This is a genomic window from Yersinia vastinensis (assembly GCF_044905075.1).
Classification (GTDB): domain Bacteria; phylum Pseudomonadota; class Gammaproteobacteria; order Enterobacterales; family Enterobacteriaceae; genus Yersinia; species Yersinia vastinensis.
Genome location: NZ_CP173260.1, coordinates 807402 through 865072 on the forward strand (window position 1 = coordinate 807402; position 57671 = coordinate 865072).

A 57671-nucleotide genomic window follows, 5' to 3' on the forward strand; every position below is an offset into this window, starting at 1 on the left:
CTCACACTTTTGACTGAAAGTGACTTGGCGCAGCGATTGATACATCAACATCAGACGGATAATCCACACCATCGGGTACCGAACAGTGTCATTGCCGCAACACTCTCGGAGCTGCAGGCACGTCGTCAGATTGAACCGAACGCGGGTATGACGCCTGAACAGTTCTCATCAGTCACTTGTTGTTATCATCGTTATCTCCGTGGCCCCTATCAGCTTGATGACCATCTCCTGCACCAGATGGCAGAATTGGCTCCTTGGTTGAGCCTTAGTGATCGCGCTGAGTTATTGGCACTATTGTGGGGGAAAGACTCTGCACTCACAGCGCAATGGCAACAGCAAGCTCAGACCTTGCAATACCTGGGGGGCGTCACTGAACTGCTGGCCCCCTCTAGCCTCATGACTGAGGGGTTCTTGTTTTATGGGCATTCAGAGGCGCCATTACAAAATGCCGATATTATCGTTTGCCCACTTTATCGTGGAAGAAAACTGACCTGCCAGAGCCTAACCCAACAGGCATTGGCAAGTGTTTGTGCTGAGGTGACCTTTGTTCTCAGCCACTCGTCATCCCTCACAGAGGTCGAGTTGGTGGATATTCCGGCCCATCAGTTAAGTTATTATCAGGACAGATTACAACCCGACATGCTCTTGATATGTGACCCGGTGGCAGAACGCTCGCCGATGATATCAGCCGCCAAGAGTCTTATGCAGTGGGCAACACAGACACAGTCCCAGAGCCAAAACACTATGCCACGGCTTGCCTGGGCGATTACTCCGTTTGATATACGTTTTACTCAACCTCACCATCGGGATGATTCTGTTCAGCGCTTTATGACTCAATCAGGTATTCGTTGGGGGACATTGCAGGCATTGGATCAGCGCAATATGGTGAGCTTGCAGGAGTGGCTAGCAGCTGCCTTAAGCAGCACTTCTCGGCACTCTCGGTTAGTGTCATTGCAGACGGAACTGACTGAACGGGTGATTAATCAATTTCACAGTATTCACCTCGACATGAGCGCCAATGCTGTTAGTGCTAAACAGCAAGGTGAAGCACTCATTCGCACTTTGCAATCTAAGGCTGCCAGACAGGGGGAGATTATTGGTAAGTTTATGCTCCCTCGAGAAACGCTTTATCAATGTTGGCTGCAATATCAGCAGATATCATTCAGCAAACCGGCAGAGTTGGTACTCAATATCGACTTATTTGATGAGCGTGAGCCGCTTTCCCAAAGTGTTTGTGATCAGCGCAGCTTTGCCTCCGCAGTGTATGAGTTGTGGGTAAATCATTTACGCCAGCTCAGTTATCGGCTGTTGTTGATGCCCTCGCTAGATTTGGACCGGAAGCAACTGCAAACACTGTGTGACATGCTGATCAGAATCAGTCATCAACGTGGTCTTCAGCAAACCTTAGAAAGGGTGCTGGCGCGGCATGATAACAGCGCAGCAACGGCTATCACTCATGCGGCCAATGTGCTAAACGATTTTGTCAGTTGGCTGGGTTACAACCATCAAGCCGCAGGAGAAGAACGGCCGATGAGTCGAGTGAATAAATCATCGACCATCTTTGCTTCATCACCACAGGCGAGTGCGACGACCCGTTTAAGGAGTCTGGGTGAACAAACTCAGCATGGCAATGCCGGATACATTTATGACTGGCTGGTCGCCTTATTGACTCGAATAAATGAGAATGTTGACCATGTCTACCCTGATGATATTTCTGTTGATCAACGAGAGATCCTGCATTGTCTTATTATCAGGCAGAAAAATCACAATGGCTCCTTACCTGCCGTCTCTTGAGTCACGCAATGATGAAATGGCGTGAAGCTGTCGGAAAGATTGAAGGACATAACTGAATATCGATAGAAATAGTCGGCTAGCGAAAAGAACTCAACCCAGGTTGCACAATGTTTTCCAGAGTTAAATAACGATCAGGGTTGAGTTATATCTAATTTATAAATATACATATAGAAAATTAATTTTTTAAAGTGTTAAGTTTATCTCTGTTGGTTATTTCTGTTTTGAGGCATAGTTAATGGGGGTGCTAACTGACGCTATGCCACAAACATCACCACCGGTTGAACCATTAAGATGAGATTTCATTGTCATATTTCCCACTTTTTTTGATATGTCAACCTTGGCACTGTTATATAGGTTGCGAAATATTGATTGGATTTTTTCTTTATCTGTGATTTCGCCGCCATTATAAATATCAATATTGGCTCGATTGTCTTTACTATAAGGAACTGCGAATTGATATGAAAAACCACTATCTGAACCATAACCAGGATAAGGAATAAATACGTATACTCCCTCAGCTCCGCGAAATCCTGCTTTTCTATCTGCAAAAAATAATCCAATGGCAACCATTGTTTCTGAGTCATTAACATCAACAAATCGAGATTTAAGTTGTATTTCAGGAGAATCAAGGTCTTGGTTCAGAGTCACTGACATATAGTTGACAGTTGTGCCATGCTCCATGTATAGGTTACCTTTCTTATAGCCATCGATACTGGTACGCCAATTAGGGGTATAATAATCAGTATCACTGTCATTGATAATGACGCCTAAAATCTTCTGTTCAATACCCCAAATAAGCCAGTATAAAATGGCCGCTAGAGCGAGCACAACGGCCACAATCGCTGATTTTAACCCAACACCTTTGATTGCGATCATGAGTGCATTTTTTAATGTCTCCCCGCCAATTAACTGTGCCGCGACTTTAATTGCGACGGGAACACCAACGGCGATAATCGTTCCTCCTAGCGTTTGTACCACAAACTGTGTAGTACTTGTAGATTCAGCCAATGCTCTAAGATTTTTGTTAGTTGTTTTTACCCAATCGGTTACTTTAGTACCGGTGTAATCACTGGCAATTAATGCATTTTTGCGTGAAATAAAAATATTAGGTTCAAGTTCTACACTTGCTTCAGAAAGAATTCTATCATCCCCTTCATCTGTGAAGCCTTTGAAATTATTTACTCCTTCGATAACTCTACGACGATACTCTTTGATTGACTCCTGAAGTGTATATTTATCATGGTCGAAAAGACTTTTAAGTTCTATGTTAAATTTATCCTCTATATTTGATATGGAGGCTAATACTTCATTATGCAATGAATTATCTTTAGTCATACTTTATGCTTATTAATATCGTTAAGTAGGTATGAAAGTAATAAATAATAAATCCCGTCATAACGTTAAATTTATGACTAAGATTATCTTTATCTATAAAATCCAACAAAATAAATTCTGTGTCTAAAGTGTATTTTTGTCAAATGCATAAAATGATTAAAACCAATAAATCCATTTAACATATTGATGTTGATTAAAAAAATAATAAACTGACAAAGTTACTGTTCGTAAATAAAAACTTAATTATTATGATAAATAATAGTGGTTAATATGCACTAACACACTGACATTATTTGGTTAATTAGACTTATGAGATAGACTTGATTTCAATAACGGGTTGATGATTATTTCTCGACTAAAAAGATGGGCTGTTATTTCTCTTTAGGGGCGTTTCATACAAGCAACGTAACAGCCTTGGATAAAAAAGAATATTACGCTTGCGGGGTCTATCATGAACATCTTTTCGGTTAGTTATTCAAAGGAAAATCAGGCAATCTATTTGTGTCGCTTGTTCCATTGTCCTGAGGCCACCATCTTAAGCCGTTCATCTTTGTGCTATGTGTGGTTGAGACTTTGGTATTTGATGAAGAGTCTAAACGCCAGAAAGCAAAAAACCAGCCGTTAAGCTGGTTTCTCTAAAGATGGTGCCCGGACTCGGAATCATATCCACGATTAACACAATGTTTTTTATTGTTTTTGTTGATATTTATCGCAAACAAAGCCCCCGCAAAAGCCCCAATAAAGTATCGCTTTGGTTTTGTGATGGTTATCACGATAAAAACGGTGCTCAAGGAGAGGGGCTTCGTTATGTATCCAAGTTTTAATATAACGCTAAATAGCTGCGCGGAATAGTAGATCACTTTAAGGGAACTCAGCCCGGATTGTGCGATCTGATCAATCGCCAAACCAACCATAATCACCAACCGGACTGAGCGATGCCGAACATAGCACCTATTCCCCGTGACGAACGACGCCTGACGTAGAAAGCAATCCATAAAACGCACGATAAAAATTATGCTCGCAGGCTGACTGCCATGCTGATGCTGCATCGGAGTGACCGCGCCAGCGACGTTGCCAGAACGCTCTGTTGTGCCCGTTCCTCTGTCGGACTCTGGATTAATTGGTTCACGCTGTCGGGTGTTGCAGGACTGAAATCATTACCTGCCGGACGAGCCCGTCGCTGGCCTTTTGAGCATATCTGCACGTTATTACGTGAGCTGGTAAAACATGCTCCCGGCGATTTTGGCTACCAGAGCTCACGCTGGAGCACAGAACTTCTGGCAATAAAAATCAATGAGATAACCGGCAGCCAGATACATGCCGGAACCGTTCGCCGCTGGTTGCTGTTAGCCGGGCTGGTCTGGCGCAGGGCAGCACCAACTCTGCGTATCCGTGACCCACATAGGGATGAAAAGATGGCAGCAATCCACAAAGCACTGGACGGATGCAGCGCAGAACATCCGGTCTTTTATGAGGATGAAAGGAATATCCACCTCAATCCCAAAATCGGTGCAGACTGACAGCTACGCGGACGGCAAAAACGCGTGGTGACGCCGGGACAGAACAAAAAACACTATCTGGCCGGAGCACTGCATTGCGGAACGGGCAAAGCCAGCTACGTGGGCGGTAACAGCAAAAGTTCAGCGCTGTTCATCAGCCTGCGGAAGCGGCTTAAAGCGACGTACCGGCGGGCGAAAACCATCACGCTGATCGTGGACAACTACATTATCCACAAAAGCCGGGAAACAGAGCGCTGGCTGAAGGAGAACCCGAAGTTCAGTGTCATTTATCAACCGGTTTACTCGCCATGGAAGAATCACGTGGAACGGCCATGGCAGGCGCTTCACGACACAATAACACGCAATCATCAGTGCCGCTCAATGTGGCAATTGTTGAAAAAAGTTCGCTATTTTATGGAAACCGTCAGCCCGTTTCCCGGAGGCAACCATGGGCTGGCAAAAGTGTAGCGATGTTAGGCGCAGCTATTTAGCCCGGGGCGTTGCAGCGCACCTTCATTCAAGTTGTTCGTGCTGGTTAGGATTGACATGCTCTCACATAACCACTAGTATTGAAGGGTAGTCATTTTGAGGCACTAAAGTTCATTTACCGAAGGCGTGTATTTGAATGCTTGTCAGAATGCAAAGAAGTCATGAAAAGGCCACCTCTAAAGGGTGGCCTTTTCGCTTTCAATAGGGATGAAAACGCCCAACCACTTTCCCTTTGTCTGTCAACAGCACGGACTCCTGCTTTCTGATCAACGCTTTTACGTTATGCGCACGTCCCATTCGACTCAACGACATCGTTTTGACTGCTGACGCGTTCCTGAAGTTTTCTAATCCTGCAGATTGCATTAAGAAGGTGAGTTCCTTGTGTGTACGGGTACTCATCCAGTAATTGGCCATATCAGGCGATAGCCACTCAAGTAGCTCTGTCAGGCATCGGTACTCAGTCTGCATTCTAGCCAAAGTTGATCTCGCGTTTGTGGGGGCAGGCTTAACCTGAGAGTTATTGTACTCTGATAGCAAATTACCAAACTTCCATACGGGTTCGAAGTGCGCACATCTGTTGCGTAGCTTGTTTACTCTGTGCAAACGATTAACAACACGGTTACGATTGGTTTTATCTTGCGCAAAGTCGGACAATGAGTCCGATGTGGCCGGGAAAATGACAGGAAAGATGTCTTCCCATGGAATGACGGTTCCATTATGGCTTTTATTCAGTTTAAGAATGTGGGCCCATTTTCCATTTTCAAGCTGCGAAATGACTTTGTGCGGTAACGGTGGTGGATTCAACAAGTTACCCTGTTGATCTTTCTTGAGTCCACTGATCGACTTGTGTAGCTTGCCTCCGGGCTTGAGGTAAATATGATCATACCAGTTGCAAGAGTCTGATGTACCTGAGACAGGTACAGCGCAATACGTTGCCTGATTAGTATGGAAAAATTCACTCAGCGCATAGTGAATACGGTTTCTGAGCGTAACCTCTATCATACCGATCAGATGCATCATTTTTGCTGCAAGTTCTTCATTCCAGCAATAGATACCATGCAGTTCATCGATATCAGTTGTAGCGAAGATATTTCGGTAGTTAATAAATCGCATGCTACTGATATCGGAAACATGCGAGGTAAGATTTATTGGCCGTGCTCTGAACATAACAATCCATGCAATGTTGATGGGGTGAGGGTTAGGCTTTGTCTGATGACCAGCAGTCGCGCAAGGCATAACCATATCTTATTAATGTGCCGTGTTTCTGATGCAGTCTTACGATTTTACATCCGGTATTGAAGAGCAAATAGAAACATCAATGGCCAGATGTGGCCCTGAGCGTCTACTATGACATGGCATTCCGATACTGTTGTACAAGGTAGTGCGCACAGCTTTCCCACTGCATAGCAATGCTCTGCTTTGTCGGAAAATCCATAATGCTTAGAAGATACTCTCCCTCAGGAGAGGTAACCCCTATGCAGTGACTGTTGATTGCACTTCGAAAATCGTCGAGGGCCTGAAAGAACGAGTTGCTGGCTGGAATGGTCGCATATATGTCGCATTTAAGCTGTGTGTTGAGGAAATAGGCCGTCGTTTCTGGGGTTCTGGCCTCACTTGCCGATTTTGCGTCTCGCCAAGCAAACCATAGGTCGTTTAATTCCTGAACGTCAGAGTCTCTCAGGTAACAACTGCGAAAATTCCACTGCTCAAGCCACACCAGCGTCGCATTACTCAGCGTTGCCCGGAGTACATTTTTGAGCTGAGAAAGCTTATTCCTTTGCTCATTAACATCTGGGGTTAATGCGGAAAATTGCGGCTGTTGTATTACCTGAGGGCTAAACGTCAGGTGTGCTTCCGAAAAAAGCGTGCGTTGGACATCTGACGGTAAAAAGTGGATATTGGATTGATCTACCCAATATTTAAAGTGGACTCTGACTAAGTCCCCGTTTGGGCGCGTGTGGGTTATGGGGGACTTAGCGCTTTCGTTTTGGATTGAGGTGCAGTGATCTGCCGTTGTTAGCAAAAAATAGTCAGTTAATGGATTCGGGTACCGATCCGTTTTTTTCAGTTCAACAAGCAGATCCTGGTAGGCAAATCGCCTGACATATTTGCTTTGGCCAACGACGCTGACCCCGGAATGTTCAGGAATGATATCAACGCCGTATTGAGATTGTCCGGCGGTACCATAAACAGCGTAGTTCGTTACAATACCAAATTGCGTGCGTGCAATATCCGCCATCCAGTATGTGCAAAGGTTTTCCCAGTCATTCCACGATCTCACGTTGAGATTACGCATCAGCTATCTCATATCTCCTAGAATAAATCCATACAGTACATGAATCTATGATACAACGCATTAGGCCTTGTGTGTTGGGGGCTACATTGTGGCAGCTAGTTGATAATCTTTGATTTTTTCTGGATGATCAAGTGACAACCCTGGGCTGTCCTCCCCTTGGTAGATGATCCTGCCTTATAGTTATAGAGTCCAAAGCATTACCCCAGGGTACAAAAGTCTAAATTATTTGGCTCTGTTGGGTCGGATATTCAATTACCTTGCCAGCTGCCATAATTGCTATCAGAATCATATGCTCGGCGCTTGTTAATTATTGCCGTATCAGTCAGAAACTTTAAAGTTCAGTAACATGTAATCATCAAGCATAAGAGGCCCACCATGAGCATGAATACGTCATTACGGGGAAGATTACGCAACACTCCGCTTCCCTTCAGCCATAGTCTGATGCCGTTGTTCGAAGCAGTAGTGAATTCTATTCATGCTATTTCAGAAGTTACCTCCAATCCTGATTATGGTCATATTGTCATCGATATCATTCGAATGCCTCAAGCGACACTTGAGTTCGACGATTTAAAATCGCGCCGTGGCGTCGTACCTCAGGAGCCTATTCTTGGATTTAAAATCTATGACAATGGCGCCGGATTTCATGCTAACAATATGATTTCATTTGAAACGCTGGACAGTGAGTACAAAGCAGGCCAAGGCTGCAGAGGCGTAGGCAGGTTACTTTGGTTAAAAGCTTTCGAAGCAGTTGAAGTGACCAGCAATTACCGCGATCAGAATGGGGTATTAAGACACAGAGCTTTCTCGTTCACCGCCAATCAAGGGGTTTCGGGTATACAGGATACTGACGCTGTCAGGGGTTCAAAACTCGAAACCTGTGTTCATCTTTCTGGTTTTGAGAAAAAATACAGGGAAAAATCAGCTAAAAGTGCAAGGACAATTGCAAATAGTCTTTTTGAGCATTGCCTTTGGTATTTCGTTCGAGACAGTGGTGCGCCAGAAATATCAATTATTGACGACGGAGAATGTATACAACTTGCTGATGTATATCAGGAGTACATGTTTACCTCTTCGTCTAAAGAAACCATCAAGGTCAAAGAACACTCATTTGAAATAACACATCTAAAACTGAAGGCTGGCTCGGTTAAACAACCTTTCATTGCATGGTGTGCAGCCAGCAGGGTTGTTGAGGAAGAACACCTCACTAATAAGATTCCTGGCTTGCATAGTCGTATTAAGGATGAAAATGGTGAGTTTATCTATGCTTGCTATGTAACGTCACCTTTTTTGGATATGCACGTCAGACCTGAACGTATTGGCTTTGATATACAAGAAATAAGCGATGATCTTTTCTCAGGTTCAGAAGCAAATTTGTCTGATATTCGTAAAGCGATCATTAGTTCATCGAGCAAGTATTTGGATCAATACCTACAAGAGGCCAAAATAGCGGGTCGTATAAGAGTTGAACGATTTGTAGCTCAACGAGCTCCCCGTTATCGTCCGATATTGAAAAGAATCGATGAATCTCGTTTAGCAGTAGATCCTGACATAACCGATAAAGAGCTGGATCTTATCCTTCACAAACAGTTGGCTGAGCTGGAAAGTAATTTACTTTCAGAAGGTCAAGAGATGATGAATTTTGGTATTAGTGAGACTCCAGAGCAGTTTAAAAAACGTCTGGCAAATTATCTTGAGCAGGTTGATGACCTAAAAAAATCGGACTTGGCTGACTATGTTTTCCACCGAAAGGTCGTACTCGACATTCTGGCAAAGGCAATCCAACGTGGCTCTGATGGGAAATATGTGAGAGAAGATGTTATTCATCAATTAATAATGCCATTACGTAAAACTTCAGATGAAGTCCACTTGGATAGTTGCAACCTTTGGCTAATTGATGAACGACTTGCATTCCATGATTTTTTAGCTTCCGACAAAACACTTTCATCAATGCCTATTACCGGCTGTGCTGAAAACAAAGAACCAGATATTTGTGCTCTCAATGTATATGATGAGCCACTTCTTTTTTCTGAGGGCCAACAAGTTCCTTTAGCATCGATAGTTATCGTCGAAATTAAGAGGCCGATGCGAAATGATGCTGCTCCCGGAGAAGAGAAAGATCCTGTGGAGCAGGCTCTTGGCTATCTTGAGCGAATCCGGGAGGGGGGGGTAAAAACAGCACGAGGCCGCCAGATACCGCGTTCTGAAGATGTTCCTGGCTATTGTTACGCCATTTGTGACCTGACCCCTCTGTAGTCAGAAGATGCAAAACATTAGGATTAACAGCAACAAGCGATCACCTTGGTTATTTTGGCTATAACCCCAATTTCAAAGCTTATATAGAGGTTATATCTTTTGACCGATTACTGAATGCGGCCAATGAGCGTAACAGGGCATTTTTCGACAGATTAGGTCTCCCTTCAATATAGTGTTCACCCTTGACCTCTTTGAATGCTCAAGGTGCTGTACAAATCACTTACTCACCGTGATTTTTGTAGGAAAATCATTGTTTTTTAGGCAGTAATTTCGGCGTGAAAGCTGGAAAATGGCTTGAACATCCATAATGGAGAAAGGATGTAAGATGAAGCTTGAAACCATTCGCCTATCGGGTTTCCAGTCTTTTGGACAGGAACCGACCGAGTTAAATCTGGAAGAGATTACTTATCTCATTGGCCCTAACGGATCTGGTAAGACTGCAGCACTTCAGGCCCTGTGTCGGCTTTTTGCTTTTAATCCTGCTTTGCGGCGTATTCAGCGTTCGGATTTTTATGTTCCCTTCAACGAAGAGAATGCGCCTGATGAGCGTCAACTGTGGATAGAAGCTGACTTTTTCTTTCCGGAATTAGCTGAAGACGAAGATAACAGTACCGTTGCTCCCCATTTTGGGCATATGAGACTTGATGAAGTGGATGGTGTTCCACGTGTGCGCTTTCGGCTTACGGCGACGATGGGACTGGATGGGGACATTGAAGAAAATCTGGTATATGTCCTGGACATCGATGCTGACGGTAATCCTCAAAACACGCCACAAGTACCACGTGCAGATCGTAACCATATTCAGGTCCACTATTTGCCTGCTAGGCGCGATCCGGCGGAACAAATTACTTATGGAGCGAACGCATTGCTTGGACGTTTGTTCCGGGCAGTACGCTGGGATAATGAACGCAGTGCGATTCGGGAGCTAACCGATCAAATTAGCGATAGCTTAGCTGCCAATCCTTCCGTTAATGCATTTAGTCAGAGCCTGCAAACAACCTGGGCCTCCCTCCACAAAGGTTCGTTTTTCACCGATCCTAAAATCACGTTTGCAACTTCCGAGATTGAGGCATTGTTACGGCATATGTCAGTCTCATTTGCTCCAGATCATGAGGGTTCACTGGTAGACTTCTCTCGGTTGAGCGATGGCCAAAAGTCGATGCTCTACCTTTCCCTTGTACTGTCGTCTCAGGCGATAGGCAGTGCAGTACTTGCCGGGAGAGATACTTCTTTTGATCCCGATAAATTGCGTCCGCCAGTCTTTACTTTAGTTGCCGTTGAGGAACCTGAAAACAGCCTTTCTCCTTACTATTTAGGACGCATTGTCAGCGCCTTGAATATCATGGCGAAAAATGCGGATGCGCAAGCCCTTATAGCCACCCACGCGCCATCGATGCTACGGCGTGTTGCTCCTGAGTTTATTCGTTACCTACGGCTTACTGAGGAGAGGAATACCCGGATTACCCAGATCAAATTGCCTGCTAAAACTGATGAGGCGCATAAATTTGTACGAGAGGCTGTCCAGGCATTTCCGGAGGTCTATTTCTCGCGCCTTGTTGTACTGGGTGAGGGGGATAGCGAAGAGATAGTGTTGCCACGGCTGTTACAGGCTAAAGGTGCGCCCGTTGACGAATCGGCGATAACGATAGCACCGTTGGGTGGGAGGCATGTTAATCACTTCTGGCGTTTACTTTCTGCGTTGAAAATTCCCTATCTCACATTGCTTGATTTAGATGTGGCTCGTTATCAGGCTGGCTGGGGGCGAATTAAGTATGTTAATGATCAGCTTGGCGAACATGAGACAGAAAAGGTGCTACCTGCAAACTACGGTATTCCGAATTGGAAAAGCGACACCTATAAAGTCAGATCGTACCTGAATTATTGTGAGCGGCTCGAAGAACGTGACGTATTTTTCTCGTCACCAATGGATTTAGATTTTTCCATGCTTCTGGCTTATCCCGAAGCCTATGATGTTGTTGAAGAAGAAGCAGATGAATCAACAATCAAGGCTGTCCTCGGAAAAAGTCACCACGATTCATCTCAATACAGCCAAGGAGAATTAAGGTTATTCAGCACTTATCACCGGTGCTTCAAACTTGGCAGCAAACCAGCAGCACACATTGAAGCGTTAGCTCAGCTAACTGATGCGCAATTACTTGAGAATATGCCTGAGTCATTAAGCCGGTTGGCCGATACCGTGATTGCCAGACTCGCGGAGTTACCTGAATGATTGCTGTTGAAGCCTGGCAACCCGCTGATGGTTTGACGCTTGAACCCAATGCATTACATGCGGTCAAGGAGCGTGAGCGCTGTCTTGCCCTCACCGCAGGGCCCGGAGCTGGTAAAACAGAAATGCTTGCCCAACGAGCTGATTTTCTTTTGCGTACTGGCACATGCCTTTATCCGAAGCGAATTCTGGCGATATCCTTTAAAGTTGATGCCAGTAGAAATCTAAAAGAACGTATCCAGCGGCGATGTGGCTCGGATTTGGCTTCGCGTTTCGACAGCTATACTTTCCATGCTTTTGCCAAACGTATTATCGATCGTTTCAGGCCTGTGCTGGTAGGTCAAGATACGTTAGATGCGGATTACACAATCGTTGACCGTAAATCGGGCCCTTCCCGCACCCAGATAGAATTTGGCGATCTGGTTCCACTGGCAATTAAAATATTGCAATGTTCAAGAATGGCTCAGAACGCTATTCGGCAGACCTATAGCGATGTTTTTCTCGATGAATTCCAGGATTGTACGAATTTACAGTACGATCTGGTCAAGCTCGCATTCCAGGGAACTACTCTTCGTCTCACCGCAGTGGGTGACACCAAGCAAAAAATTATGGGTTGGGCTGGCGCGTTGGATGGAATTTTTGAAACCTTTGCAAGTGACTTTAATGCTGAGCCGCTCAATATGTATCGCAACTTTCGTTCGAAGCCAAGGCTTTTACAGGTTCAGAACGATATTATTCGTCAGCTAGATCCAGCATCGGTTATGCCAGATGAACTGTTAGAGGGCGATGAAGGTGAAGTTTACGCCCATCATTTTACCGACAGTCGGGAAGAAGCGGTTTATCTGGTGAACTTAATACATGGCTGGATCGAAAATGAACGAATACCACTAGCTGAAATCGCGATTCTTGTCTCCAAACAACTGGATCTCTATGCTGACCATCTTATGGCTGAGCTGGAAGCTCGTGGTATTCCATACCGTAATGAACAGCAAATGCAGGATATTACGGTGGAACCGGCGGCACGCTTAATTGTCGATTATTTGTCCTGCCTCTACGGCCAGCGGGAACCCAAAGCCTGGATTCGGCTGATGAACCAGTTAATTCCCTTTGCCGATGAAGAAATCCAGTCCAGTGCGCGAAAAGAGTTTGATCGTTTAATTAAACAGCAGCGCAAAGAAGCCGATGTTTCGGAACTAATTGATTCGCGTTTTTCAGGTTGGTGGGGGAACGTTAAAACATTCTTAACACATATCAGTTCTGGAACGCTGACGGCATTATCGTCTGATTATGAATCACCAACACGCCTTCGAGAAGTAGTTCGAGATACTAAAGCGCGAATTGAAGAGTTGCTCCAAATAGAGCCAGACCTACCTAAGGCTCTCGAACGTTTTGTGGATGATCAGGCTGTTCGCATTCTGACCATCCACAAAAGTAAAGGGCTAGAGTTTGATTCGGTTATTATTTTAGGTGTCGAGAATCAAACATTCTGGGGTAAGCCTGATGCGGAGCGTTGTGCTTTTTTTGTGGGGGTGTCGCGTGCGAAAAAACGCTTGGTTCTTACTGTTTCCGAACATAGAGCAACGCCCCCCTCAAATCCATACCGATGGCAAGAAAAGCGAACTCAACATAACGAATTTATCGGGTATGTTGCACCATTTTTGAAATGATTGTAGTAATAACAAATATATCTAAAAACGGCTAACTAACCGGATTTGACTTTAGATTTTCAGATACCTTTTACCACTAACGGGACTGGTTCCGTCTTGATAGACAGTCCCCCTATAACGTCTCCTGCCTTCCCTGCCGGGTGGCATTTCGCTATGCTCAACATTGCATGAACACTCATAATACTCCTCCCGAACAAACCGCTACTGACCTCGCTCACCTCGCCTGGTGCGCTCTGGTCGCTTTACGGCTGACGCAGCACGACGGCCAGGCTTCATCACCGCTGCTAACCCACACTTTCTTACTCCGCTGGCTGGTAACTGCTCAGAAGCAACGCCGTTTTCCACGCTCCGTAGCCACCGATATTGAAGGCTTGTTGCAACTCGGACGCCGGAAAGGCCACGCTGCGGGCTTGCACAAGCGCCTTGAATATCTGTACGGGTCGTGCTCATCACCGGTATCCCGCCAGTCTGATTTGTTCCGACTGACTTACGCCATTGAAGCGTTTAAAGCTCAAGGTTGGATCAACGCGACAGTGGCCGATGAAGAGTGGGACCTGCCAGCACTGTCCACCGAGTACTCTGGTGCTTCCGCGCTGCTGGTAAAGAAGTCAGAACTGATGCGGTGTTTCGCGGAGGACGGAGCACTAACCGCCCCACTGGTGTTTGCAGTTAAAGGCGACCCGCAAGCCATACAGTCTTCGTTTGCTGAACAGGCGCTGACCTGCACAGTATCGACGCAGGAGGGGTACACTCTACTGACGCTTCTGCAGGCCACAGAGTGTTTCAGGAAGCATCCAACTAGACTCAATACTGCAGCCAAGAAACACCCAGAGTTGTAATGCTACTTTTTTGACTATGAAGGGGTGGTATCACCTCTATTCAGGCGCTCAAATGTACTGTGCCACTCTGAACAATCATGTATTCGTATGGAACTTCGCCAGACGATTCAATTATCTGGCTGGGTAGGTGAGGCAAAGCAGTGTCATCTGTGACTAAGATGGCCAGAAATCTGCCGGAGTTCCGGAAAGCAAAACCAGCCCTAAGGCTGGTTCTCCTGAATTCAGCCGCTCCGTGTTCGAACGGCCTGACCGTGGAAGATAGCGTATCGTCAGGTACAATGACCGATATAAGGTATCAGATAGAGTGGGTGATGATTTCCCGCTGTAAACCTGAACCCGAGGCGATACTGACGGTGTTTTGCTGCAGCGAGATGACCACGTTACGCATCAGGTTCTTTTCCGCGTGCAGGTCGATCACGTGAACGCTGATGAACGCCGGTGCCCGTGAGCGGGTTTTCAGGTAGCTCAGTGACGTCAGGGGCGGGTTTGCCGGGCCCAGCAACTGGTGGAGCTCTGCCTTCGGATCACTGCAGGCGCAGTGGATCTGGATTTTTTTCCCCATCAGGGTGCGGAACGGCACCGCAAGCGTCCGCCCCATTGGACTGACGAAGCATTCGCTGAAGTAAAACATCGGATCGCTATCATCATAGTCACACTGGGGCAGGTGGCTCCCGGTGGTCACCAGCCGTTCGCCGTCAATGTGCAGGATGTTATCCAGCTGGCGGCGGTGCGGGTTGGTTACGCGGGTGATATCCACCACCATGTGTTCATAGACGACCACCTTGCGGTGATAAACAATATCCCGGTAGGCGTGGGTGTTCCACTCTATGTGGGTCAGGCTGGGCACATCGGCCGGGGTGGCACGCCAGTCTACCTCGACCGTCACTTCGGCGTATTTTTCCGTCTCCGTAAAGCTCAGTGTCTGTGGACTGGCGGGCGGCTGGTTGGACTCCTCTGCGCACAGGACGTTATGGGTGAGCGTGTTTTTGTAGTAGCTGTAGTGCATCTGTGCCCCGTAACCGGTGGTGCCCATGTCAGGAAGAATGGCCATGTTCTGGTCGTAAATAATGAGCCCGGGCTTATCGTAGTGATCGTGCTCGCCACCGTAGGGGGTGTGCTTGACGACCACCGCCCGGCTCTGATCGGGATTGCGGAAGATAGTGATGCCGTTATCCGGGTCGTGATAGTTGCCCGTCTCCCGGACCGGCTCCGTGATGCGCAGCCGCGGATCGCCGTACAGGAACGCACCCAGGCTGGTCCGGGGCTCCTTGTCATAGATGATGGAGAGCATGCGCGCATAGTTGTCTTCCCCGTAGCAGGCGTAGGCAAACTCATAAAGATCAGGATAGGTCACCGTATCTTTCATCGGGATGCAGTCATTGAATGTGGGCTCTGTGTCGTCCGGCATCAGCAGCTTAATGGGCAGGTCGAGCATTTTCCTGTAGTACGGCTGGCCCATCAGGCTGTAGTCCTGATAGGCATAGCGGATCATGCGCTCAAATTCGAAGAACCCCTGCAGGGCATAATGGTGATAGTGCAGGGACCCTTCAAACCACAGGCCGCCTTTGAGAACCCCGCCCCTGAGCTGGTCGTGCAGACCCCAGACGGCAGTGACGCCGATATGCAGGTAGCGGGGGTCATCCAGCACCGCGCCGGTCATGGCCAGCGCACTGTTGATCCGCACTTCATGGTTATGCAGCTGCTTCCAGCGTTTACTGATGAGAAATTCGGCGCAGGCCCGGAGTAAATCACGCTCGATGGTGGTGCGTTCTGCCGGGGCCAGTGCGTCATAAATGAGATCGTAGCCCTTCACAAACTCTGACAGACACAGGGCCTCACAGAGCGTCTGGGCATTCATTTTCCCGGGGCCGTTATAGGGGATCCCACCGTGTTCGGCATAGCCGGGGTAGTAGCGCGCGTACGCCATGAGGATATCCCGCACCCGCGTGAAGTAGACCTTCTCCCCGGTCAGCATCCAGGCGATACCCAGCTGATAACAGGCCCGGGCGTTCAGGTCGTTGAGTTTTCGCCACCAGGCTCCCCGGTACGGTTCCCCCGTCAGCGCTTCGTTATCGACCGGGCAGTAGTGGTAGACCTCCGGCGAGAGCCGGTCCCAGATAAGCGGGACGCCATGTTTCGGGCAGTAGTAGAAGAGCTCCCAGCTGGCACATCCTGTTTCGGGGACCAGAACGGGGTGGTTAAGCACGACCTCATTGTCCTTGCGTATTTTTTTGAGAATACGGGGATCGTCGAGGCTGGCCTGTTTCAGGCGCTGGATATCGGATGGACTGAACTGTTTCATGATGCTTTCTCCTGGTGGGGTCAGAGACCCGGGTTAAGGGCGGTGTCACGGACGGGATCTGCACGGGGAATGCTGAGCAGCGTCCAGAGCAGGGCGGCCGCGATAAGATCGAGGAAGCCCAGCACGTCGAAGACCAGGCTGTAGCCGATACTGGCCACAGCGATACCGATTAGCAGCGTCCCGATAAATCCCCCCACGCCGCCGACCAGCCCGGCAAACCCGGTGACGGTGCCCACCTCATCCTCGTTAAAGAATTCCGCCGACATACTGATCACCGTGATGGAGGCACACTGGTGGGCGAACCCGGCGACGCAGAAGAGGGTGATGGCCATCCCGGTGGTGGTGACAAAGTTGAGCAGCGGGATGAGCATCATCAGGCAGGCCGCCAGGGTGAAGGTGATGCGTTTGGCATTAATAAGGGCGATCCCGCGCCGGTTAAGCCACTGGGCAAACAGGCCTGCAAAAAGACAGCCTGCGTCGGCGGTGAGGAACGGCAGCCAGGCGAAGAGCGCAATGTGTTTCAGATCCAGATGGCGGACGGTCACCAGATAGAGGGGCATCCAGAAGCCCAGTGCGGCCCAGGTGGGGTCCGCAAACAGGCGGGGAAGGGAAATAGCCCAGAGGTTACGCCGGGGCAACAGCGATTTCAGCGAGACGCGGCGCGTGACCCTGGCGTGCGTCGCTTCGCGGCCAATCAGAGCGAGCTCCTGTGCTGTTATGAGGGCATGCTTTTCCGGGGCGCGGTAGGCAGTCAGCCAGATCACGGACCAGACAATCCCGAAGACGCTCGCCACGACGAAGGCGATGCGCCAGTTGTAATGGATGATGGACCAGGCGACCACGGGCGGCGCGAGCATGGCCCCGGCTGAGGTGCCGATGCTGTAGATCCCACAGGCCAGCCCGCGCTCCCGGGGTGGGAACCACTGGGCGGAGACTTTCATCCCGGCAGGATTGAAGGTGGACTCGGTGAGGCCAATGCCCATCCGGAGTATCATCATGGGGAGCCAGGAGCTGAAAAAACCGGTCAGCGCGTTAAACACGGACCAGAGGATGGCCATCATAGCGAAGACCCAGCGTACGCCGAACCGGTCCATGATATAGCCGGCACAGACCCCGCCCACCGGGTAAGCAAGGTTAAAGGCGGCGGTGATCCAGGCGTACTGTTGTTCGGTGAAGCCGATGTCCTTCAGCATGGTCGGAGCAGCGATACCGAGGGTATTGCGGGACAGGTAGTTAGTGATGGTGCCCATCATAACCAGGACAATAATGTACCATCGTAGATTCTTAATTTTCATTTCCAGGGCATCCTTTTCTATCCGTTAATGCGTTAGCTTTGGTGTCCTGCCTGAATCACGCGTGAGCGAAGCCGTTGCCCGTATGCGAAATAAAGGCCGGAGACGAAATCAGGTAGTACTGTCAGTCAGGTTATGTGTGGGTTCAGATACCTCCTCGTGCATCGGTATTGTTCAATTTCAGGCAACAGTTATCCCCACCCGGTAAGGGTGTGATGAGTCGTTCACTATTATTCTTTCGGCCTGGTACGGTGAACCCGTGAGCCGTCAGCGCCCTCTAGGGGGCTTATCCCCTGTGGTCGGCTATCCGCACATCGCCCTCCTCATCAGCCCTGCGTCAGGTAAACAGTCCGGTGGCACTGAGCCAGCCGATGAAGACGGCCAGCGGTCCCGTCAACTGGCGGGAGAGTAAAAAAGCAGGTACCCCGGCGGCGATAGTCGCCCGGTTGGCTCCCTGAATAGCCAGCCCTACGGGAATGAAATCGCATCCGACCTGCACGTTGATGGCGAACAGGGCGGGCAGAGCCAGGGCGGGAGGCAGAGTCCCGGCCCCGATCTGCGTTCCTATAATCACGCCAGCCACCTGCGTGAAGGCAGCCCCCGGCCCGAGCAGCGGGGACAGGAACGGGAAGCTGCAGATGGCCGAGAGCAGCAGAAGTCCCCAGACTGAGCCCACGAGTGGGGTCAGCAGGTGTTCCATGGCAGCCCCCAGGGTTGAGTTTTCAGCGAGTGCCATCAGCAGGGCGATCAGGGCCATACAGGGCAGGATGTCGCGCAGTGATACCTGAATAGCCTCCCGTGCTGCATCGCGTAACAGGGGAAGCACTTCCCCTGCCCACAGGGCCAGACGAACCTCCCCGGCGGCAAGGCACTTAATCCCGCGTGGCGCGCGGGGCGAATGGCGGATCGCTGGCCCGGACTCCCGTATAGGCGATGAGACCGGATCGGGCACGGTGTGTATGTCCGCCCGGGCAACTTCGGAGAGGGTCACCCCGGAGACATAGGTGGCATCGGTGATGAAGTTTGCGAGATGGCCGTTGTAGCGACCCGGCCGGACGTTGATCACCGGAATGTGCTTCTGAGGGTAAAGGCCGCAGAGCAGGGAGCTCGTGTCATCGAGCACCACGCAGAGCAGCCGTTCGTCGGGGGGCAGGGTGGAATAGCCGTTGACCAGCTCGGACTCGGTCAGGGCCGCCAGTTCGATGGCGACGGGATGAAAATCCCCGCCTGTAAGGCACAGGATAACCCGGCCGCTGCGCAATGGAAGCCAGAAGCCAGTGCCGCTGCCCCCGGGGCCGGGGGTGATGTGGATCAACTCCATGGATAACCCTCCTCGATGATGAACGCGCTACACCGATCGGCAAGCTCTGACATCGGATCGCCCGGATGCTCGATCCCGTCGTGGAGAGACACATGTGCATGGTCGAAGAACATGACCAGGATGCCGTTTCCGGATAGAGACCCACGCGCCAGTGAGCGGCAGTCTTTCACATGGGTTCCTGGCTTGCAGATGAGGGTGTGGTAGCGTTGCATCAGCGTTTCCCTCGTGAGGTGATCCGCAGAAAGATCCACTCTGTGACCATGCCCCGGATAAGGCTGATCAGCACGGTAGTCAGGAGATAGCGCAGGGCCAACTGGGTCACGGGCAGGCCATGGATCCGAAGTCCGGCCGTAATGCTTAACCAGGCGACCAGTTCAGGGGTCACCACCCCCGGGAAGGCGGTGGACAGGGGATGGGCGAGGGTGGTGAGCGCATCCTCGAAACCAGGCTTACTTTTCTCCGGCAACACGAACCCGAGGGCCAGTGCCCCTGGAGCCCGGAGCAGCAACCAGCCAATGACTGGCAGGAGCCCGTAGGTGAGCACCCTGGAACGGCCACAAAGCCGGGCGAAGGCCTCCGTTTGCGCGGTACCTACGAGGCGCAGGGTCACGGTGAGCAGGATCCGCATGAACAGAAATACGGGCAGTATGGTGACGGCCAGCGTGAGAAAATGGCTGCTGGCGCTCTGGATAAAGGTAAGGATGCCGTCGTTCAGGCTAAGCAGTTCCATGTCCTGTCCTCTGTCTGGAGAAAAAAACGTTGCCCTGGCAAACCGACCAGGAGGAGCCAGCATGGCTGATACAACAGTCAGGGACCCCGGACACAGTGGCGGTACAGACTCAAGCACCTGCTTAGTTTTTTCAGGGCGAGCGCAGGCGTGGCATTTCAGCCCTATTTATGCGATCCTCAGAAATTAGATTTGCAAAGCCATTGCTTGCAAAACATACGGTTAGCCTATCGCAAGATCCTGTGAATTTAAAGGTATTTATTTAGCGATTTGTTGTGATTTGTGTATGTTCATTTAATTCAATAAGTTGAAAGTCGCTGGCGCAAAAATGTCTAAACCAGAAAAAGATCTACTCGAGGATATGAATGCTTTCGAATTCGGCCGGAGGCTGACTGATGCTATGTCTGCGACAGATGACACGGTTAGCTCACTTGTTGTCAAAACAGGTATACCTAACTCGACTATCAGGAGTTATCTGAAGGGAGACTCAGTTCCTGGGATTTTACAGCTTAAAAAATTAGCTTCTGGGATGGGCATTAAAGCGGGATGGCTATTGGGCGACGAGGATGGCCAACCCGCATTGCGATCGGATGCTGATGCGCTTGAAAAAGATCTCGAGTTACTTAACAGTATGTTCAGATATATGACGCCAGGACAGAGAGCCAGAATCTTAAAGCGTGTGCTTAACAGTATTTCTGGCCAACTGGATAAGGATTTTGACGGAAGTAGGTAAGGGGAGTAGTACAGTTGTTATCGAGGAAATCATGAGCTTGATTATCCGTTAAGTGACAGACGTCCAGTTAAAGTAATCCCCCAAAAACAGAGAGCTTATTTAAGCTCAATGAGCCTTCTTTGCCATCCGCCCCATGACCTCGCCCAGTCAGTACGCCCCACGGTGTTGGGCGATGTCATGGGGCGATAGCCAGGTCGCGCTGCGGCAAAGTGCTGTAAAGCTGTGCTTCCCGGCACAACATCCCGAACGCCTGTCAATGCGGGCTGGACGCCCTTATTTCCAGTCTCGCAGGGGTAATGCCGCGTCTGGACGCCGCGCCAAAACCCCAGGGTCAAAAGCGGCACACCGTCACGCGCTACGCGCGACCAACCCCTTTAAGACGCGCGTTTCGCCTGTTTTTTCTCGCAAGCTCCAAAAAAACGGGAACGCTGCTTTAAAGGGGTTGGTCGCGCAACGCTACCGGCTTTTGGCCGGAGACTTAGCGGCGACGGTGTGCGGGGCTAGCCCCCCAAATAAACCGACGCGTGGGCGCGTCTTTTTGCTCGCTGGGGCGGCAAAATTTATTCGGCTCCCCCCGGCCTGCTCGGTTCCCCCGGGGTGAACGCTCGCAGGTGGGTTCGGGCGACGCAAATTAGCCATTTCTTCGAAATGGAATTTACTCACCTCACGCCACTTTTTAATTTCTGCTGTTCGCATCTATTAAAAAGCCATACAAGCGCAACCTGTCATATCGATTGTCCCTGAAACACGGGTAATGACGATGGTGAATAATCCCGCTGTTTTATCAGGGCTCAGTGCTCGCTCTGTTGCTTGCACAGAAGCGGCTTATTCCTTTGGTGCATAAGTCTGGCTCAGGCAACCTTAATCGATTTCTCAAAGCGATAAGCCGGGATGAATTGATGCTGACAGGCATCAAGATAATCCGACCACCATTGCATCATCTGAGTCCGTTCGTCGAGGTGTTCTGCTTTGTGAATATACGCGGCGCGAACGTGATTACGCTCCTGATGGCTCATCTGCCGCTCCACAGCATCTTTTGACCAGCGACCTGATTCAATCAACGCGCTACACGCTATCGTACGGAATCCATGTCCGCAGATGTCCACCTGTGTGTCGTAACCCATCGTGCGCAGCGCCTTGTTGATGGTGTTCTCACTCATTGGCTTACGGGCATCGTGATCGCCAGGAAAGAGTAAATCTCCGTTGCCGGATAACAGTTTTAGCTGCTTCAGTACCGTTACTGCCTGTTTTGAGAGCGGCACAAGATGCGGCGTTTTCATTTTTGCACCGCGTTCTGAGTAACGCACACCTGTGATGGGTTCCCGATTTGCAGGAAGTGTCCACATCGCATTATCAAGGTCGATCTCCGGCCAGCGGGCAAAACGGAATTCACTTGAGCGAATAAAAATCAGCAAATTAAGCTGTACCGCTAGCTTTGTCAGCAGTCTGCCTGAATAGCTGTCTATTCTTTCCAGTAGTTCAGGTAATTTTTCCAGCGGCAGGGCAGGGTAATGGTTTTTTAGTGGCGGGGTGATGGCGCCGCAGAGGTCATTGGCCGGGTTGCTTGTAATCAATCCTTCCTGTACGGCGTAACGCATGATGACCGTCGTACGTTGCTGTATTCGTGCTGCGGTTTCCAGACAACCTTTTTTCTCTGCTATCCGTAGCGGGATCAGCAGATCGGCAGTTTTCAGGTCAGTCACAAGGGTATTGCCGATGAGCGGGAAAATGTGCAGCTCCAGTGACCGCAGGACTCTGGTGGCGTGTGCCTCACTCCAGCGAATGTTCGCGGCTACCCACTGACGGGAGACGGTCTCGAAGGTATTGCCGTTTTTTCTCGTCTGCTTGTCCCGCTGTTTCTTTACACCGGGATCGGCACCTGTACTCAGTATCGTACGGGCTTCCTGGCGAAGTTTACGGGCTGTTGCCAGCGAGACAGTCGGGTAAGCGCCAAACGCCAGTTTTTTCTCTTTTCCGCCAAAGCGGTACTTAAGATGCCAGAGTTTGGAACCGTTGGGTTTAATCAGCAGGTATAAACCTTGCGCATCACTGAGTTTGTAAGGTTTTTCGAGAGGTTTAGCGTGGCGGGTGGCGGTATCAGTCAGAGGCATGGTGGGGGCTCCGTAGTTTATCGAACCGACAGGCCCCCAATTAAGCCCCCAAAAACTACGGATGTCAAAAAATCTGGCAGTACCTTTCGGTACTCCAGATTTTCATCAAATTACTGATTTTTCTATGTTCCCGGACGTATAGGAACGTCCCAAAACTAAAATAGTGGTGCCCGGACTCGGAATCGAACCAAGGACACGGGGATTTTCAATCCCCTGCTCTACCGACTGAGCTATCCGGGCAACGGGGCGCATTAAACCGTATTGGCGTTAAATCGTCAATGAGTTTCTCATATATTGGCGTTCGGTTGCTCTCTTTTCACGCAAAAATAGCTAAAAATCGGTTGGCGTGGTTATTTTTGTCGCAAAATTCAAAGTTTCATCTACTTGATTTATCGATTTTTTATTTTTTAGCACGTTAGATAACAATAGCTTAGATATTCACTAAATATGCATTTTTATTGAATTCTAAGGGTTGAATCACCTTCGGAAACATGTAATTATTGCGCAAATTTAGCGTTACTATTCATTCCTCTAGTCCATATTATTTCGAGAATTTAAGCAGGAGGCGGTTATGACAGTTTTACACTATTCAATGCATATCAAGCGCTTCTGGTGTCATTTCCTCAGTGCTATTTCTGCTAAGTCTCTTATCCCCTCCATGCGGTAAGGCTATCTGTTGCTCACTATTAGGCATTATTAAAAATAGAGCCAATTCTCTGATTTTACTGATGTCTATTGGTTGATGCTGAAACCAATTCACTCATTAATTCTGGCTTTTCTTTTGCCCCGAGAAAGTGCGCGTTAAAGAGATCAATTTGCCGGCATCACATAAATTTTCCAATATTGTGTGATGTCATCTATATGCCAAAGTGGCAGCCTCATACCTGACCGTTTGAGAGTAAGTGATATGACACAGTTAAAAATTGCAACAAGTGCTCGTTTGGCTTCTTATGTAGAAAGTCAGCGAGGGATGGTATACCTCAATCAGACCGATTTTACTGACGTTGCCGCCGTGGTTATGTCGGTTGAAGATGCGAATGCCGGTCTATTGGCAAAACTGAATGATTTAGGCTTTGCTATTCCTACTTTTGTTGCTGTCACCGCAGAACAGACAGTATCTGCGGATTTTTTGCCCCTGATTAAAGGTGTCATCACTCTCGGCGAAGCCAATAAAGCTTTTTACAATGCACAGGTAGAAGCCGCTGCTAGTGAATATCAAAAGAATCTATTACCGCCTTTTTTCTCAACATTGAAAAAATATGTTGAGATGCAAAATTCGACTTTTGCATGCCCGGGGCACCAAGGCGGTGAGTTTTTCCGTAAACATCCGGCCGGTCGTCAATTTTTTGAATTCTATGGCGAGACTATTTTCCGTTCAGATATGTGCAACGCCGATGTCAAATTGGGTGATTTGCTGATTCATGAAGGGGCAGCGAAAGAGGCACAAAAATATGCAGCGAAGGTCTTCAATGCGGATAAAACCTATTTTGTTCTGAATGGAACTTCATCGGCCAACAAAGTTGTCACCAACGCCTTATTAACCCGCGGTGATTTGGTATTGTTCGATCGTAATAACCATAAATCCAACCATCATGGTGCGCTGATTCAAGCTGGCGCAACCCCTGTCTATCTAGAAACAGCCCGCAATCCGTTTGGTTTTATTGGTGGGATTGATGCTCATTGTTTTGATGAGCGTTATTTGCGTCAACAGTTGCGAGAAGTTGCACCTGAACGTGCAGATGATGTTCGACCATTTCGGCTGGCTATCATCCAATTAGGCACCTATGACGGTACGGTATATAACGCCCGTCAGGTGGTTGATAGTATTGGTCATTTATGTGACTACATTTTGTTTGATTCTGCATGGGTAGGTTACGAGCAATTTATTCCTATGATGAAGGATTTCTCGCCACTACTATTGGAATTGAATGAAAATGATCCTGGGATTATTGTGACTCAGTCAGTGCATAAGCAGCAGGCTGGTTTTTCACAGACCTCACAGGTACACAAAAAAGATAATCACATTAAAGGGCAAAAACGTCACTGTAACCATAAGCGCTTTAATAATGCGTTTATGTTGCATGCGTCGACCAGTCCATTTTATCCATTATTTGCGGCACTGGATGTTAATGCCAAAATACATTCCGGTGACAGTGGACGCCGCATGTGGATGGACTGCGTAAAATTGGGTATCGAGACTCGGAAGTTATTATTAGAGCGCTGTTCAATGTTACGGCCATTTATTCCACCGCTCGTGGATGGTCAGAATTGGCAAGACTACGATACTGAGATTATTGCTAATGATGCTCGTTTCTTTAATTTTGTACCTAATGAGCGTTGGCACGGATTTGAAGGGTATAACCAAGATCAGTATTTGGTCGATCCTTGTAAGTTGTTGCTGACGACGCCGGGCATCGATGCCAGCAGTGGCCAATATACTGAGTTTGGCGTGCCGGCGGCAATATTGGCGACCTTCTTGCGTGAGAATGGTATTGTGCCGGAAAAATGCGATCTTAATTCGATCCTGTTCCTACTGACTCCGGCAGAAAATCCAGCCAAAATGACTCATCTGGTTGATATGTTAGTGCAATTTGAGCGCTATCTTGAGCAAGACGCACTGTTGTGTGATGTATTGCCAACAATATATCGGAAGAATGAAGAGCGTTATCGTGGCTATACCCTGCGTCAGTTATGCCAAGAAATGCATGACTTATATGTCAGCTATGATGTTAAGCAATTACAAAAGGATATGTTCCGCAAAGCCAGCTTCCCGAAAATTGTCATGAACCCGCAGGATGCCAATATCCAGTTTGTCCGCGACAATATTGAATTAATTCCTATTGCTGAAGCGGAAGGGCGCATTGCTGCCGAAGGAGCATTGCCTTATCCACCAGGAGTGCTGTGTGTGGTGCCAGGTGAAGTATGGGGCGGGGCGGTGCAACGATACTTTCTGGCGTTGGAAGAAGGCATAAACTTATTACCGGGCTTCTCTCCTGAATTACAGGGCGTTTATATCGAAAAAGGCGATGTGGAGTGGCGTCGTATCTTTGGTTATGTCATTACTCAGTGATCCGAGTTCTGAATTAATGAGAAGCAGCCGATGAAAGTGGTCGGCTGCCTAAAAATGAATCGATTATTATAATTTAAGCAAAATGTTAGGCTGGTTAGTAGCCGAAATAGCGCGCTAACAAAACAGTGCCGGAAACCAGCAATAATATATTTATTAGGCGGATGAGTTGGTCGCGGTTGATCCCCAAACTGATTTTATTAGCAATAATCAATCCGATTAACATCCCCGGCGCCAGCAGTAGCACCATCCATAAAATCGAAAGGTCCATATAGACCCCTGCCAGAGCAAATAAAATGACTCTAGTTAATGTGCTTAGACCAATAAGTGTTGTTTGAGTAATCCGTAGATTATCTTTACTGGCAATCCGCCCAGATAAATAAATGGCATAGATAAACCCACCACTGCCAAATAATGCACTGAAAATACCACCAACTAAACCGAAAGGAATGGCAGCAATTGGCTTGAATTGCCCTTGGGGTTTGCGCCGACTCAGTGCGTAAATTGCATACAGGATGACAAATATACCCAATGCTAAGAGCAAAATATCGGGCCGGGTACGTAGTAATACTGTTGCACCAATCAGACTTCCTATAATCATCAAGGGCACCAGCCGCTTAAGTTCAGCCATCTCCGCATGGCGACTATGGCGTGCCACATTGGTAATTGCGGCAAACATATCGACAATTGCCAGCAATGGGACAATTTTAGCCACGGGAATAAATAGTGCTAACACCGGGCTAGCAATCAATGCAGAGCCAAATCCAGTGAGGCCAAAAATAGTATAGGCGATGACCATGGTAGAGAAGATGGCCGCCATTTCAAAAACGGTAAGTCCAAAGTCCATTTATTCAGTCTGCCAGAGATTGGGAGATAATGAGCGTTACTATAAGAGTTTTATTGAGAATGGCTGTTATTTAAATGAGCTAATAACAAAAAATGGCACAGTGAACTGTGCCATTTTAATTTTGCTCATCCAATGCTAATAAATCTAGTGGCGACGGTAACTCTTCTGTGCACTGTTCACTTTCACCAAATAACGGCGAGATTCACCGGATGGGTGTTTAGTGGTGAGTGTCTGGAAGACATCTCCTGGCGCCATATTATTAATAATATTTACTGCCTGATTTTTATCATTGGAGAAGACCCGCAATACGCTACCTGCTCCACCATTATAAGACGTAATAACGGCATAACGCCGTGAGGTCGCATTTTGAATGCCGCCTAAATAGGTGTTTTGCAAGATAGCCAGATACGCCGTGCCAGCATCGATATTATTTGCAGGATCAAACAGATAGCTGCGGCTTGGTTGGCCACTTTTACCTTTGAGTTTAAAGACATCTCGCCCGGCAGTATGCTGAACAACCTGCATCAGACCCAGTGCATCCGAGCCACTTACAGCATATGGGTTGAAGCTTGATTCTGTTTGCATAATTGCCAGAATTAATGACTCTTCCACGCCATATCTTTCGGCAGATTGACGAACCAATGGTAGATATTTGTGAGCACGTTTATCCAAATGGTTCGGCACTAATTGCAACGTAACCGACCAGATAACATGCAAACCAGATGTGCGTTTTTGCATTTTGGTTTGCAATAAATAATCGGCAAAATGCGCTGCGCGCCATTCCCAACGAATGGGTTGGCCGTTGTTATCCAGTACCTGTCCGTAAAGGAACGGTTCTTTACTGATCTGGATATCGTTAGCATCAGAATAGAGGTCGATTGAGCCGGGGTCATCGCCCATCAATAATGTGGTAATAATTGCCTGACGTAAGTGAGCTGCCGGATCGGTCGTGGCAATGGTTTCAACTGTAATCGTACCGGCATCAAAGTTGATATGACTGCGGGTTTGATATTGGTCCGTATACTTAACGTAATCCTTTGGACCCGCAATTAAGACTTCTTTTAATCCCCAAATATTCTCAATGTTATGGGCAAATTGGCCCATTAAAATCTCAAAACCGTTAGTGTCTTTGATAAAGGCTTCGTTTTCTGCCTGATTTTTATTGCCTGAGCAAGACACTAATAAGGGTGCGATTACCAGCAAAGCTAAAATTTTCTTCATCTTACAAGCCATATATTGATGAAAAATATCCCCGCTATACTTCAAGTCGCCAGCCTTCCTGCGATTTGAATTATTTAGGGGATAACAGTGGGGTCAATAGATCCCAAGTGGTTACTGACTTGGAGGTGTGTAACCTTCAATATGAACATCCTGCCCTTCGAACAAGAAATTAACCATCTCTTGTTCTAGCAATTTACGGTCTTCGACATTCATCATGCTGAGTTTTTTCTCATTAATCAGCATGGTTTGTTTCGCTATCCATTGTGACCAAGCTTCTTTTGAGATTTCGTTATAAATACGTTTGCCAATCTCACCCGGATACAACTGAAAATCTTGCCCTTCAGCATCCTTCTTTAAAAACGTGCAAAAAATCGTTCTGCTCATGCTAAATCCTCTCCAAATAAAGCTGTTTGGGTAGATGGTTGGGTGTGCCCGTTGATTACTTTGCTAGCTGCTGTTTTGCTAATTGATGTAATAAACGCTCAACTGGGGCGGCCAATCCTACCGACTGTGGCTGTGCTAAGTTATACCAGAGACCCGCGCCATCATCCATGCATCCACGGTTTGATGCAGTATCCAACCACATGGGGACAATATCCAAATGGAAGTGACTGAAGGTGTGACGAAAAGCGGTTAGCTGCTGCAAACTGTCTGACGCGATACCCCGTTGCTGTATCCAATTATTCAGTTCTTCTTGTTCCGCAAATTGCGGAAAACAAAATAGCCCACCCCATAACCCTACGGGCGGGCGCTGTTCCAGCCATACTTGAGCATCATTTTGCAGCAAAAGAAAATAGGCTGTTTTCTCTGGTATCGTCTGCTTGGGCTTTTTCCCAGGATAGCGCGCCCAGCTATGATTGGCATAAGCAACACAGCCAGTATTCAAGGGACAAAGTTCGCATTTAGGTTTCGAACGGGTACAGACAATCGCGCCTAAATCCATCATCGCCTGATTAAATTGGCCCACACCTTTGGCGGGAGTGACATCTTCACTGATTTGCCACAAGCGGCTTTCGACCTCTTTTTTACCGGGCCACCCTTCAACGGCATAGCAACGTGCTAATACTCGCTTCACATTGCCGTCTAAAATAGGAAAATGTTGCCCCAAAGAGAGCGATAAAATCGCTCCAGCGGTAGAGCGGCCAATTCCGGGGAGCGCAAGTATTTCGTCAAACGTAGTCGGGAATTCCCCCTGATGGCGTTCAACCACGGTTTGGGCTGCTTTATGCAGGTTTCTGGCACGAGCGTAGTAGCCTAATCCCGTCCATAAATGCAAAACTTCATCCAGCGGTGCGGCGGCCAGAGCACGAATATCAGGGAAATGCTGCATAAAACGCTGGAAATAGGGAATGACTGTCGCAACCTGTGTTTGTTGCAACATCACTTCTGATAGCCAGACTTGGTAAGGCGTTTTATCCAACTGCCATGGCAGTGTTTTGCGACCAAAGCGTTGGTACCACTCCAGTACCACGTGCGCGAATTGTTGCGCTTGCATCATAAGCAGGTATCGATATCCGGCAGATAAATAAATGAGGGCTGGATTGCAGCATAGAGTTTAGTGGCTGTAAACCGGAACTTTCCGCCTTTCCCCTTTGTATTTGGCACCACAGCGGTGTTAGCGGCGCTCACTCGCCCGAATCACTTACCTCAGTAAGCTCATCGGGACTCATTCGTTTGCTGCCTTGCTGTGATACCAACTACTTCGGGGAATTTTTGTATTTGGCACCACAGCGGTGTTAGCGGCGCTCACTCGCCCGAATCACTTACCTCAGTAAGCTCATCGGCGCTCACTCGCCTGAATCGCTAATATTAGGGATATATAGGATATTTACAGCTTAATTTTGTACTTATGACGTCCATAGTTGATAAACTGGCGTATCTTTGCATAATGCGCGTTCACATCCGCAACCAACAGACAGAAAGCACCATGATAAATGACGTCATATCCCCGGAATTTGATGAAAATGGCCGTGCCATGCGGCGTATTCGTAGTTTTGTTCGCCGTCAGGGGCGCCTGACCAAGGGCCAACAACAGGCGCTCGATAACTACTGGCCGGTGATGGGCGTAGAATATCAGGCGACCCCTGTTGATTTAACTGCATTATTTGGCCGTGAAGCGCCGGTTGTATTAGAGATCGGATTTGGTATGGGAACTTCGCTGGTGGCTATGGCCGCCAATAATCCACAGCAGAACTTTCTGGGAATAGAAGTTCACTCTCCAGGTGTCGGCGCTTGTCTTGGCTCGGCCCATGAAGCGGGGCTGAGTAACTTGAGAGTGATGTGCCATGATGCGGTCGAAGTGTTGGAAAATATGATCCCGGATGCATCGTTGGACATGGTTCAGCTGTTTTTCCCTGACCCATGGCACAAAGCACGCCATAATAAACGTCGTATCGTTCAGGCTCCTTTTGTCGAATTAGTAAAAAGTAAATTAAAAGTGGGTGGCGTGTTCCATATGGCGACCGACTGGCAGCATTATGCGGAACATATGTTGGAGGTGATGTCAGGTGCGAACGGATACCGCAACCTGTCTGAACAGAATGATTATGTTCCTCGTCCGGACTCACGTCCGCTGACAAAATTTGAATTACGTGGCCAGCGTCTGGGACATGGCGTTTGGGATCTGATGTTTGAGAGGAAAGAATAATGGCTAAGAATCGTAGTCGTCGTTTACGCAAAAAGATGCATATCGATGAGTTTCAGGAGTTAGGTTTTTCTGTGCAGTGGACCTTCCCTGAAGGGACCAGTGTTGAAGTGATTGATAAAACTGTCGATGATTTTATCGATGAAGTTATTGAAGCAAACGGTCTGGCATTTGATGGCAGTGGCTATATGCAGTGGGAAGGTCTGATTTGTCTGCAAGAGATCGGCCATTGTACCGATGAACACCGTGAGTTGGTGACCAAATGGCTGGAAGCCCGCAAAATGAAAAATGTAGAAACCACTGAGCTATTTGATATTTGGTGGGATTGATCTTCCGTTATGACGGCAGATAATGAATAAGGGCGCCTAAGCAGGCGCCTTTGTTTTTATCAGGCGCAGTTAGCGAAAGCAGTTACTGGCAATTTATTGGGAGCATCGCTGTGGCAACAGATTTAGATAATGCCTTGTTGGCGGATATCTTGCAGCAAGTTCGGCCGTTGATTGGTCAGGGAAAAGTGGCTGATTATATTCCCGCTTTGGCTGAGGTTTCCCCGGGCAAGCTGGGTATTGCGGTCTGCACGCTGGATGGCACCCTATTTCAGGCTGGAGATGCTGATGAACGCTTCTCTATTCAGTCGATTTCGAAAGTATTAAGTCTGACTTTGGCTTTATCTCGTTATCCTGAGCAAGATGTGTGGCAACGGGTGGGCAAAGAACCCTCCGGCCAACCTTTTAACTCTTTGGTTCAGTTAGAATTAGAAAAGGGTAAACCGCGCAATCCTTTTATTAATCCAGGGGCGCTAGTGGTATGCGATATGCTGCAAAGCCGCCTAAGTGCTCCGAAGCAGCGGATGTTGGAAGTGGTGCGCCAACTCGTTAATGACGATAGCATCAGTTACGATTCTCGTGTGGCTCGATCGGAATTTGAACATTCCGATCGTAATGCTGCCATCGCCTATCTGATGAAGTCTTTTGGCAATTTCAACAATGATGTGCTGACGGTGCTTCAAACCTATTTCCACTACTGTGCTATACGCATGAGCTGTGTCGAGCTGGCTCGCTGTTTTGTCTATCTGGCGAATCAGGGGCGCAGTATTGGTGAGCATGAATCATTGATTACACCAATGCAGGCGCGACAAATCAATGCGCTGATGATTACCAGTGGCATGTATGATGGGGCGGGTGAGTTTGCCTTCCGTGTGGGTATGCCCGGCAAGTCCGGTGTCGGTGGTGGGATTATTGCCATCGTGCCCGATGAGTTGTGTATTGCGGTTTGGTCACCGGAACTAGACCGTGCAGGGAACTCTCTTGCCGGAACGGCTGCCTTAGAACTATTGGCGCAGCGGATTGGCCGCTCCATTTTTTAGGACTGCTCCCCTACGTCGGGTGGGGACTAGTACGTTATAACTAGCGATAAAGCCATAGGAATATTGTATGGCACAGTTTCTTAGGAGTCTTATGTTACCTAAAATGAAAGTATGGCGAACTGTGGGTCTGGCGGTATTAATGTTCACCGCTTGGCAGGCGCAAGCTGACTATCAATGCAGCGTAAAACCGCAGGATGATGTGATTATCAGCCCGCAATCCGTACAGGTGGTTGGGGCCAGTGGTAATTTACAGATTTCGCCTGACGGTGATGTTATCCGCAATGGCAAGACATTAACGTTGACCGATGTGCAGCGCCAACAAGCTTTTCGCTATCAGACTGCATTGCGTAAAGATTTACCTTGGATAGATCAGGGCGCTCAACAGCATCTCGAAAAAGCGCGGGTTTCGCTGGATAAAGTGATTGTTCAGCAGTTGGGGAGCAACAGTAATGTGCGCAACCGGCTGACCACCTTGAATGACCAGCTCAAGCAACAAATGAGCCGCATTATTGAAAAACGCAGTGATGGCTTAACCTTCCACCATCAGGCCATTGATCAAGTAGAAAAAGATGGCCGTCAGTTGGTACAGCAAAGTATGGGGGGGGTATTGCAAGATAGCTTGAATGAGATGGGTGTCAAGCAAGCTACCAGTGGCAGTGGGGGAAATAATCCATTGCAGGCCATTATGGGTAATTTGGGTGGGCTACAGCAGGCTATCCAAAACGAATGGAACAATCAGGAACAGGACTTCCAGCAGTTCGGACACGAAGTGTGTGGGCGCGTGACGGCACTGGAGCAGCAGCGGAAGGATTTACTCAAATCTCTTAATTGATAGAGTAAGCAGGCTCGGGCCGAAAATACCGCCTGAGCCTGCTTTTATCCATCAGACTTACAAAAACAGCTCTAACAGCGAGTTAAGGAATAACTTACCTTTCTCGGTAATCTGCCAGTACTCCTCTGTCTCAATTAAGTATTCTTTTGCTAATGCGGCGTCTAACTGTGGGCGAATGGTGCTTTCGGGCAACCCGGTAAAATGGGTAAAATCTGCACGCGGTGCGGCCTCCAGCAAGCGGAAACGGTTCATAAAGAACTCAAAAGGCCGATCCGCAGCCTCTACTTCGTATTGCTTATCCAGATAGTTACCCTGCATAAAACCACGGGGATGCTTGGTTTTTATCGTGCGTAAAATACGCCCGTCGCTGAAGGTGACTTTGCCGTGCGCACCACAGCCAATCCCCAGATAATCACCAAAGCGCCAGTAGTTAAGATTGTGCTGACATTGGTAACCCGGTTTAGCATAGGCAGAAGTTTCATATTGCTGATAGCCAGCGGCGCTAAGTAACTGATGCCCTTGTTGGAAAATATCCCACAGCGCGTCGTCATCCGGCAGTGTCGGTGGGCGCGAACTGAAACCGGTGTTTGGCTCAATAGTGAGCTGATACCAAGACAGATGAGGAGGGTTCAATGCGATGGCTTGGCGCAAATCGTCCAGCGCTTCCTCCAGCGATTGATCCGGCAAGCCGTGCATCAAGTCCAGATTAAAACTGCGCAGGTTCAATGAGGTTGCCAGTTCTGCGGCGCGTTTCGCTTCATTTGGCCCGTGTATCCGCCCCAAACGCGTTAACTTCTGGGCACTAAAACTTTGCACACCAATAGAGATGCGATTGATACCGGCGCGTTGATAGCCACTAAAGCGATCTGCTTCAACCGCCCCGGGATTGGCTTCCATGGTAATTTCAGCGTCAACAGCAACAGATAATCTGGCACGAACACCATCAAGCAACTGCTGCATGGCTTCAGCACTGAGTAAACTGGGGGTGCCTCCACCAATAAAAATAGTGCTGATTTCACGGTCACCGACCAATGGCACGTCGGCATCCAAGTCCGCTAGCACGTGCTCTACATATTCCTGATGGGGCACATCGCCTTTTAGTGCATGGGAATTAAAGTCACAGTAAGGGCACTTTTGCACACACCAAGGGATGTGAATGTAGAGACTCAGCGGTGGTAATTTAAGCATTGCGCAGAGCATCCAACATCAGTTTTAGGGCCTGACCACGATGCGAAACCGCATGCTTCTCTTCGCGGGTTAATTCCGCAGCGGTCTTACCTAATTCGGGGACATAGAAAATAGGATCATAGCCAAATCCAGCCGTACCGGCAGGCTGATGAGCAATCTCACCTGGCCATTGGCCGTGAAACACCAATGGGGTTGGATCTTCAGCATGGCGCATATAGACCAGCACGCAGTGGAATTGTGCTCCGCGCTGCCCATCTGGAATATCTTTTAATGCAACAAGTAGCTTCTCAAGATTCTCTTGATCACTGGCATCAGGGCCGGCATAGCGAGCAGAGTAGATCCCCGGCGCACCGCCTAAAGCATCAACAGCCAAACCTGAGTCATCGGCGATAGCGGGTAAACCGGTGGTCAGTGCCGCGTGACGCGCTTTTAATATGGCGTTCTCGATAAAGGTTAAGCCTGTCTCTTCGGCAGACTCGACACCCAGCTCGGTTTGCGCGACAACATCCAAACCAAAATCGGCCAGCAAGTTTGCCAGTTCACGCACTTTGCCGGGGTTACCGGTAGCTAATACTACTTTTTGCATGGAAGGGTCCTGAATTTCATTTGGGCTGACTGTCAGCCGCCCAATTCTAGCGGAAAGTCTCTGCTATTCGAGCAGTGCCGCAACTTCTGACGGGATCTGTTGCGGGTTAACGATTTTGATCTGTTTATGCCGCCCCAATTCACCTTTTTCGATAATCACTTGGCTTTTCGCAACTTTGAACTGTTTCGCGATAAATTTAACCAAATGGGCATTAGCCTGACCATCAACAGGTGGGGCGGTAATGGCGACTTTGAGTTCATCGCCATGTAAACCGACTATCTGATCACGGCTGGCTTTCGGCTGAATATATAGCCTGAGCATCAGCCCGTCCAGCAAGGGGGTGACTACACTCACAGCACGAACCAAAGCTCGCCTAGCAAATCCATACCTAAATAATTGATCAGATACAGGATAAGGATGACCACCATCGCGGAGAAATCGATACCGCCCATAGCAGGTAAAATACGACGAATCGGTGCCATTAATGGTTCAGTTAACTGATACAGCAGGTAGTCCATCGGGCTGCGGCCCTGACTGACCCAGCTCATTAATGCTCGAATAATCATTACCCAGAAAATCAGATAACCGGCTGCTTTCACCAGCGAAATCACACCGAACAGCAGATTGTACAGGCTAACTGACATTGAGCCGCTCTGAATTAGTACCAGCAGCGGGTATTTAATGGTCATCAACAGGAATGCCAGCAGCAACGAGGCACTGTCGATAGGCCCCAGAGAGGGGATGATCCGGCGCAATGGGCCAACAATTGGCTGGGTTATTTTCACTACAAATTGCGAGAATGGGTTGTAAAAATCGCTGTGAACCCACTGCATCCAGATGCGCAACAGCAGTACCATCACATATAGGTCAATGACCGTTTTGGCCAGAAAAGTCAGCGTTAGCATGAGTTGCCTTAGTCCTTAATATTGGAATATACGTACAAACGGAAATGTACTCGCATACTTATAGACCCCTATCTTAACGAGAAAGTGACAGGGGCAGTGTCGGATTTTGTAAATTTTTACTGCCGCTAGAACAACTTTTCCATCTCTTTTGCGCGTGCGATGGCTGCTTGCATCGCGCTGGCAACAGTTTCTGTTAAATGTTGTTCATTAAATACCCGTATTGCCTCCGCCGTGGTTCCTCCTTTAGAAGTGACCTGTTCGCGTAATGTCGCAAGAGGCAATTGCGGGTTGGCTTCCACCAGTGCGGTGGCGCCTGAAGCGGCCTGTTGTACCAGCAGGCGGGCGGTTTCACTGTCAAAACCTAGCCGTTCAGTTTCTTGCTGCATGGCTTCCATAAACAGGAAGAAATAAGCAGGTGCACTGCCTGCGGCAGCAATCACGCTATTGATGCCACTTTCATCATTCACCCAGCAGACTTTTCCGACCGAACTCATCAGTGAAGCTGTAAAATCACGGTCGGCAGTAGACACCTGTTCTGGTGCATAAAGACCGCTCATCCCTTTGCCTACCAGCGATGGAGTATTTGGCATAATACGTACCAGATTGAGTTTTTTATTCCCCAATAACGCATAGAAACGTTCAACTTGCACACCAGCGGCAATGGAGAGCACCAGTTTACCGGTGAAATCGATATTTTCTTGCAATGGCTGACATACCGTCGCCATTAATTGAGGCTTGACCGCCAAAACCACCACCTCGGCTTTTTGTGCTGCGGCGATATTATCATCAGTGCTGATAACACCAAATTCAGCGGCCAAAGCATCGCGATTTTTACCTGAAGGTGCGCAAACGCTGATCATTTGGGCAGGGTAACCACCGGCAATCAAACCTGCGATAATTGCGCGTGCCATATTGCCCGCGCCAATGAATGTAATATTGCGATGCTGCATTGAGTCAGTTCTCCTTTACCCGTCGTACTTGAAGCCGCTGTGGCGTTAGCGCCTCAACCGTGGCCCGATGATATCGAATGTTTACGCGCGAGAGCCAAATATGGCGGTGCCAATACGCACTAACGTGCTACCCGCCGCAATGGCGGCTGCCATGTCATCTGTCATCCCCATGGAAAGCGTATCCATCTGAGGGTAGCTGGCTTTTAAAGTCAAGAATGCCTGATTCATTTGCTCAAATACGGCCAGTTGGCGTTGATAATCTGTTTCTGGCGCAGGAATGGCCATCAGCCCACGTAAATGTAGGTTAGGTAAATCGCTAATACTGGCCGCTAATGCAGGTAATTCTGCCAAGGTAATACCGGATTTACTTTGCTCATCGCTGATATTGACTTGAATCAGTATGTTCAACGCGGGCATCTCGCCCGGGCGTTGGGCACTGAGTCGTTGTGCAATTTTGAGCCTGTCGACGGTATGGCACCAAGCAAAATTTTCTGCCACTAATTTGCTTTTATTGGATTGCAGTGGGCCGATAAAGTGCCATTCAAGATTAGCTGCATGGGGGCTATCAGCAAAATAGTGGATTTTATCCACCCCTTCCTGCACATAGTTTTCGCCAAAGGCATATTGCCCAGCGGCGATGGCTTCTTCGATAGCGGTCACAGGCTTAGTTTTACTGACCGCAAGTAATGTCACTTCTTCTGGAGAACGTGCGCAATTGCGTGCAGCGGTTGCGATTCTCGCTCTGACATCCTGTAGATTTCGCTCAATTGTACTCATATGGCCCCAGGAGTTTGATATGGATTTCACTGAACAGGATTTCGAAAATAAGGTGGCGGCTAGTGTAAATCATAATGCATCGGATCTGCACCTTTGTACCGGTTATCACCCAGTATTACGCATAGCGGGAGAATTGAAGACCTTGGCGCATTGGCCACAAATCAGTGCTTCATGGCTCAATGGGCTTAGTCGGCATTTGCTGAGTGAGGCGCAGCAACATCAGTTACTGCACATGGGGCAGGTAGATTGTGCTTACACCACGTCCATAGGCCAACGGTTGCGGGCGAATATTTTTCAGCAACGGCAAGGGGTGTCGGTAGCTTTTCGTTTAATTTCAGCCAATTGTCCGGTATTGGAGGAATTAGATGCCCCGCAGATTATTAATCAACTTATTGAACAAGAGAATGGTTTGATTCTGGTTACTGGTGCCACAGGCAGTGGCAAATCCACTACATTGAACGCGATGGTTAATGCCATGAATCAGCAGCAAGCACGTCACATTATCACGTTGGAGGATCCGATCGAGTTTATCCATAACAGTAAATTATGTTTGATCCAGCAGCGGGAGTTAGGCTGTCATACCCATTCTTTTAGCAGTGCTTTAAGTGGGGCGCTACGGCAGGATCCAGATATTATTTTGCTAGGGGAATTACGGGATCAAGAAACGATTAGGTTGGCGCTGACCGCGGCTGAAACCGGGCATCTGGTATTGGCAACATTGCATACCCGTACGGCAACTCAGGCGGTGGATCGGTTAGTGGATGTTTTTCCTGCTGTAGAGAAAATGGTCATTCAGGCGCAGTTAGCCGCCAGTTTACGCGGGGTTATCGCGCAAAAGTTGTGCTCGAAAGTGGGGGGAGGGCGAATTGCTATATTTGAAGTGCTGACACAAACAACCGCAGCCAGCCATTTGATTCGTGAAGGTAAAACCTACCAATTACCTACGGTGATACAAGCTGGTGGGCAATGGGGAATGCAAACTTTTGAGCAGAGCATTGTGCAGCGGCAAAAGCAGGGGATGCTGGGTAACCGTAAAAGATCACCCGAATTAGAAGATTCAGGTGATCTTTAAGAAAATTATGCTGCTGGGATCTGTTGGGTAATACAGTGAATATTACCCCCGCCCAATAGGATCTCACGGGCAGGGACACCGACAATCGCATAATCGGGGAACATCTGCTGCAATAGATCCTGCGCAAGCCCATCTGTACGGCTATCGAGCAGTGGATAAATAATCTGCTGATTACTGATCAGAAAGTTGACATAAGATCCTGCCAACCGCTCACCGGCGGTACGGGGTACTGCATCACTGGACAATACATCGAATGTTTCGGCTTCAGTGTTATACAGCGGCCCAGGGGCTGGTAGCTTCCAGATCTTCAGCTTACGGCCTTGGGCATCGACGGCATTGGATAACACCTCAAAAGCAGCCACTGAACGTGCGTATTGAGGATCTTGCTGATCGTCAGTCCAATGCAGTGCAACTTCTCCTGGACGTACAAAGCAGCACATATTATCGATGTGACCATCAGTCTCATCGTTATACACGCCGTCCTGTAACCAGATGAAATGCGTGACACCAAGATATTCACGCAACAACTGTTCAATTTGCGCCTGATTCAAATGCGGATTGCGGTTGGGGTTCAGTAAACATTCAGCGGTGGTGAGTAAGGTGCCTTCACCATCAGTATGAATGGAGCCACCTTCGAGCACCAATGGGGCGCTGTAATGAGCATTATTTAGATAGTCACTGACTTGAACGGCAACTTTTTCATCTTGCTGCCAGTCACTATACAAGCCGCCGTTAAGACCACCCCAAGCATTAAATTGCCAGTCAACTGCGCGGCGCTCGCCAGCACCATTAATGACCATGGTTGGCCCGGTATCACGCATCCAGGCATCATCACTGGCCATTTCTACCAGTGTGACACTGGCAGGTAGAGTGGCTTTTGCCTGTGCCATAAACTCAGCGGGCACGCCCATAAAAACAGGAGTTGTGCGGCTGATGGCTTGCGCAACTTTAGCAAATGTTTGCTGTGCAGGAATGCCTTTGCCGCGCCAGTTATCTTGACGATATGGCCATAACATCCAGACGGCATCCTGCTTGGCCCATTCTGCAGGCATAAAGAAACCATCCTGCAATGGAGTACCCGACAATGCGGATGAACCTTGTAAAATCTTGTCCTGTGCAGACATAAATTATCTCCGGGTCTTACCGTCAGAAGTGGCTAATGCCTGATACATTTCCGGGCGGCGATCGCGGAACAAACCCCATGATGCGCGTTGGGCGGCGATTTCCTGCAAATCAAATTCATGCACTAAAACCGCTTCATCCGTTTTGTTGGCTTGAGCCAGCAGAGCGCCAGTTTGGTCAGCAATAAATGATGAGCCGTAGAAGGTCATCTCCAAGCCGTCGATGAATTTACTTTTCTCAGTACCGATACGGTTAGAGGCAATCACTGGCACCAGATTTGCTGCGGCATGGCCCTGCTGGACACGGGTCCAGTGCGGCTGGCTGTCGATGTCAGGGAAAGCAGGTTCTGAACCAATGGCCGTTGGGTAGAAAATGACTTCAGCCCCAAGGAGTGCCAGACTGCGGGCCGTTTCCGGGAACCACTGATCCCAACAAATACCGACACCAACCTTAGCGTAGCGAGTCTGCCAGACTTTAAAGCCAGTATCGCCGGGGATAAAGAACTGTTTTTCTTGATAAGCCGGGCCATTAGGAATGTGCGTTTTACGGTAGACATCCATAACGGTGCCATCGGCATCAATCATCACCAGCGAGTTATAATAAGCATTGTTGGCTTTCTCAAAGAAACTCAATGGCAACACGACTTCCAGCTCTGCCGCTAGCTTGGAAAAGTGTTGAATCAACGGGCTATTGTCCAGCTCTTGGGCCAGAGCATAGTGTTCTGGGCTTTGATCAATACAGAAATAAGGTGCGGCAAACAGCTCCTGAATCAGGATTATCTGTGCGCCTTTGGCGTGTGCCTGGCGTACCAGCTTTTCGGCATTTTCGATGTTCTTAGGCAGGTCCCAAGAACAGGCCATTTGAGTCGCAGCAACAGTTACTTTTGTCATGAGAAAACCTCAATAAATGTAAAAAACACCCGCGAGGGGTGTGCAATATTTTAAGCCGCTGATTGGCGCATACCTAAATAATTTAGCGGCGCGGGTAGGCGGTGAGCAACCCGCGCGTTAAGCAAGAAAGGTATAAAGGTAGTATACAATTCCACGGGCTTGGGTGCCATGCTATGCAGGAGGGGCCGGGTCAGACCATAAAAATGGAAAGTGGAAAACAGTGGGTGATAAAGTCACGGGAATTCACTCAGCCAGCCTGTTCATCAAACCAACTTTCCAGAATGATGACTGCTGAAGCCGCGTCAACACTGCCCTTGTCCAGCGCACGATAGCCCCCACTGTCAAACAAATTAGCGCGAGCCTCAACGGTACTGAGGCGTTCATCTTGTAAGGCTATCTGTACACCAACACGCCCATGCAGGCGGTTGGCAAACCGGCGCGCCCGGGCTGTCAGTGGCTGTTCGGTGCCATCCATATTCAGCGGCAACCCGACAACCACTAAGTCTGGTTGCCACTCTTTCAGCAGTTTTTCAACTTTTTGCCAGTCTGGTGTGCCGTCCTGCGCTTTAAATGAGGTCAGCGCTCTGGCGGTGCCAGTAACTTCCTGCCCGATAGCCACACCGATACTCTTAGTCCCAAAATCAAAGGCGATAATCGTGCGATTAGCCATTAAGCGTGCCCTGCTTGCGGAGCAATATTAAAGATATTAATGCCCAACTTATTTGCCGCCGCTTGCCAGCGTTCAGAGATGGGGGTGTGAAATAGAATGTCAGTATCTGCTTCAATGGTCAGCCAAGCATTATCCAGCAATTCCTGTTCTAATTGCCCCTGCTGCCAGCCCGCATAACCCAGTGCGACCAGCAGATTTTTAGGTTGCTCCGATGTGCCTAACGTCTCCAATACGTCTTTGGAGGTGGTTATCATGGTCTCTGCTGAAATCGGGATGCTGGAACCAAAACCTTCCCGCGGCGAATGCAGGATAAACCCACGATCTTCTGCCAGTGGGCCACCCGACAATACCGGCTTATCCAATCGGATTGCCGGATCACGTGGTGATGGGGTGATTTTCAGTTTTTTCAGCACCGTCTCTACGGTGAACTGCTCCAGGGGTTTGTTAATCACCAGACCCATTGCACCCTCTTCGTTATGCTCGCAGATATAGATTACCGAGCGCATAAATTGAGGATCCTGCAATGAAGGCATAGCGATAAGAAAGTGATGCTGTAAATTCATTATGTTATATAGGGGATTCGCTGAGTTAAGGGGTGAACTGATGTCAGTATGCGGATAAATGCCGGTAAAGTCACGGGGGCAGCGCTCAGAAAAACGCCACCCCCGCATTTGTTGTTAATGATTTAGCTTGTTTTCATTAGAAGCTATAGCTGATGCCAACATTCGCTGTCACCGGAGAAGAGATATTCTTACCCTTGGCAAATTTCACTTCAGAAGTCAGCGAAACATTTTTGGTTAACTGAGCATTCATCCCCAGACCAACATTCCCACGAGTACCGGATAAATCATTGCTGAACTGCTCGTTGTTAATCATCATCTTGTTGCCTTTAGCAAACTCCTGATCTACCGACAACATGGCATAGGGCTTGATAGTCGCGCCATTTTTCAATTTGATCTGATAACCAGTGTTCACGCCAACGGTGCCAATAACCGACTGGTTACTTTTGCTTTGGGCTTGCATACCATTAGATAACTTATAGTTATCGTTAAATCCATTGAAGCCGCTGATGCCGACATAAGGCGTGACAGATAGCGCACCCCGCTGAATATTCTTACCCGCTTTTACGGCCAGACCAAGGCCTGCAAATTTTGATGTCCCTTTTGCTGCCTCCGCTCCGCGCATGGCGATATTGACATCCTGACTGAACTGGTTAGTTTTCAACACGCCATTAACGAAGTAACCCGTATGATGTTGATATAGTGCATAAGCACCTAGCGCGTAACTATCCACTTTGCCACTGCTTTGATAATCCGTTTTAACTGATGAATGACTGTGACTGGCAAAGCCACCGAATGTGAAACTGCCATTATCCATCTCTGCGGTTTTATCTGCCCCCAATGTCAGACCATTTAAGGTTTGATCGAAGTTGGTCGCAGTGCCATTAACCTTGAAATTGTTGTTCAAGTAAGTCAGCCAGACACCATCATCATGCGAAAAAGTAGCCAGTCGGTCTAAGCGGTTATTGACTGAGCTCAGTTCGGCATTAAAAATCACCGGGCTGGTATTTGCCACTGCCAGGATACCCGCGGTACTGGCGGTCAGTTTGCTGGTATTAGCGACTAACTTGAAGGTGCCATTGCCAGCATCAACCAGGTCATATTGATAGTTCCCCTGACTGATCGTGCTGTTTAGCTTAAAGTGGGCGCTGCTGCCGCTACCGACTTGGACGACATTCAAGTTAGTTGGCGTGGTACCACTGTCCTTCACTTCAATATCAAAGCTACCGTCAGCTTTGCCAATGACCTGAATCGGTGCACCGGTGGCATTGCTCAAGGTGTTCAGTTTAAAAGTACCTTTACCACTCAATGTCCCCATTTGCAGTTGGGTATTATTGGTTACTTGAGTTAAGTCCACGACACCGCCATCCAGTACCACAGACTTAAAGCGATGTTGTGTGCCCTGTGGTGCGGCAAGGGTACGGACAGCACTGCGTTTAGTGCGCAGGCCACGAGCTTCTTCCGGCTCGCTCGCCAAGAAATTCATCTGCCCCGCTAAGTATAAATCCGTTTTTGCTGTATTAGCGCGGGCAAATATATCGATAATGCTGTCTTTATCCGCATTCAGTGCACCAGATACTGTGGCAGTATTGCTGATATTTATCGTGGAACTATGAAGTACAGCCCCGTTTAAAGCACCTTGCGCGGTAATGGTACTGCGAGTTGCGTTAAGGCCATTAACTTGAGCGCCTTCCTGCAAGTCGAAGTTACCGCCGCTCATGGTTAAGGTATTTATGATACCGCCATTAGCAGCCGTGACATTACCGGCACTGACCATATTGCTGGCTGTCCCGCCATTAACCACTACTGCCTCGCCACCTTTGGCGATATTGGCACTAACGGAAAGGGCATCAGTGCCGTTGACGATAAGTACACCGCCCGCAACGATATTTGTCCCGGTGTCAGTGCCGGCTTCGTTGTACAACATGCCCGATACCTGAGTGTTACTCATGTTAGCGTCTTTACTGTTCAGCATCGCCATGGCACGGAGGTTAATCGCCATGTCTTTGGTCTGAGCTTGGTCAGTGATCAGCACCTCTGGATTCAGAGTGTATGGATCGACGGTGTGATCACCATGATAAAGGGTGGCTTCATTACCATTAATCACGGCATTTTTAGAGAGGGCGGTACCGGTCAGAATATACTTGCCGTCAGCCATGACAACAGTACCGATATCCGTGCCCGAGTCATTGGTTAGGGTACCATTTTCAACGACAGTATTTTCCGCCAGAGAATCAGTTTCCAGAACTACTTTGCCGTCGTCAGTGATAATACTGCCTTTGGCTACACCACCGGCGAGCACCTTTTGAATGCCACCGTTAATTTTGGCATCCAGCGTGCTGGCATCTTTACTAACGGTAATATATGTGCCTGCTTTCGCGGTTAAGTTACTTTTGTTAACTTTAGTAACAATGATTGTCATTTTCTCTTTGTTAGCTTGTTGTTGGGCTTCATTTGCTTGTTTTTCTGTCTCTATTTTTAATTCATTCTTAATTTGTTGTTGCTTCTCAGCCTCTTCTTTTTCAGCTGTAGCTTTAGCTTCTTGGGTTTCAGCTAACTCTTTCTTTTCTTTTAACTCTTTAACTTCATTTTCTATTTTTTTGATGAAGTCATTAGTATTGTTCAGACTGCTTTCTGCACTTTTAATGTCCTGCTTCGCCTCATTGATCAATATTTCTGCGTCAGCAGCTTTATTTTGCTCGATCGCTATATTCCCACTCATATTTTTTATCATTTCATTGGATAAGTTAATTAACTCATTTGTCTGATCAATCTCTTTTAAAACATCTTTTAATTCTTGCTCACCAATGTTTATGAAACCAGGGGGAGTCTTGGACTCTTCATTTTCTTTTTTTAATTTAGCCGCTTTTTCTTCTAATGTTTTAAGCTCACTATTTGCTGAGGCTAGGGCTTGCTGCTGTTTTTCTACAATATTCTTTAGAATAGTAAGTCGTTGTTCTGCAAAATTTTTTTCTTTAGTTTTTTCTTCGAGTTTTTTTTGTGCGTTAGCATTATTTTCTTTAATTTTTTCAGCTATATGTAATGTTTCTTGTCTTTCCTTTTCAGCTTGGCGTTTTTTAGCCACTATTAGGCTTTTTTCTATCTGAGCTTGTTGCGCTATTTTCGCTTTATCTGCGGCATGCTTGGCCGCTAGATCAGCATCTTGTTGTGCTTGTTTTGCTAACTGTGCTTTGTCTTCCGCTAATTTTTCAAGCAATGTTTTAGTTTCGGTTATTGTCGCTGTCTCTTTCTTTGTATCAATAACTAAAGTACTCGAGCTGGAGGTAGCATTACCAGATACTAACGCAGAGACAATAAGTGATAATGGCAATACACGTGTACGTAATACAATTTGCTTTTTCATGGTTTCGTTTAATCCTGATTTAAATATATCAAATAGAATAGAGAGGATTGCTTAACAATCGATGCGGCAAAGATATAGATGAAAAATAATCCAATCAACACGTTACTTTCGTGCTACAAGATCTGTTTTTTGTATTTAATATTTTTTTAATATTTTTTTCAGGATTAATTCTAGATTATAGCATCATGGTTATTAGTTTTCATGTTGATTAAGATGTTGATTTTGTTGGTTTATTTTAATGGCTTGCAGGTGGTTACTATATCAGAGGGGAAAAGTGTTCTTTCATTTAAGTTTTGTGTCTATATGGGATTAAAAGAACATTAAAATTGAGTTTTAAAATAAACTTAATGAAGTGTTATTGTTGGTTTGGACATTACTCTAAGTAAACCGAGAATATTTCCTAGAAAATAATCATGATGAATTAGTCTTTTTATTTATTAAGAATTACAATGAGAGTATTAGTAGACTATTTTTCTTAATTAAATATAGAATATTTCCTAGAAAGAAATTTTAGCTCTGTGTTTATATTTAGATGCTTGTGATGCTGCAAATTACAGAGGGAGAGGGAAGTACCCGAATCACTTACCGGAGTAAGCTCATCGGGATTGACTGCAACTTTAATTTTTTTGGGGAGGCGAATTACGCTTTTTTATCCGCTAAACGAACTTCAATCGCATCCATCAGCATACCTGTGATAGAAACGTCCGGGAAGGCAGCTTCAATTTCGCGAATGCATGTTGGGCTGGTGACGTTAATTTCAGTCAAACGATCACCGATGATATCCAAACCGACAAAAACTAAGCCCTTCTGCTTTAGAACGGGGGCCACGGCACGAGCAATTTTCCAATCGCTTTCGCTCAGTGGACGAGCTTCACCACGACCACCAGCGGCCAGATTACCCCGGGTTTCACCTTGAGCTGGGATACGTGCCAAGCAATATGGGACTGGCTCGCCGTCAACCACTAACACACGCTTGTCGCCTTCTTTAATAGCAGGCAGGAAGTTTTGCGCCATACAGAAGCGGCTACCCAGTTCAGTCAGAGTTTCAATAATGACGGATAGGTTTGGATCATCTTGTTTCACGCGGAATATAGATGTACCGCCCATACCATCCAGAGGTTTAAGGATGATATCGCCGTGTTCCTGATGGAATTTGCGGATATGGTCTTTACTGCGGCTAACCAATGTATCTGGGGTCAGTTCTGGGAACCATGCAGTAAACAGTTTCTCATTACAGTCGCGCAGGCTCTGTGGCTTATTTACCACCAATGTACCTTTATCTTCTGCGCGCTCCAGAATATAGGTGGCGTAGATGAATTCAGTATCAAATGGAGGGTCTTTACGCATCAAAATGACATCAAGTTCATGCAGTGGCAGGTCTTGTTCTGTGCCAAAGCTGAACCAACTTTCTTTGTCTTGCTTCACACTCAGCAGGCGGGTTCGGGCGCGACCATCGCCACCACGCAGATAAAGGTCACCCATCTCCATGTAATGCAGTTCCCAACCACGCTTTTGTGCTTCTAATAACATGGCGAAGCTGGAGTCTTTCTTAATATTAATGGACGAGATTGGGTCCATTACGATGCCGAGCTTGATCATTCTTCTCTCCTAATGGGAACAAAATTTATCCCAGATCGCCAAACCGCACCTGCAAAGCAGTGATGGCGGTAAGGGCGGTAGTTTCGGTACGCAGGACGCGTGGTCCTAGCAGGATATCAGTAAATCCAAGGCGCGAGGTCATAGCAATTTCATCACCAGAGAGACCGCCTTCCGGGCCTATCAATAGACGTACTTTGTTAAGTGACGAGGGGAGGGTATTGATGCTGTTGCTGGCGCGTGGGTGCAGGTTAAGTTTCAGACTGTCATCTTGCTCTGCACACCAGTCAGATAGCTGCATGGCTTCGCGAATTTTCGGGACAGTATTGCGCCCGCATTGTTCGCAGGCGGCGATAGCAATTTTCTGCCACTGCTGAATTTTCTTCGCCAAGCGTTCGCCATCAAGTTTTACGCCGCAGCGCTCAGAGAACAGTGGTGTGATGACATTGACACCCAGTTCAATAGATTTTTGAACCGTAAACTCCATTTTCTCCCCACGGGAGATAACCTGGCCTAAATGCAGATTTAAAGGGGATTCACGATCTTCTACCTGCCCCTCTGCCAGCCGGACAATCAGGTTTTTTTTATCAACCCGGATAATTTCAGCCGCAAAAACCTGATTACTGCCATCAAATAATTGCAGACTTTGCCCTTCGCCCATTCGCAGAACGCGGCCGACATGATTCGCCGCCTCATCGCTGAGTGCCAGTTCAGTATTGGCCTGCAAAGGCTGCGGATGATAGATGCGGGGTATTCGCATGAGTGACGTCCTGAAACGAAAATATTGACCAGTATACTAGATTAGCCTTTTTGCTGCTGGCAAGCCTGTTGTACATAAGGGTTATGATTCCCTTGCGCTTTTGCTACTCGTTCATCGCGTTGGCATTCCCAACGAGTGACTGGGTACTGGCGATCCCAGATTTCAAATAGCTTGCTTTGCTGCTTGGACAGACGCAATTGATATTGATCGCGCATATAAAAATAAGTCCGTGCTATAGCCCCACGCGCACGTGCTGGAGGTTCTGCCTGCTTATTTTTGAAATCGACTTTCATATCACATTGGCCATATTGACCATTGCCACCATTCCATTGGGAATACATGAAGTTATTGCGATCACCATTTACTTCACCAATAGCGGGTTGCAGATTATGCAAGTCAGTCTCTATCTGGCGATAGACGGGATCTTTAGCGCAATTCTTGCGCCCGCCTTGTTGCCAGCATTGACGCTGGTGGCCAAATTGCCAAGCCGGAACCACATGTTCCCATTCAATCCGTGCCGCACGTTGGGCATTTTTTCTCGGTTGATAGCCGCAACTCTTTAGATCGGGTATGCCTTTTTTACCTTGCCAGTTAATCTTGCATCCACAATAAAAGCTACCGGGTGCATCGCGATTAATTTTTGCGGCGACGGCCTTGGCTTGGGAAAAGTTATTGATGCTCTGGCTGTAGCTTGTGGGGGCAAATAGTGGGGAGGATAAAACCAGCAGGAATAGAAGTTTGCGTAACATGTCTCAAAACAGCCCGATAATGAAAAGCAGGCAGGTTATAGACAATGGCAATAAATGGCAAGTTAACATGCTGTTTTATAACAAATAACATTAATATCTAACAGCTTTTCACGACCACGAACTGTAGTTTTTCACCACAATGACGGCAACGGTATTCACTCTCACCGCGTTGCACTTTATTGTGGCGACGAATAGTCAGAGCGTGTTGCTGACACTTGCATTGATAATTAAAGGTTTTGCTACGCACAGAGGCGACTTCAAACTGATGGGTACGGCTAGCCGGGACTTGCAGTACTTGTTCCATCATCCAACGCCACTCTTTACCGTGGGGAGCCACGCGACCAAACTGACGATAAACCAGCAAGTGCGCCAGCTCATGGGGTACAACTTCATCAATAAAAGACTGTTGATTTTCCAGCAGTAAAACCGGATTGAGGCGAATTTCAAAGGATTGCAGATAGGCGCTACCCGCGCTGGTGCCACGTTGATGATAGTTGATTTTTGGCTCAGGGTAGTCGGTGCCAAGATGCTGGTTTGCCAGCTGTAATTTATGGCGCAGACAGCGCATAACTGCTTGCTGTAACGCGATGGGGATTCTTCGTGAACTCATATTGCGGAAGAATAAAACGGCAGATATCCAGATGCAAGCCAGCAGAGAGAACTATTTTTAGTTGATCATTATATTAAAATATATAATATAAATATATATATTGAATATAAATGTCAGGGATACTTATGGATGGCGATAAAGAAATCAGTGTAGACCTGATGCGGCAAGCGGCCGGGCAAGCTTGTGATGTGCTACGCATATTGGCAAATGAGGATCGGTTGCTATTGCTATGCCAACTGAGCCAGGGAGAAAAAGCGGTGGGTGAATTGGAAGCGGCATTAGGTATTCACCAGCCAACACTGTCACAGCAGCTTGGTGTACTACGCAGTGATGGGCTGGTAAACACTCGCCGCGAGGGAAAACGAATTTTTTATTCAATAGCTGATAATAACATTCTGGCTCTGCTTGAAGTGCTTTATCGGCTTTACTGCCCGCAAGAGAAGGAGGGCGTATGACTATCGATTGGGCTAACTTTACCCCTTATAGTGCACTGGCAGGTGGGGCAATATTGGGGATCGCAGTGACCCTCTTATTACTCTGGAATGGCAGAATTGCCGGTATTAGTGGCATTTTAGGCGGCTTGTTACCACCAAAATCCGGGGATATCTCTTGGCGCGTCACTTTCATCATCGGCCTGATTATTTCTCCTTTTATCTATTCACTTTTCACCGTGCTACCCGCAATCCAGATTGAGGCTGATTTCCCTACTTTGATAGTGGCAGGATTATTGGTGGGGATCGGAACCCGCTATGGCGCAGGCTGCACCAGCGGACATGGCGTTTGTGGCTTGGCGCGTTTTTCATTGCGTTCACTGGTAGCAACACTCAGTTTTATGTTTACCGGCTTTCTCACTGTATGGCTTGTTCGCCATTTATTCGCTTAGTCGATAGGCTAACGTAGGAAGGGAATATGAATTTACTTTTCTCATTGGTCTCTGGGCTGATTTTTGGGCTAGGCTTGATTATTGCGGGTATGGCAAATCCGGCGAAAGTGCTCGGTTTTCTGGATATTGGAGGTCTGTGGGATCCTTCGCTGGCATTGGTGATGGCTGCTGCGGTCGGGGTGGCAACCATAGGTTTTACTTGGGCCAAAAAGCGTCAAACCAGTTTGCTGGGGCAGCCTCTCCAGTTACCCACTGCGACTCATATTGATAGGCGGTTAATCTCGGGGAGTTTACTGTTCGGTATCGGTTGGGGACTGGCGGGGATATGCCCAGGGCCGGCCTTGGTGTTAGTGGGGGCAGGGATGTTCAAAGGCATTATCTTTGTCGCAGCAATGCTGGCAGGGATGGGAATATTCAGTGCGATTGAGCGCTATCGTCGATATCGCTAACGTAACTCATCAACTATGTGAGTGATAAAAAAACCCCGCAGAGCGGGGTTTTTGCACGTTTAATGGTGGTGCGAAAACTTATTTCAGGCCAGCAGCATCACGCAACAGTGCGGCTTTGTCGGTTTTTTCCCAAGGGAAGTTTTCACGACCAAAGTGACCATAGGCTGCGGTTTCGCGATAGATCGGGTGCAGCAGATCCAGCATTTCAATTAAACCATATGGACGCAGATCGAAGAATTCACGTACCAGCGCAGTGAGTTGATCCGCTGGGATCTTCTCAGTACCAAATGCTTCCACCATGATGGAGGTTGGCTCTGCCACGCCGATGGCGTAAGACACTTGAATCTCACAACGATCCGCCAGCCCTGCCGCGACAATATTCTTGGCAACATAACGAGCAGCATAGGCGGCTGAACGGTCAACTTTGGATGGATCTTTACCAGAGAATGCACCGCCACCATGACGAGCCATACCGCCGTATGTATCAACGATAATTTTACGGCCTGTCAGACCACAGTCACCCATTGGGCCGCCGATAACAAAACGACCAGTTGGGTTAATAAAGTATTTGGTCGATGCAGTAATCCACTCAGCAGGCAGAACCGGCTTGATGATTTCTTCCATTACCGCTTCATGTAAATCTTTCTGATTGATATCTTCTGAGTGCTGAGTTGACAGCACTACCGCGTCGATACCAACAATTTTTCCGTCGTCATACTGGAAAGTCACCTGACTTTTGGCATCCGGGCGCAACCATGGCAATGTCCCGTTTTTACGCACTTTAGCCTGACGTTCAACCAAACGGTGAGCATAAGTAATAGGCGCAGGCATTAACACGCTGGTTTCGTTGGTGGCGTAACCGAACATCAAACCTTGGTCACCCGCACCTTGTTCCCGTGGGTCTGCACGGTCAACACCTTGGTTGATGTCAGGAGACTGCTTACCAATTGCGCTCAACACAGCACAAGAGTTCGCATCAAAACCCATCTCAGAATTTACATAACCGATTTCGCGCACGGTACGACGGGTGATCTCTTCGATATCAACCCATGCGTTAGTGGTGACTTCGCCACCAACCAATACCATACCCGTTTTGACATAGGTCTCGCAGGCAACACGTGCTTTTGGGTCTTGTTCAAGAATTGCGTCAAGTACCGCATCTGAAATTTGGTCCGCGATTTTATCAGGATGCCCTTCAGAAACGGATTCTGACGTAAATAGGTGTTTAGCCATTATTTTCTTTACCTTGAATACAAGTGAAAAGTCACTGCATAGCATTGAAGCCAGGCAACAGAAACCCAAATCTTAACAGGTTATTGCTGCATTCCGCTTTACAATACCCTTAGGCAAAGCCTTTAGCAGTCTATCTATATTAAGAAACCTGATGTGTTTATGGCACAAGAGGCATTCTAGCAATTAAAATGTATGGATGTATTAACATCTGGACGTCTATTTTAGGTCAGCTTTCCCCATTAATGCCAGCCCTTTTTGCATCAAGATATTTCTCACTTTGGTTGTCGCTTGATTTATTTACCGCTTGATACAGTTACGGGTCATTTTCATTTTGCATTTTGCCCGCGTTATAGGTATAAACTGCGCGCGCAGCTTATTTGATATGCAATGATGAAGATGGCAGAAGATGACATTCGTTCATTGTGAGGTTTTCGGTGTTTTGCGCTGAGTGATGGGGCCATCAACAATGGGCCAGGATCGCAGGTAAACACTGATACGGCAGCGTCATCGAACTGTTACCTAAATTGTCTATTTTATTAAGTCTTGTCCGTTCATCATGAGCGGCTTGCGTGGAGGTGGTTGGATTAATGATCCGTTGTCTACTGGTTGCTGCACATCAACAGCTACGTCGTTCTGACGTTCAATCTCCCCTTGCAACCTTCCTTTCTTGTACGCCATCAACCCGATGTTATACCCACATGGGTGCAACTCAGGATTCGCGGGCGGGTTAATTACTGCCTGAAGCACTGAATCTGGCTGGCCTGGCGACTTTGCGGCTAATCTGATTCACAAAATCTCAATACGTATTTACAGTCCAACGTATTCTTCATTTAAACGTGTTTTACCCTGTTTGGGTAATGAATAGCTGAGTGATAACTGCTTGTGGAGTGCGCTTTTCAGCGCAATATCCTGCCATTTTGGCATTCACGCGGGTTGTCCTTGCTGGTTGTAGCTGCGATAGTAGCTGACTTTATCGTCAGTATCGCAATAGAGGCGAATTATGTCTGATGATAACTTGATTGACCGTCCGTCAGCTGCGGGCGCACATATTTCTTTACGCTCCATGCAGGAGGTTGCCATGAATGATCGTAATGCCAGCAAGATGCTGAGCACGTATAACGTCGCCTACTGGGGTGGCAACTATTATGACGTCAATGAACTGGGTCATATCAGTGTCTGCCCTGATCCGGATGTCCGTGAGGCACGTGTCGATCTGGCGCAACTGGTCAAAGATATGCAGAAGGATCGCGGGCAGCGCTTGCCAGCGTTATTCTGTTTCCCGCAAATTTTGCAACACCGTCTGCGCTCAATTAATGGTGCGTTTAAACGTGCGCGTGAGTCGTTTGGTTATGAAGGCGATTACTTTTTAGTTTATCCCATTAAAGTTAACCAACATCGGCGGGTTATTGAGTCATTAGTTAATTCTGGTGAGCCGTTAGGGTTGGAAGCGGGCTCTAAAGCGGAAATGATGGCCGTTCTAGCGCATGCCGGTATGACTCGCTCAGTTATCGTTTGTAATGGTTATAAAGACCGTGAATATATCCGTCTGGCGTTGATCGGCGAAAAACTGGGCCACAAGGTTTATCTGGTCATCGAAAAGATGTCAGAAATCAAAATGGTACTGGAAGAGGCCGAGCGTTTGAATGTTGTACCACGCTTGGGGGTTCGCGCACGTCTGGCGTCACAAGGTTCTGGTAAATGGCAGGCCAGTGGCGGCGAAAAATCCAAATTTGGTTTATCAGCCACTCAAGTATTGCAGCTAGTTGATATGCTGCGTGAAGCTAACAGCCTCGAAAGTCTGCAATTATTGCATTTCCATTTGGGTTCACAGCTCTCGAACATTCGTGATATTTCCACCGGTGTGCGTGAATCTGCCCGTTTCTATGTGGAACTGCATAAACTGGGTGTCAATATTCAGTGTTTCGATGTGGGCGGTGGTTTAGGTGTGGATTACGAAGGGACACGCTCACAATCCGATTGCTCAGTTAACTATGGCTTGAATGAATATGCCAACAACGTTATCTGGGGGATTGGTGATGCTTGTAATGAGCACGGTTTACCGCATCCAACCGTCATTACGGAATCGGGCCGCGCAGTCACCGCGCACCATACGGTGCTGGTTTCCAACGTGATTGGGGTGGAACGTAACGAATTCACTGAACCTCAACCACCCGCTACTGATGCGCCACGTGCGCTGGAAAGCCTGTGGGATACTTGGCTGGAAATGCAAGAGCCAGAAAATCGTCGCTCGCTACGCGAATGGCTGCATGATAGCCAGATGGATTTGCACGATGTTCATACTCAATATGCTCATGGCATGTTGGAACTGACCCAACGCGCTTGGGCTGAAGAACTGTATTTGAGCATTTGTAATGAGATTCAAAAACAACTGGATCCAAGCAATCGTGCACACCGGCCAATCATTGATGAGCTGCAAGAACGTATGGCCGATAAGCTGTATGTCAATTTCTCGCTGTTCCAGTCAATGCCGGATGCATGGGGTATCGACCAACTCTTCCCGGTCTTGCCACTGGAAGGGTTAGATAAGCCACCAGAGCGTCGCGCCGTCTTGCTGGATATCACTTGTGATTCCGATGGCACCATTGACCATTATATTGATGGTGATGGGGTGGCAACCACTATGCCAATGCCGCCGTACGATGCAGAAAATCCGCCACTTTTGGGCTTCTTTATGGTTGGGGCTTATCAGGAAATCTTAGGCAACATGCACAACTTATTCGGTGATACCGCCGCAGTAGATGTGTATGTCTTCCCTGATGGCACTGTTGAGTTTGAACAGACAGACGAAGGCGATACCGTCGCGGATATGCTGGAATATGTTCAACTGAACCCAGAGAAACTGCTGAAACAGTTCCATGATCAAGTGAAAGAAACGGATCTGGATACTGAGTTGCAAGCCCAGTTTATGGAAGAGTTCGAATCTGGCTTGTACGGTTACACTTATCTTGAAGATGAGTAACCCTTAGCGTCTGACTCAATATCAATAAAAGGGCAAACTTCGGTTTGCCCTTTTTGTTTATGCCACCGCTGGCGATTAGCTGAATTTGGCACACACTCATAGTAGTGAGTTCAATTTTGGCATGCTGCATGTGGGGAGTGTTTCTATGGGGTGGGTCAACGTATGCAAAGCATCGTATGTTAAACCGGATTCGCCTTTTTCAGCGAGTGTCGGCGATAAACGTATTGGAATTTATATTATTGATGGTGAATATTTTGCGATGGATGATGTTTGTCCTCATGCTAATGCGTTACTCAGCCCCGGTTTTTTTGATGAGGGCACTATTGAATGCTTATTGCATGGTGCGGTGTTTGATGTGCGAACAGGCAAGTGTTTGCGAGAGCCAGGTGATCGCGATTTGCAAACCTACCCAGTACGCGTAGACACCGGACAGATTCAGGTTGATGTCGCTGAAAGTGAGTGAAGCAGGGAAATGAAAATGCCTGCACTGAGCAGGCACAGTGAATCAATACTAATGAAGTTTACTGGCCACTGGCAATGCGCTGACGGATATGGTCGGCCCGAGCTTGTGAGGATGGATGATCATCGAACATGCTACTGGAGCGTCCTGCTTCCATAGTCGCCAGTTTTTCGAAGCTGGTGACCAAGCCGTTTGGATCAATGCCCTGTTTTTTCAGTAAATCGAATGAGTAGTCATCCGCTTCGCTCTCTTGCTTCTGGGAGAATTGAGCATTTACCAATTTCTCACCAATATCAGCCAACTGAGATTGCGAAAGTTGGCCTGCAACGCCACCTGCGGATGCCGCGGCAGTGCGTAGGGCGGTAGTCCCATAGGCTACTTGCATCGCTTTACGGGTGTGACCTAATGCCACATGGCCCATTTCATGGCCGAGCACCCCTTCCACTTCATTATCTGTCATCATATCCATTAGGCCGCTATAGACACGGATGCAGCCATTGGCCATTGCCCACGCATTGACATCTTTTGTGACGTAAACTTTATAGTTGGCTGGCGTACCATTGATATTGTCACCTAAGGCCGCTGAGATTTTTGCCAAACGTTTACCGTAGGCACTATCTGCGGAGGCTATTTGAGCTTTTTGATCCATTTCCGCGCAAGATTTCTCACTGAGGTTTTTTACATCAGCATCACTCAGTGTTGCCGCCTGAAATGCTTGCGCACCAGACTGCATCAAGCCATCAGTATTCATGTTTTGGCAGCCACTCAGTAAGGCTGTGAGGCTCAGTGCAATCATGGAAGTACGAATTTTCATAACACTTTCATCCTGTGGTTATGCGATTTTTATCATGGGATAGGGTCGTTCGACCTGTGACGACAACGTATTAATTGCTGTTATCTATTCATGGCTAGGGCTTAAAACCACTATTACATTCTCCTCAACTATTGCATTAATAGCTGTTGAAACGCCTGCGGTTGTTCTACTCTGTCGGCAATAGGTCTTGCCCGAAATCGTTGTTGCAACGTAGGATTTATACTGGTTTGTTTGCAAAAACGAGCACTTGTGGCCCAGCGTGAGTTTAACTCGCTCATCTGCGGCTAAAAACGCAGCGAGGTTAACGCGCCTTGGGCGTTACAGCTATAGCTTTTGTCTGAAAATCAGCAGATTCCATTAGCCATTAATATGGAAGTTATAGCTCATTTGGTTTTAGTGATTGCCGTTTCAATGCTGAGTCTGAGAAAATGGTAAACTTGAACGCTTTTTTTAATCCGACCTGGAGTAAAACATGTCCTCTCGTAAAGAGCTTGCCAACGCGATCCGCGCACTAAGCATGGACGCCGTGCAAAAAGCGAATTCCGGCCACCCCGGCGCCCCTATGGGCATGGCAGATATTGCCGAAGTTCTGTGGCGTGATTACCTGAACCATAATCCGACCAATCCACACTGGGCAGATCGCGACCGTTTCGTCTTGTCGAATGGTCACGGCTCCATGTTGATCTATAGCTTGCTGCACCTCACTGGTTATGATCTGCCAATGGAAGAACTGAAAAACTTCCGCCAGTTGCACTCTAAAACGCCAGGTCACCCTGAATATGGTTATACCGCAGGCGTAGAAACAACCACTGGCCCATTGGGTCAGGGCATTGCTAACGCAGTAGGTTTTGCCATTGCAGAACGTACTTTGGGCGCGCAGTTTAACCGTCCAGGTTTTGATATTGTCAATCACCACACCTATGCCTTTATGGGTGACGGCTGCATGATGGAAGGTATCTCCCACGAGGTGTGCTCTCTGGCGGGTACTATGAAGCTGGGTAAACTGACTGCTTTCTATGATGACAATGGTATCTCCATCGACGGTCACGTTGAGGGGTGGTTTACTGATGATACCGCTGCTCGTTTCGAAGCATACGGTTGGCATGTTGTTCGTGGTGTTGATGGACATAACGCTGATGCTATCAAAGCCGCTATCGAAGAAGCCCGCAGAGTTACAGACAAACCATCATTGCTGATGTGCAAAACCATTATTGGTTTTGGTTCGCCGAAAAAAGCCGGTACTCATGACTCTCATGGCGCACCATTAGGTGCTGATGAAGTTGCAGCAACTCGTGAAGCATTAGGCTGGAAATACCCAGCGTTTGAAATTCCACAAGATATTTATGCTGCGTGGGATGCCAAAGAAGCAGGCAAGGCTAAAGAAGCCGCTTGGAACGAAAAGTTCGCCGCTTATGCTAAAGCACATCCAGAACTGGCTGCTGAATTCAAACGCCGCGTGAGTGGTGAGCTGCCAGCTAACTGGGCAGCAGAATCCAAGAAATTCATCGAAGAGTTACAAGCCAACCCAGCCAAGATTGCTAGCCGTAAAGCATCACAAAATGCGCTGGAGGCTTTCGGTAAAGTCTTGCCAGAATTCTTGGGTGGCTCTGCTGACTTGGCACCCAGTAACTTGACTATCTGGTCTGGCTCTAAATCACTGAGCGATGATCTGGCAGGTAACTACATTCACTACGGTGTCCGTGAATTTGGTATGTCTGCCATCATGAACGGTATCGCATTACACGGTGGTTTTATTCCTTACGGTGCAACCTTCCTGATGTTTGTGGAATATGCCCGTAACGCAGTACGCATGGCTGCACTGATGAAAATCCGCAGCATCTTTGTTTACACTCATGACTCAATCGGTCTGGGCGAAGACGGCCCAACCCATCAGCCAGTTGAGCAGATGGCGAGCCTGCGCGTCACACCAAATATGAGCACTTGGCGTCCATGTGACCAAGTTGAGTCTGCGGTAGCGTGGCAGTACGCGTTGGAACGTAAAGACGGCCCAAGTGCCCTGATCTTCTCCCGTCAGAATCTGGCACAACAGCCACGTACTGCTGAACAGTTAGCCAACATTTCTAAAGGCGCTTACGTGCTGAAAGATTGTGCAGGCCAGCCAGAATTGATCTTTATTGCGACCGGTTCTGAAGTAGAACTGGCGGTTGCAGCTGCAGACCAACTGACTGCC

Annotated in this window: 49 protein-coding genes, 1 tRNA gene and 1 pseudogene (2 of these 51 cut by a window edge); 19 read left to right on the top strand and 32 right to left on the bottom strand. The window is 47.9% G+C overall.

Annotated elements, in window-relative coordinates:
- Positions 1-1794: the 3' portion of a virulence factor SrfC family protein gene (locus tag ACIOG0_RS03625; RefSeq protein WP_128451781.1), read on the top strand. The gene continues 372 nt to the left of window position 1, outside the view; the window shows 1794 of its 2166 coding nt (coding positions 373-2166); its start codon lies beyond the left edge, outside the window; the stop codon is at positions 1792-1794.
- 210 nt (positions 1795-2004) lie between these two features.
- Here the strand turns inward: ACIOG0_RS03625 and ACIOG0_RS03630 are convergent, their stop codons facing one another.
- Complete coding sequence (locus tag ACIOG0_RS03630; RefSeq protein ID WP_128451782.1) at positions 2005-3129, bottom strand: hypothetical protein; 1125 nt, start codon at positions 3127-3129, stop codon at positions 2005-2007.
- Positions 3130-4118: 989 nt separating this feature from the next.
- Between ACIOG0_RS03630 and ACIOG0_RS03635 the strand changes: the two are divergent.
- Positions 4119-5096 (top strand): annotated as a pseudogene (locus tag ACIOG0_RS03635) (IS630 family transposase).
- A gap of 219 nt (positions 5097-5315) precedes the next feature.
- Here the strand turns inward: ACIOG0_RS03635 and ACIOG0_RS03640 are convergent.
- Together ACIOG0_RS03640 and ACIOG0_RS03645 are read right to left on the bottom strand one after the other, a co-directional pair.
- Positions 5316-6230 carry an Abi family protein gene (locus tag ACIOG0_RS03640; RefSeq protein WP_164908421.1) on the bottom strand — a complete coding sequence of 305 codons (915 nt, stop codon included), beginning with the start codon at positions 6228-6230 and terminating at the stop codon, positions 5316-5318.
- A gap of 232 nt (positions 6231-6462) precedes the next feature.
- A complete protein-coding gene (locus tag ACIOG0_RS03645; RefSeq protein WP_128451961.1) occupies positions 6463-7413 on the bottom strand; it encodes a hypothetical protein in 951 nt (316 codons plus the stop codon).
- Between the two features lie 375 nt (positions 7414-7788).
- Between ACIOG0_RS03645 and ACIOG0_RS03650 the strand changes: the two genes are divergently transcribed.
- The 4 genes from ACIOG0_RS03650 (at position 7789) to ACIOG0_RS03665 (ending at position 14399) form a co-directional block, all read left to right on the top strand.
- On the top strand, positions 7789-9666 hold the full coding sequence (locus tag ACIOG0_RS03650) for an ATP-binding protein (RefSeq protein ID WP_206615994.1): 1878 nt from the start codon (positions 7789-7791) through the stop codon (positions 9664-9666).
- A 325-nt stretch (positions 9667-9991) separates the two neighbouring features.
- Positions 9992-11896 carry an ATP-dependent endonuclease gene (locus tag ACIOG0_RS03655; RefSeq protein ID WP_128451960.1) on the top strand — a complete coding sequence of 635 codons (1905 nt, stop codon included), beginning with the start codon at positions 9992-9994 and terminating at the stop codon, positions 11894-11896.
- Entirely contained in the window at positions 11893-13560 is a 1668-nt protein-coding gene (locus ACIOG0_RS03660) for a UvrD-helicase domain-containing protein (RefSeq protein WP_128451959.1), read from the top strand. Before ACIOG0_RS03655 ends, ACIOG0_RS03660 begins: the two co-directional genes overlap by 4 nt.
- Positions 13561-13727: 167 nt before the next feature.
- Positions 13728-14399, top strand: a complete 672-nt coding sequence (locus ACIOG0_RS03665) for a DUF2913 family protein (protein WP_128451958.1) — start codon at positions 13728-13730, stop codon at positions 14397-14399.
- A 295-nt stretch (positions 14400-14694) separates the two neighbouring features.
- On the opposite strand, the gene ACIOG0_RS03670 is transcribed toward ACIOG0_RS03665, so the two are convergent.
- The 5 genes from ACIOG0_RS03670 to ACIOG0_RS03690 form a co-directional block, all read right to left on the bottom strand.
- Entirely contained in the window at positions 14695-16701 is a 2007-nt protein-coding gene (locus ACIOG0_RS03670) for a heparinase II/III family protein (RefSeq protein WP_145581863.1), read from the bottom strand.
- 20 nt (positions 16702-16721) lie between these two features.
- Entirely contained in the window at positions 16722-17996 is a 1275-nt protein-coding gene (locus tag ACIOG0_RS03675; protein ID WP_128451601.1) for an MFS transporter, read from the bottom strand.
- Between the two features lie 334 nt (positions 17997-18330).
- Positions 18331-19314, bottom strand: a complete 984-nt coding sequence (locus ACIOG0_RS03680; RefSeq protein ID WP_128451600.1) for a PTS glucitol/sorbitol transporter subunit IIB — start codon at positions 19312-19314, stop codon at positions 18331-18333.
- A complete protein-coding gene (locus ACIOG0_RS03685; RefSeq protein ID WP_128451599.1) occupies positions 19305-19526 on the bottom strand; it encodes a hypothetical protein in 222 nt (73 codons plus the stop codon). The genes ACIOG0_RS03680 and ACIOG0_RS03685 overlap by 10 nt, the downstream gene beginning before the upstream one ends.
- Positions 19526-20044 carry a PTS glucitol/sorbitol transporter subunit IIC gene (locus ACIOG0_RS03690; protein ID WP_128451598.1) on the bottom strand — a complete coding sequence of 173 codons (519 nt, stop codon included), beginning with the start codon at positions 20042-20044 and terminating at the stop codon, positions 19526-19528. The genes ACIOG0_RS03685 and ACIOG0_RS03690 overlap by 1 nt, the downstream gene beginning before the upstream one ends.
- Before the next feature lie 325 nt (positions 20045-20369).
- Here ACIOG0_RS03690 and ACIOG0_RS03695 point away from each other — a divergent pair, with 325 nt between their 5' ends.
- On the top strand, positions 20370-20774 hold the full coding sequence (locus tag ACIOG0_RS03695) for a helix-turn-helix transcriptional regulator (protein ID WP_128451597.1): 405 nt from the start codon (positions 20370-20372) through the stop codon (positions 20772-20774).
- Positions 20775-21230: 456 nt separating this feature from the next.
- On the opposite strand, the gene ACIOG0_RS03700 is transcribed toward ACIOG0_RS03695, so the two are convergent.
- From ACIOG0_RS03700 to ACIOG0_RS03710, 3 genes are all read right to left on the bottom strand, one after another.
- Entirely contained in the window at positions 21231-21470 is a 240-nt protein-coding gene (locus ACIOG0_RS03700; RefSeq protein ID WP_235895315.1) for a hypothetical protein, read from the bottom strand.
- A gap of 155 nt (positions 21471-21625) precedes the next feature.
- Complete coding sequence (locus tag ACIOG0_RS03705; protein WP_128451596.1) at positions 21626-22885, bottom strand: phage integrase central domain-containing protein; 1260 nt, start codon at positions 22883-22885, stop codon at positions 21626-21628.
- Between the two features lie 164 nt (positions 22886-23049).
- Positions 23050-23125, bottom strand: a tRNA-Phe gene (locus tag ACIOG0_RS03710).
- A 667-nt stretch (positions 23126-23792) separates the two neighbouring features.
- On the opposite strand from ACIOG0_RS03710, the gene speF reads away from it, so the two are divergent.
- Complete coding sequence (gene speF / locus ACIOG0_RS03715) at positions 23793-25955, top strand: ornithine decarboxylase SpeF (RefSeq protein WP_050140233.1); 2163 nt, start codon at positions 23793-23795, stop codon at positions 25953-25955.
- Between the two features lie 94 nt (positions 25956-26049).
- Here the strand turns inward: speF and ACIOG0_RS03720 are convergent, their stop codons facing one another.
- The 4 genes from ACIOG0_RS03720 to mutY form a co-directional block, all read right to left on the bottom strand.
- On the bottom strand, positions 26050-26799 hold the full coding sequence (locus ACIOG0_RS03720) for a sulfite exporter TauE/SafE family protein (protein WP_050097954.1): 750 nt from the start codon (positions 26797-26799) through the stop codon (positions 26050-26052).
- Between the two features lie 144 nt (positions 26800-26943).
- Positions 26944-28020, bottom strand: a complete 1077-nt coding sequence (gene mltC / locus ACIOG0_RS03725; RefSeq protein ID WP_050097955.1) for a membrane-bound lytic murein transglycosylase MltC — start codon at positions 28018-28020, stop codon at positions 26944-26946.
- Positions 28021-28131: 111 nt separating this feature from the next.
- Complete coding sequence (locus ACIOG0_RS03730; protein WP_050097956.1) at positions 28132-28404, bottom strand: oxidative damage protection protein; 273 nt, start codon at positions 28402-28404, stop codon at positions 28132-28134.
- Between the two features lie 55 nt (positions 28405-28459).
- On the bottom strand, positions 28460-29518 hold the full coding sequence (gene mutY, locus ACIOG0_RS03735; protein ID WP_050097957.1) for an A/G-specific adenine glycosylase: 1059 nt from the start codon (positions 29516-29518) through the stop codon (positions 28460-28462).
- A gap of 429 nt (positions 29519-29947) precedes the next feature.
- Between mutY and trmB the strand changes: the two genes are divergently transcribed.
- The 4 genes from trmB (at position 29948) to ACIOG0_RS03755 (ending at position 32862) form a co-directional block, all read left to right on the top strand.
- A complete protein-coding gene (gene trmB, locus ACIOG0_RS03740; RefSeq protein ID WP_050098161.1) occupies positions 29948-30667 on the top strand; it encodes a tRNA (guanosine(46)-N7)-methyltransferase TrmB in 720 nt (239 codons plus the stop codon).
- Positions 30667-30993: a YggL family protein gene (locus ACIOG0_RS03745; protein ID WP_050097958.1), complete on the top strand. Its 327-nt coding sequence runs from the start codon at positions 30667-30669 to the stop codon at positions 30991-30993. The genes trmB and ACIOG0_RS03745 overlap by 1 nt, the downstream gene beginning before the upstream one ends.
- A 110-nt stretch (positions 30994-31103) precedes the next feature.
- Positions 31104-32030, top strand: coding sequence for a glutaminase B (gene glsB, locus ACIOG0_RS03750; protein WP_050098162.1), 927 nt, complete (start codon positions 31104-31106; stop codon positions 32028-32030).
- A gap of 91 nt (positions 32031-32121) precedes the next feature.
- Positions 32122-32862 carry a DUF2884 domain-containing protein gene (locus ACIOG0_RS03755; protein WP_050097959.1) on the top strand — a complete coding sequence of 247 codons (741 nt, stop codon included), beginning with the start codon at positions 32122-32124 and terminating at the stop codon, positions 32860-32862.
- 57 nt (positions 32863-32919) lie between these two features.
- Here the strand turns inward: ACIOG0_RS03755 and hemW are convergent, their stop codons facing one another.
- From hemW to ACIOG0_RS03785, 6 genes are all read right to left on the bottom strand, one after another.
- Complete coding sequence (gene hemW / locus ACIOG0_RS03760) at positions 32920-34050, bottom strand: radical SAM family heme chaperone HemW (protein WP_050140234.1); 1131 nt, start codon at positions 34048-34050, stop codon at positions 32920-32922.
- A complete protein-coding gene (locus ACIOG0_RS03765; RefSeq protein ID WP_050097961.1) occupies positions 34043-34636 on the bottom strand; it encodes an XTP/dITP diphosphatase in 594 nt (197 codons plus the stop codon). The genes hemW and ACIOG0_RS03765 overlap by 8 nt, the downstream gene beginning before the upstream one ends.
- Positions 34637-34699: 63 nt before the next feature.
- Positions 34700-34990, bottom strand: a complete 291-nt coding sequence (gene yggU / locus ACIOG0_RS03770; protein ID WP_050097962.1) for a DUF167 family protein YggU — start codon at positions 34988-34990, stop codon at positions 34700-34702.
- Positions 34987-35541 (bottom strand): YggT family protein, encoded by a 555-nt coding sequence (locus ACIOG0_RS03775; RefSeq protein WP_050097963.1) that lies wholly within the window; start codon positions 35539-35541, stop codon positions 34987-34989. The genes yggU and ACIOG0_RS03775 overlap by 4 nt, the downstream gene beginning before the upstream one ends.
- A 125-nt stretch (positions 35542-35666) precedes the next feature.
- Positions 35667-36491 (bottom strand): pyrroline-5-carboxylate reductase, encoded by an 825-nt coding sequence (gene proC / locus ACIOG0_RS03780; RefSeq protein WP_050140235.1) that lies wholly within the window; start codon positions 36489-36491, stop codon positions 35667-35669.
- A gap of 81 nt (positions 36492-36572) precedes the next feature.
- Positions 36573-37268: a YggS family pyridoxal phosphate-dependent enzyme gene (locus ACIOG0_RS03785; protein WP_050097965.1), complete on the bottom strand. Its 696-nt coding sequence runs from the start codon at positions 37266-37268 to the stop codon at positions 36573-36575.
- Positions 37269-37287: 19 nt separating this feature from the next.
- Between ACIOG0_RS03785 and ACIOG0_RS03790 the strand changes: the two genes are divergently transcribed.
- Positions 37288-38340, top strand: a complete 1053-nt coding sequence (locus tag ACIOG0_RS03790) for a type IV pilus twitching motility protein PilT (protein ID WP_128451594.1) — start codon at positions 37288-37290, stop codon at positions 38338-38340.
- A gap of 5 nt (positions 38341-38345) precedes the next feature.
- Here the strand turns inward: ACIOG0_RS03790 and aguA are convergent, their stop codons facing one another.
- The 9 genes from aguA to ACIOG0_RS03835 form a co-directional block, all read right to left on the bottom strand.
- Positions 38346-39464: an agmatine deiminase gene (gene aguA / locus ACIOG0_RS03795; RefSeq protein ID WP_050097966.1), complete on the bottom strand. Its 1119-nt coding sequence runs from the start codon at positions 39462-39464 to the stop codon at positions 38346-38348.
- 3 nt (positions 39465-39467) lie between these two features.
- Positions 39468-40352 (bottom strand): N-carbamoylputrescine amidase, encoded by an 885-nt coding sequence (gene aguB, locus ACIOG0_RS03800; RefSeq protein ID WP_050097967.1) that lies wholly within the window; start codon positions 40350-40352, stop codon positions 39468-39470.
- Positions 40353-40599: 247 nt separating this feature from the next.
- Entirely contained in the window at positions 40600-41022 is a 423-nt protein-coding gene (gene ruvX / locus ACIOG0_RS03805) for a Holliday junction resolvase RuvX (protein WP_404704930.1), read from the bottom strand.
- The gene (locus ACIOG0_RS03810; RefSeq protein ID WP_050098164.1) at positions 41022-41585 is read right to left on the bottom strand and encodes a YqgE/AlgH family protein; all 564 of its coding nucleotides are present in this window, start codon (positions 41583-41585) and stop codon (positions 41022-41024) included. The genes ruvX and ACIOG0_RS03810 overlap by 1 nt, the downstream gene beginning before the upstream one ends.
- A 136-nt stretch (positions 41586-41721) precedes the next feature.
- Positions 41722-44946, bottom strand: a complete 3225-nt coding sequence (locus ACIOG0_RS03815; protein WP_404704931.1) for an autotransporter outer membrane beta-barrel domain-containing protein — start codon at positions 44944-44946, stop codon at positions 41722-41724.
- A gap of 639 nt (positions 44947-45585) precedes the next feature.
- Positions 45586-46545, bottom strand: coding sequence for a glutathione synthase (gene gshB, locus ACIOG0_RS03820; protein ID WP_050097969.1), 960 nt, complete (start codon positions 46543-46545; stop codon positions 45586-45588).
- Positions 46546-46570: 25 nt separating this feature from the next.
- Positions 46571-47302 carry a 16S rRNA (uracil(1498)-N(3))-methyltransferase gene (gene rsmE, locus ACIOG0_RS03825; RefSeq protein ID WP_128451592.1) on the bottom strand — a complete coding sequence of 244 codons (732 nt, stop codon included), beginning with the start codon at positions 47300-47302 and terminating at the stop codon, positions 46571-46573.
- A 41-nt stretch (positions 47303-47343) separates the two neighbouring features.
- Positions 47344-48051 carry a deoxyribonuclease I gene (endA, locus tag ACIOG0_RS03830; protein ID WP_050097971.1) on the bottom strand — a complete coding sequence of 236 codons (708 nt, stop codon included), beginning with the start codon at positions 48049-48051 and terminating at the stop codon, positions 47344-47346.
- A gap of 97 nt (positions 48052-48148) precedes the next feature.
- A complete protein-coding gene (locus ACIOG0_RS03835; RefSeq protein ID WP_050097972.1) occupies positions 48149-48661 on the bottom strand; it encodes a SprT family zinc-dependent metalloprotease in 513 nt (170 codons plus the stop codon).
- Between the two features lie 125 nt (positions 48662-48786).
- On the opposite strand from ACIOG0_RS03835, the gene ACIOG0_RS03840 reads away from it, so the two are divergent.
- From ACIOG0_RS03840 to ACIOG0_RS03850, 3 genes are read left to right on the top strand one after another with little or no spacing between them, the layout of a single operon-like run.
- Positions 48787-49116: a metalloregulator ArsR/SmtB family transcription factor gene (locus ACIOG0_RS03840; RefSeq protein ID WP_050097973.1), complete on the top strand. Its 330-nt coding sequence runs from the start codon at positions 48787-48789 to the stop codon at positions 49114-49116.
- Complete coding sequence (locus tag ACIOG0_RS03845; RefSeq protein WP_050097974.1) at positions 49113-49544, top strand: YeeE/YedE family protein; 432 nt, start codon at positions 49113-49115, stop codon at positions 49542-49544. Before ACIOG0_RS03840 ends, ACIOG0_RS03845 begins: the two co-directional genes overlap by 4 nt.
- 26 nt (positions 49545-49570) lie before the next feature.
- Positions 49571-49993 carry a YeeE/YedE family protein gene (locus tag ACIOG0_RS03850; protein ID WP_050296070.1) on the top strand — a complete coding sequence of 141 codons (423 nt, stop codon included), beginning with the start codon at positions 49571-49573 and terminating at the stop codon, positions 49991-49993.
- 78 nt (positions 49994-50071) lie between these two features.
- Here ACIOG0_RS03850 and metK read toward each other — a convergent pair whose 3' ends face one another.
- Positions 50072-51226, bottom strand: a complete 1155-nt coding sequence (metK, locus tag ACIOG0_RS03855) for a methionine adenosyltransferase (RefSeq protein ID WP_050097976.1) — start codon at positions 51224-51226, stop codon at positions 50072-50074.
- 1000 nt (positions 51227-52226) lie between these two features.
- On the opposite strand from metK, the gene speA reads away from it, so the two are divergent.
- On the top strand, positions 52227-54206 hold the full coding sequence (gene speA / locus ACIOG0_RS03860) for a biosynthetic arginine decarboxylase (protein ID WP_050140241.1): 1980 nt from the start codon (positions 52227-52229) through the stop codon (positions 54204-54206).
- A 145-nt stretch (positions 54207-54351) separates the two neighbouring features.
- Positions 54352-54669, top strand: coding sequence for a non-heme iron oxygenase ferredoxin subunit (locus ACIOG0_RS03865; RefSeq protein WP_050097979.1), 318 nt, complete (start codon positions 54352-54354; stop codon positions 54667-54669).
- 58 nt (positions 54670-54727) lie between these two features.
- On the opposite strand, the gene ACIOG0_RS03870 is transcribed toward ACIOG0_RS03865, so the two are convergent.
- Entirely contained in the window at positions 54728-55480 is a 753-nt protein-coding gene (locus tag ACIOG0_RS03870; protein ID WP_128451589.1) for a M48 family metallopeptidase, read from the bottom strand.
- Between the two features lie 472 nt (positions 55481-55952).
- Between ACIOG0_RS03870 and tkt the strand changes: the two genes are divergently transcribed.
- Positions 55953-57671: the 5' portion of a transketolase gene (gene tkt / locus ACIOG0_RS03875; RefSeq protein ID WP_050097981.1), read on the top strand. It continues 276 nt past the right edge of the window; the window shows 1719 of its 1995 coding nt (coding positions 1-1719); it begins with the start codon at positions 55953-55955; the stop codon falls past the right edge of the window.

Coding starts and splice junctions, on each gene's coding strand:
- ACIOG0_RS03840 (WP_050097973.1), top strand. CDS start 48,787: ATGGATGGCGATAAAGAAATCAGTGTAGACCTGATGCGGCAAGCGGCC.
- ACIOG0_RS03730 (WP_050097956.1), bottom strand. CDS start 28,404: ATGAGCAGAACGATTTTTTGCACGTTTTTAAAGAAGGATGCTGAAGGG.
- ACIOG0_RS03665 (WP_128451958.1), top strand. CDS start 13,728: ATGAACACTCATAATACTCCTCCCGAACAAACCGCTACTGACCTCGCT.
- ACIOG0_RS03755 (WP_050097959.1), top strand. CDS start 32,122: ATGTTACCTAAAATGAAAGTATGGCGAACTGTGGGTCTGGCGGTATTA.
- ACIOG0_RS03835 (WP_050097972.1), bottom strand. CDS start 48,661: ATGAGTTCACGAAGAATCCCCATCGCGTTACAGCAAGCAGTTATGCGC.
- speA (WP_050140241.1), top strand. CDS start 52,227: ATGTCTGATGATAACTTGATTGACCGTCCGTCAGCTGCGGGCGCACAT.
- ACIOG0_RS03845 (WP_050097974.1), top strand. CDS start 49,113: ATGACTATCGATTGGGCTAACTTTACCCCTTATAGTGCACTGGCAGGT.
- ACIOG0_RS03785 (WP_050097965.1), bottom strand. CDS start 37,268: ATGAGTACAATTGAGCGAAATCTACAGGATGTCAGAGCGAGAATCGCA.
- ACIOG0_RS03680 (WP_128451600.1), bottom strand. CDS start 19,314: ATGGAGTTGATCCACATCACCCCCGGCCCCGGGGGCAGCGGCACTGGC.
- ACIOG0_RS03695 (WP_128451597.1), top strand. CDS start 20,370: ATGTCTAAACCAGAAAAAGATCTACTCGAGGATATGAATGCTTTCGAA.
- ACIOG0_RS03630 (WP_128451782.1), bottom strand. CDS start 3,129: ATGACTAAAGATAATTCATTGCATAATGAAGTATTAGCCTCCATATCA.
- ACIOG0_RS03670 (WP_145581863.1), bottom strand. CDS start 16,701: ATGAAACAGTTCAGTCCATCCGATATCCAGCGCCTGAAACAGGCCAGC.
- ACIOG0_RS03870 (WP_128451589.1), bottom strand. CDS start 55,480: ATGAAAATTCGTACTTCCATGATTGCACTGAGCCTCACAGCCTTACTG.
- ACIOG0_RS03645 (WP_128451961.1), bottom strand. CDS start 7,413: ATGCGTAATCTCAACGTGAGATCGTGGAATGACTGGGAAAACCTTTGC.
- ACIOG0_RS03810 (WP_050098164.1), bottom strand. CDS start 41,585: ATGAATTTACAGCATCACTTTCTTATCGCTATGCCTTCATTGCAGGAT.
- rsmE (WP_128451592.1), bottom strand. CDS start 47,302: ATGCGAATACCCCGCATCTATCATCCGCAGCCTTTGCAGGCCAATACT.
- ACIOG0_RS03775 (WP_050097963.1), bottom strand. CDS start 35,541: ATGCTAACGCTGACTTTTCTGGCCAAAACGGTCATTGACCTATATGTG.
- ACIOG0_RS03685 (WP_128451599.1), bottom strand. CDS start 19,526: ATGCAACGCTACCACACCCTCATCTGCAAGCCAGGAACCCATGTGAAA.
- ACIOG0_RS03765 (WP_050097961.1), bottom strand. CDS start 34,636: ATGCAAAAAGTAGTATTAGCTACCGGTAACCCCGGCAAAGTGCGTGAA.
- ACIOG0_RS03705 (WP_128451596.1), bottom strand. CDS start 22,885: ATGCCTCTGACTGATACCGCCACCCGCCACGCTAAACCTCTCGAAAAA.
- ACIOG0_RS03745 (WP_050097958.1), top strand. CDS start 30,667: ATGGCTAAGAATCGTAGTCGTCGTTTACGCAAAAAGATGCATATCGAT.
- mutY (WP_050097957.1), bottom strand. CDS start 29,518: ATGATGCAAGCGCAACAATTCGCGCACGTGGTACTGGAGTGGTACCAA.
- endA (WP_050097971.1), bottom strand. CDS start 48,051: ATGTTACGCAAACTTCTATTCCTGCTGGTTTTATCCTCCCCACTATTT.
- aguB (WP_050097967.1), bottom strand. CDS start 40,352: ATGACAAAAGTAACTGTTGCTGCGACTCAAATGGCCTGTTCTTGGGAC.
- ACIOG0_RS03660 (WP_128451959.1), top strand. CDS start 11,893: ATGATTGCTGTTGAAGCCTGGCAACCCGCTGATGGTTTGACGCTTGAA.
- mltC (WP_050097955.1), bottom strand. CDS start 28,020: ATGAAGAAAATTTTAGCTTTGCTGGTAATCGCACCCTTATTAGTGTCT.
- ACIOG0_RS03865 (WP_050097979.1), top strand. CDS start 54,352: ATGGGGTGGGTCAACGTATGCAAAGCATCGTATGTTAAACCGGATTCG.
- ACIOG0_RS03720 (WP_050097954.1), bottom strand. CDS start 26,799: ATGGACTTTGGACTTACCGTTTTTGAAATGGCGGCCATCTTCTCTACC.
- aguA (WP_050097966.1), bottom strand. CDS start 39,464: ATGTCTGCACAGGACAAGATTTTACAAGGTTCATCCGCATTGTCGGGT.
- hemW (WP_050140234.1), bottom strand. CDS start 34,050: ATGCTTAAATTACCACCGCTGAGTCTCTACATTCACATCCCTTGGTGT.
- gshB (WP_050097969.1), bottom strand. CDS start 46,545: ATGATCAAGCTCGGCATCGTAATGGACCCAATCTCGTCCATTAATATT.
- ACIOG0_RS03700 (WP_235895315.1), bottom strand. CDS start 21,470: ATGCGAACAGCAGAAATTAAAAAGTGGCGTGAGGTGAGTAAATTCCAT.
- ACIOG0_RS03675 (WP_128451601.1), bottom strand. CDS start 17,996: ATGAAAATTAAGAATCTACGATGGTACATTATTGTCCTGGTTATGATG.
- ACIOG0_RS03640 (WP_164908421.1), bottom strand. CDS start 6,230: ATGCGATTTATTAACTACCGAAATATCTTCGCTACAACTGATATCGAT.
- proC (WP_050140235.1), bottom strand. CDS start 36,491: ATGCAGCATCGCAATATTACATTCATTGGCGCGGGCAATATGGCACGC.
- trmB (WP_050098161.1), top strand. CDS start 29,948: ATGATAAATGACGTCATATCCCCGGAATTTGATGAAAATGGCCGTGCC.
- speF (WP_050140233.1), top strand. CDS start 23,793: ATGACACAGTTAAAAATTGCAACAAGTGCTCGTTTGGCTTCTTATGTA.
- ruvX (WP_404704930.1), bottom strand. CDS start 41,022: ATGGCTAATCGCACGATTATCGCCTTTGATTTTGGGACTAAGAGTATC.
- ACIOG0_RS03690 (WP_128451598.1), bottom strand. CDS start 20,044: ATGGAACTGCTTAGCCTGAACGACGGCATCCTTACCTTTATCCAGAGC.
- ACIOG0_RS03815 (WP_404704931.1), bottom strand. CDS start 44,946: ATGAAAAAGCAAATTGTATTACGTACACGTGTATTGCCATTATCACTT.
- ACIOG0_RS03850 (WP_050296070.1), top strand. CDS start 49,571: ATGAATTTACTTTTCTCATTGGTCTCTGGGCTGATTTTTGGGCTAGGC.
- ACIOG0_RS03655 (WP_128451960.1), top strand. CDS start 9,992: ATGAAGCTTGAAACCATTCGCCTATCGGGTTTCCAGTCTTTTGGACAG.
- ACIOG0_RS03790 (WP_128451594.1), top strand. CDS start 37,288: ATGGATTTCACTGAACAGGATTTCGAAAATAAGGTGGCGGCTAGTGTA.
- ACIOG0_RS03650 (WP_206615994.1), top strand. CDS start 7,789: ATGAGCATGAATACGTCATTACGGGGAAGATTACGCAACACTCCGCTT.
- metK (WP_050097976.1), bottom strand. CDS start 51,226: ATGGCTAAACACCTATTTACGTCAGAATCCGTTTCTGAAGGGCATCCT.